Annotated in this window: 69 protein-coding genes, 2 tRNA genes and 1 riboswitch (1 of these 72 only partly in view); of the genes, 21 read left to right on the forward strand and 50 right to left on the reverse strand. The window is 66.1% G+C overall.

What is annotated here, in order from left to right; translation table 11 throughout:
* Positions 1-50: 50 nt before the first annotated feature.
* From ACFPOB_RS03535 to ACFPOB_RS03555, 5 genes are all read right to left on the reverse strand, one after another.
* Positions 51-1067, reverse strand: coding sequence for a DNA-directed RNA polymerase subunit alpha (locus tag ACFPOB_RS03535; protein WP_091842218.1), 1017 nt, complete (start codon positions 1065-1067; stop codon positions 51-53).
* 91 nt (positions 1068-1158) lie between these two features.
* Positions 1159-1548 (reverse strand): 30S ribosomal protein S11, encoded by a 390-nt coding sequence (gene rpsK / locus ACFPOB_RS03540; RefSeq protein WP_043237079.1) that lies wholly within the window; start codon positions 1546-1548, stop codon positions 1159-1161.
* Between the two features lie 168 nt (positions 1549-1716).
* A complete protein-coding gene (gene rpsM / locus ACFPOB_RS03545) occupies positions 1717-2085 on the reverse strand; it encodes a 30S ribosomal protein S13 (RefSeq protein ID WP_137881186.1) in 369 nt (122 codons plus the stop codon).
* 225 nt (positions 2086-2310) lie between these two features.
* Positions 2311-3507, reverse strand: a complete 1197-nt coding sequence (locus ACFPOB_RS03550) for an ABC transporter substrate-binding protein (RefSeq protein ID WP_377795949.1) — start codon at positions 3505-3507, stop codon at positions 2311-2313.
* A gap of 207 nt (positions 3508-3714) precedes the next feature.
* Positions 3715-4695, reverse strand: a complete 981-nt coding sequence (locus ACFPOB_RS03555) for a hypothetical protein (protein ID WP_377795950.1) — start codon at positions 4693-4695, stop codon at positions 3715-3717.
* A gap of 167 nt (positions 4696-4862) precedes the next feature.
* On the opposite strand from ACFPOB_RS03555, the gene ACFPOB_RS03560 reads away from it, so the two are divergent.
* The gene (locus tag ACFPOB_RS03560) at positions 4863-5099 is read left to right on the forward strand and encodes an antitoxin (protein ID WP_377795952.1); all 237 of its coding nucleotides are present in this window, start codon (positions 4863-4865) and stop codon (positions 5097-5099) included.
* Positions 5096-5497 (forward strand): type II toxin-antitoxin system VapC family toxin, encoded by a 402-nt coding sequence (locus ACFPOB_RS03565; protein WP_377795953.1) that lies wholly within the window; start codon positions 5096-5098, stop codon positions 5495-5497. The genes ACFPOB_RS03560 and ACFPOB_RS03565 overlap by 4 nt, the downstream gene beginning before the upstream one ends.
* 11 nt (positions 5498-5508) lie before the next feature.
* Here ACFPOB_RS03565 and ACFPOB_RS03570 read toward each other — a convergent pair whose 3' ends face one another.
* The 25 genes from ACFPOB_RS03570 to tuf all read right to left on the reverse strand — a co-directional run bounded on the left by ACFPOB_RS03570 (position 5509) and on the right by tuf (position 18943).
* On the reverse strand, positions 5509-5811 hold the full coding sequence (locus ACFPOB_RS03570) for an alkylphosphonate utilization protein (protein ID WP_377795955.1): 303 nt from the start codon (positions 5809-5811) through the stop codon (positions 5509-5511).
* 72 nt (positions 5812-5883) lie between these two features.
* A complete protein-coding gene (locus ACFPOB_RS03575) occupies positions 5884-6465 on the reverse strand; it encodes an adenylate kinase (RefSeq protein ID WP_377795957.1) in 582 nt (193 codons plus the stop codon).
* A 13-nt stretch (positions 6466-6478) separates the two neighbouring features.
* Complete coding sequence (secY, locus tag ACFPOB_RS03580; protein WP_377795959.1) at positions 6479-7816, reverse strand: preprotein translocase subunit SecY; 1338 nt, start codon at positions 7814-7816, stop codon at positions 6479-6481.
* 223 nt (positions 7817-8039) lie between these two features.
* Positions 8040-8513 (reverse strand): 50S ribosomal protein L15, encoded by a 474-nt coding sequence (gene rplO, locus ACFPOB_RS03585; RefSeq protein WP_377795960.1) that lies wholly within the window; start codon positions 8511-8513, stop codon positions 8040-8042.
* 13 nt (positions 8514-8526) lie between these two features.
* Positions 8527-8721, reverse strand: a complete 195-nt coding sequence (rpmD, locus tag ACFPOB_RS03590; protein WP_091842304.1) for a 50S ribosomal protein L30 — start codon at positions 8719-8721, stop codon at positions 8527-8529.
* A gap of 10 nt (positions 8722-8731) precedes the next feature.
* Positions 8732-9292: a 30S ribosomal protein S5 gene (rpsE, locus tag ACFPOB_RS03595; protein ID WP_092159597.1), complete on the reverse strand. Its 561-nt coding sequence runs from the start codon at positions 9290-9292 to the stop codon at positions 8732-8734.
* A gap of 134 nt (positions 9293-9426) precedes the next feature.
* The gene (gene rplR, locus ACFPOB_RS03600; RefSeq protein ID WP_291675632.1) at positions 9427-9789 is read right to left on the reverse strand and encodes a 50S ribosomal protein L18; all 363 of its coding nucleotides are present in this window, start codon (positions 9787-9789) and stop codon (positions 9427-9429) included.
* Positions 9790-9800: 11 nt separating this feature from the next.
* Positions 9801-10334: a 50S ribosomal protein L6 gene (rplF, locus tag ACFPOB_RS03605; protein ID WP_377795962.1), complete on the reverse strand. Its 534-nt coding sequence runs from the start codon at positions 10332-10334 to the stop codon at positions 9801-9803.
* A gap of 35 nt (positions 10335-10369) precedes the next feature.
* On the reverse strand, positions 10370-10768 hold the full coding sequence (gene rpsH, locus ACFPOB_RS03610; protein ID WP_092159601.1) for a 30S ribosomal protein S8: 399 nt from the start codon (positions 10766-10768) through the stop codon (positions 10370-10372).
* A gap of 12 nt (positions 10769-10780) precedes the next feature.
* A complete protein-coding gene (rpsN, locus tag ACFPOB_RS03615) occupies positions 10781-11086 on the reverse strand; it encodes a 30S ribosomal protein S14 (RefSeq protein WP_092159603.1) in 306 nt (101 codons plus the stop codon).
* Between the two features lie 36 nt (positions 11087-11122).
* Positions 11123-11689, reverse strand: coding sequence for a 50S ribosomal protein L5 (gene rplE / locus ACFPOB_RS03620; RefSeq protein ID WP_137881196.1), 567 nt, complete (start codon positions 11687-11689; stop codon positions 11123-11125).
* Entirely contained in the window at positions 11682-11999 is a 318-nt protein-coding gene (rplX, locus tag ACFPOB_RS03625; protein ID WP_377795964.1) for a 50S ribosomal protein L24, read from the reverse strand. Before rplX ends, rplE begins: the two co-directional genes overlap by 8 nt.
* Positions 11999-12367, reverse strand: a complete 369-nt coding sequence (rplN, locus tag ACFPOB_RS03630; RefSeq protein WP_057193256.1) for a 50S ribosomal protein L14 — start codon at positions 12365-12367, stop codon at positions 11999-12001. The genes rplX and rplN overlap by 1 nt, the downstream gene beginning before the upstream one ends.
* Positions 12368-12478: 111 nt before the next feature.
* Positions 12479-12721, reverse strand: coding sequence for a 30S ribosomal protein S17 (gene rpsQ / locus ACFPOB_RS03635; protein ID WP_091842255.1), 243 nt, complete (start codon positions 12719-12721; stop codon positions 12479-12481).
* A gap of 13 nt (positions 12722-12734) precedes the next feature.
* Positions 12735-12947 carry a 50S ribosomal protein L29 gene (gene rpmC, locus ACFPOB_RS03640; RefSeq protein WP_092159607.1) on the reverse strand — a complete coding sequence of 71 codons (213 nt, stop codon included), beginning with the start codon at positions 12945-12947 and terminating at the stop codon, positions 12735-12737.
* A 10-nt stretch (positions 12948-12957) separates the two neighbouring features.
* Positions 12958-13371, reverse strand: a complete 414-nt coding sequence (rplP, locus tag ACFPOB_RS03645) for a 50S ribosomal protein L16 (protein WP_057193262.1) — start codon at positions 13369-13371, stop codon at positions 12958-12960.
* 18 nt (positions 13372-13389) lie between these two features.
* A complete protein-coding gene (rpsC, locus tag ACFPOB_RS03650) occupies positions 13390-14106 on the reverse strand; it encodes a 30S ribosomal protein S3 (RefSeq protein WP_152013680.1) in 717 nt (238 codons plus the stop codon).
* Positions 14107-14116: 10 nt separating this feature from the next.
* Positions 14117-14500, reverse strand: coding sequence for a 50S ribosomal protein L22 (gene rplV, locus ACFPOB_RS03655; protein WP_091842262.1), 384 nt, complete (start codon positions 14498-14500; stop codon positions 14117-14119).
* 3 nt (positions 14501-14503) lie between these two features.
* Positions 14504-14782, reverse strand: coding sequence for a 30S ribosomal protein S19 (rpsS, locus tag ACFPOB_RS03660; RefSeq protein ID WP_092159618.1), 279 nt, complete (start codon positions 14780-14782; stop codon positions 14504-14506).
* Positions 14783-14790: 8 nt separating this feature from the next.
* A complete protein-coding gene (gene rplB / locus ACFPOB_RS03665) occupies positions 14791-15633 on the reverse strand; it encodes a 50S ribosomal protein L2 (protein ID WP_377795965.1) in 843 nt (280 codons plus the stop codon).
* Between the two features lie 14 nt (positions 15634-15647).
* A complete protein-coding gene (locus ACFPOB_RS03670; protein ID WP_092159641.1) occupies positions 15648-15956 on the reverse strand; it encodes a 50S ribosomal protein L23 in 309 nt (102 codons plus the stop codon).
* Entirely contained in the window at positions 15953-16573 is a 621-nt protein-coding gene (gene rplD / locus ACFPOB_RS03675; RefSeq protein ID WP_092159652.1) for a 50S ribosomal protein L4, read from the reverse strand. Before rplD ends, ACFPOB_RS03670 begins: the two co-directional genes overlap by 4 nt.
* Entirely contained in the window at positions 16573-17307 is a 735-nt protein-coding gene (gene rplC / locus ACFPOB_RS03680) for a 50S ribosomal protein L3 (RefSeq protein WP_092159653.1), read from the reverse strand. The genes rplD and rplC overlap by 1 nt, the downstream gene beginning before the upstream one ends.
* Positions 17308-17376: 69 nt before the next feature.
* Positions 17377-17685 (reverse strand): 30S ribosomal protein S10, encoded by a 309-nt coding sequence (gene rpsJ / locus ACFPOB_RS03685; protein ID WP_043237115.1) that lies wholly within the window; start codon positions 17683-17685, stop codon positions 17377-17379.
* A gap of 67 nt (positions 17686-17752) precedes the next feature.
* Positions 17753-18943: an elongation factor Tu gene (gene tuf / locus ACFPOB_RS03690; RefSeq protein ID WP_092159654.1), complete on the reverse strand. Its 1191-nt coding sequence runs from the start codon at positions 18941-18943 to the stop codon at positions 17753-17755.
* A 198-nt stretch (positions 18944-19141) separates the two neighbouring features.
* Between tuf and ACFPOB_RS03695 the strand changes: the two genes are divergently transcribed.
* Positions 19142-19453, forward strand: coding sequence for an Rdx family protein (locus ACFPOB_RS03695; RefSeq protein WP_377795968.1), 312 nt, complete (start codon positions 19142-19144; stop codon positions 19451-19453).
* Positions 19454-19523: 70 nt separating this feature from the next.
* On the opposite strand, the gene cysE is transcribed toward ACFPOB_RS03695, so the two are convergent.
* Both cysE and ACFPOB_RS03705 read right to left on the reverse strand, forming a co-directional pair.
* Positions 19524-20372: a serine O-acetyltransferase gene (gene cysE / locus ACFPOB_RS03700; protein ID WP_377795970.1), complete on the reverse strand. Its 849-nt coding sequence runs from the start codon at positions 20370-20372 to the stop codon at positions 19524-19526.
* A gap of 173 nt (positions 20373-20545) precedes the next feature.
* Positions 20546-21313 carry an alpha/beta fold hydrolase gene (locus tag ACFPOB_RS03705; protein ID WP_377795972.1) on the reverse strand — a complete coding sequence of 256 codons (768 nt, stop codon included), beginning with the start codon at positions 21311-21313 and terminating at the stop codon, positions 20546-20548.
* Positions 21314-21567: 254 nt separating this feature from the next.
* On the opposite strand from ACFPOB_RS03705, the gene ACFPOB_RS03710 reads away from it, so the two are divergent.
* From ACFPOB_RS03710 to ACFPOB_RS03725, 4 genes are all read left to right on the forward strand, one after another.
* The gene (locus ACFPOB_RS03710) at positions 21568-22545 is read left to right on the forward strand and encodes an acetyltransferase domain-containing protein (protein ID WP_377795973.1); all 978 of its coding nucleotides are present in this window, start codon (positions 21568-21570) and stop codon (positions 22543-22545) included.
* 118 nt (positions 22546-22663) lie between these two features.
* On the forward strand, positions 22664-22918 hold the full coding sequence (locus ACFPOB_RS03715; RefSeq protein ID WP_092159679.1) for a zinc-finger domain-containing protein: 255 nt from the start codon (positions 22664-22666) through the stop codon (positions 22916-22918).
* A 38-nt stretch (positions 22919-22956) separates the two neighbouring features.
* Positions 22957-24153, forward strand: a complete 1197-nt coding sequence (locus tag ACFPOB_RS03720; protein ID WP_377795974.1) for an FAD-dependent monooxygenase — start codon at positions 22957-22959, stop codon at positions 24151-24153.
* Positions 24154-24244: 91 nt separating this feature from the next.
* A complete protein-coding gene (locus ACFPOB_RS03725) occupies positions 24245-24556 on the forward strand; it encodes a hypothetical protein (protein ID WP_377795976.1) in 312 nt (103 codons plus the stop codon).
* Here the strand turns inward: ACFPOB_RS03725 and ACFPOB_RS03730 are convergent.
* From ACFPOB_RS03730 to ACFPOB_RS03755, 6 genes are all read right to left on the reverse strand, one after another.
* On the reverse strand, positions 24553-25185 hold the full coding sequence (locus ACFPOB_RS03730) for a pyridoxamine 5'-phosphate oxidase family protein (protein ID WP_377795977.1): 633 nt from the start codon (positions 25183-25185) through the stop codon (positions 24553-24555). The genes ACFPOB_RS03725 and ACFPOB_RS03730 overlap by 4 nt on opposite strands.
* Before the next feature lie 104 nt (positions 25186-25289).
* Positions 25290-25835, reverse strand: a complete 546-nt coding sequence (locus ACFPOB_RS03735; protein ID WP_377795979.1) for a carboxymuconolactone decarboxylase family protein — start codon at positions 25833-25835, stop codon at positions 25290-25292.
* 123 nt (positions 25836-25958) lie between these two features.
* Positions 25959-27356 (reverse strand): chromate efflux transporter, encoded by a 1398-nt coding sequence (gene chrA, locus ACFPOB_RS03740; protein ID WP_377795980.1) that lies wholly within the window; start codon positions 27354-27356, stop codon positions 25959-25961.
* A gap of 10 nt (positions 27357-27366) precedes the next feature.
* Positions 27367-28185 carry a chromate resistance protein ChrB domain-containing protein gene (locus ACFPOB_RS03745; RefSeq protein WP_377795981.1) on the reverse strand — a complete coding sequence of 273 codons (819 nt, stop codon included), beginning with the start codon at positions 28183-28185 and terminating at the stop codon, positions 27367-27369.
* A 110-nt stretch (positions 28186-28295) separates the two neighbouring features.
* Positions 28296-28835, reverse strand: a complete 540-nt coding sequence (locus tag ACFPOB_RS03750) for a 2'-5' RNA ligase family protein (RefSeq protein WP_377795982.1) — start codon at positions 28833-28835, stop codon at positions 28296-28298.
* 45 nt (positions 28836-28880) lie between these two features.
* On the reverse strand, positions 28881-30158 hold the full coding sequence (locus tag ACFPOB_RS03755) for a hemolysin family protein (RefSeq protein WP_377795983.1): 1278 nt from the start codon (positions 30156-30158) through the stop codon (positions 28881-28883).
* Between the two features lie 93 nt (positions 30159-30251).
* Between ACFPOB_RS03755 and ACFPOB_RS03760 the strand changes: the two genes are divergently transcribed.
* A complete protein-coding gene (locus tag ACFPOB_RS03760) occupies positions 30252-30860 on the forward strand; it encodes a DUF938 domain-containing protein (RefSeq protein ID WP_377795984.1) in 609 nt (202 codons plus the stop codon).
* 136 nt (positions 30861-30996) lie between these two features.
* Here the strand turns inward: ACFPOB_RS03760 and ACFPOB_RS03765 are convergent, their stop codons facing one another.
* From ACFPOB_RS03765 to dps, 5 genes are all read right to left on the reverse strand, one after another.
* Complete coding sequence (locus ACFPOB_RS03765; RefSeq protein WP_377795985.1) at positions 30997-31671, reverse strand: SH3 domain-containing protein; 675 nt, start codon at positions 31669-31671, stop codon at positions 30997-30999.
* Positions 31658-32602 carry a hypothetical protein gene (locus tag ACFPOB_RS03770; protein ID WP_377795987.1) on the reverse strand — a complete coding sequence of 315 codons (945 nt, stop codon included), beginning with the start codon at positions 32600-32602 and terminating at the stop codon, positions 31658-31660. The genes ACFPOB_RS03765 and ACFPOB_RS03770 overlap by 14 nt, the downstream gene beginning before the upstream one ends.
* A 309-nt stretch (positions 32603-32911) precedes the next feature.
* The gene (locus ACFPOB_RS03775) at positions 32912-33493 is read right to left on the reverse strand and encodes a YqaA family protein (RefSeq protein ID WP_377795989.1); all 582 of its coding nucleotides are present in this window, start codon (positions 33491-33493) and stop codon (positions 32912-32914) included.
* Between the two features lie 165 nt (positions 33494-33658).
* Entirely contained in the window at positions 33659-36487 is a 2829-nt protein-coding gene (locus ACFPOB_RS03780; protein WP_377795990.1) for a valine--tRNA ligase, read from the reverse strand.
* Between the two features lie 126 nt (positions 36488-36613).
* Positions 36614-37093 (reverse strand): DNA starvation/stationary phase protection protein Dps, encoded by a 480-nt coding sequence (gene dps, locus ACFPOB_RS03785; protein ID WP_377795992.1) that lies wholly within the window; start codon positions 37091-37093, stop codon positions 36614-36616.
* Between the two features lie 121 nt (positions 37094-37214).
* On the opposite strand from dps, the gene ACFPOB_RS03790 reads away from it, so the two are divergent.
* Both ACFPOB_RS03790 and ACFPOB_RS03795 read left to right on the forward strand, forming a co-directional pair.
* Positions 37215-37700 (forward strand): pyridoxamine 5'-phosphate oxidase family protein, encoded by a 486-nt coding sequence (locus tag ACFPOB_RS03790; protein WP_377795994.1) that lies wholly within the window; start codon positions 37215-37217, stop codon positions 37698-37700.
* 11 nt (positions 37701-37711) lie between these two features.
* Positions 37712-37924: a hypothetical protein gene (locus ACFPOB_RS03795; RefSeq protein WP_377795995.1), complete on the forward strand. Its 213-nt coding sequence runs from the start codon at positions 37712-37714 to the stop codon at positions 37922-37924.
* Positions 37925-38083: 159 nt separating this feature from the next.
* Here the strand turns inward: ACFPOB_RS03795 and ACFPOB_RS03800 are convergent, their stop codons facing one another.
* The 4 genes from ACFPOB_RS03800 to ACFPOB_RS03815 all read right to left on the reverse strand — a co-directional run bounded on the left by ACFPOB_RS03800 (position 38084) and on the right by ACFPOB_RS03815 (position 42179).
* Positions 38084-38671, reverse strand: coding sequence for a PopZ family protein (locus ACFPOB_RS03800; RefSeq protein WP_377795997.1), 588 nt, complete (start codon positions 38669-38671; stop codon positions 38084-38086).
* A gap of 163 nt (positions 38672-38834) precedes the next feature.
* Positions 38835-40232 (reverse strand): TolC family outer membrane protein, encoded by a 1398-nt coding sequence (locus tag ACFPOB_RS03805; protein WP_377795999.1) that lies wholly within the window; start codon positions 40230-40232, stop codon positions 38835-38837.
* Positions 40233-40471: 239 nt separating this feature from the next.
* A complete protein-coding gene (locus ACFPOB_RS03810; protein ID WP_377796001.1) occupies positions 40472-41113 on the reverse strand; it encodes a protein-L-isoaspartate O-methyltransferase family protein in 642 nt (213 codons plus the stop codon).
* Positions 41114-41273: 160 nt separating this feature from the next.
* Entirely contained in the window at positions 41274-42179 is a 906-nt protein-coding gene (locus ACFPOB_RS03815) for a helix-turn-helix transcriptional regulator (RefSeq protein ID WP_377796002.1), read from the reverse strand.
* A gap of 344 nt (positions 42180-42523) precedes the next feature.
* Between ACFPOB_RS03815 and ACFPOB_RS03820 the strand changes: the two genes are divergently transcribed.
* From ACFPOB_RS03820 to ACFPOB_RS03830, 3 genes are all read left to right on the forward strand, one after another.
* Positions 42524-43048 (forward strand): hypothetical protein, encoded by a 525-nt coding sequence (locus tag ACFPOB_RS03820; protein ID WP_377796004.1) that lies wholly within the window; start codon positions 42524-42526, stop codon positions 43046-43048.
* A 108-nt stretch (positions 43049-43156) separates the two neighbouring features.
* A complete protein-coding gene (locus ACFPOB_RS03825) occupies positions 43157-43666 on the forward strand; it encodes a hypothetical protein (protein ID WP_377796006.1) in 510 nt (169 codons plus the stop codon).
* A gap of 187 nt (positions 43667-43853) precedes the next feature.
* Positions 43854-44204 carry a hypothetical protein gene (locus ACFPOB_RS03830; RefSeq protein ID WP_377796007.1) on the forward strand — a complete coding sequence of 117 codons (351 nt, stop codon included), beginning with the start codon at positions 43854-43856 and terminating at the stop codon, positions 44202-44204.
* A 263-nt stretch (positions 44205-44467) separates the two neighbouring features.
* Here the strand turns inward: ACFPOB_RS03830 and ACFPOB_RS03835 are convergent.
* Positions 44468-44541, reverse strand: a tRNA-Cys gene (locus ACFPOB_RS03835).
* A 189-nt stretch (positions 44542-44730) separates the two neighbouring features.
* Between ACFPOB_RS03835 and ACFPOB_RS03840 the strand changes: the two genes are divergently transcribed.
* Together ACFPOB_RS03840 and ACFPOB_RS03845 are read left to right on the forward strand one after the other, a co-directional pair.
* Positions 44731-44805 (forward strand) — tRNA-Asn (locus ACFPOB_RS03840).
* A 116-nt stretch (positions 44806-44921) separates the two neighbouring features.
* Positions 44922-45311 (forward strand): VanZ family protein, encoded by a 390-nt coding sequence (locus tag ACFPOB_RS03845; RefSeq protein ID WP_377796008.1) that lies wholly within the window; start codon positions 44922-44924, stop codon positions 45309-45311.
* A 21-nt stretch (positions 45312-45332) separates the two neighbouring features.
* Here the strand turns inward: ACFPOB_RS03845 and ACFPOB_RS03850 are convergent, their stop codons facing one another.
* A complete protein-coding gene (locus ACFPOB_RS03850; protein WP_377796010.1) occupies positions 45333-45962 on the reverse strand; it encodes a glutathione S-transferase family protein in 630 nt (209 codons plus the stop codon).
* Positions 45963-46149: 187 nt separating this feature from the next.
* Between ACFPOB_RS03850 and ACFPOB_RS03855 the strand changes: the two genes are divergently transcribed.
* The 5 genes from ACFPOB_RS03855 to ACFPOB_RS03875 all read left to right on the forward strand — a co-directional run bounded on the left by ACFPOB_RS03855 (position 46150) and on the right by ACFPOB_RS03875 (position 50755).
* Positions 46150-47328, forward strand: coding sequence for a hypothetical protein (locus ACFPOB_RS03855; RefSeq protein ID WP_377796012.1), 1179 nt, complete (start codon positions 46150-46152; stop codon positions 47326-47328).
* Positions 47329-47551: 223 nt separating this feature from the next.
* Entirely contained in the window at positions 47552-48004 is a 453-nt protein-coding gene (locus tag ACFPOB_RS03860; protein ID WP_377796013.1) for a VOC family protein, read from the forward strand.
* Positions 48005-48106: 102 nt separating this feature from the next.
* Positions 48107-48751, forward strand: a complete 645-nt coding sequence (locus ACFPOB_RS03865; protein WP_377796015.1) for a TenA family protein — start codon at positions 48107-48109, stop codon at positions 48749-48751.
* A gap of 60 nt (positions 48752-48811) precedes the next feature.
* A riboswitch (TPP riboswitch) is annotated at positions 48812-48908 on the forward strand.
* 100 nt (positions 48909-49008) lie between these two features.
* On the forward strand, positions 49009-49752 hold the full coding sequence (locus ACFPOB_RS03870; protein WP_377796061.1) for an ABC transporter permease: 744 nt from the start codon (positions 49009-49011) through the stop codon (positions 49750-49752).
* Between the two features lie 43 nt (positions 49753-49795).
* Entirely contained in the window at positions 49796-50755 is a 960-nt protein-coding gene (locus tag ACFPOB_RS03875; RefSeq protein ID WP_377796016.1) for an ABC transporter substrate-binding protein, read from the forward strand.
* Between the two features lie 253 nt (positions 50756-51008).
* Here ACFPOB_RS03875 and ACFPOB_RS03880 read toward each other — a convergent pair whose 3' ends face one another.
* On the reverse strand, positions 51009-51374 hold the full coding sequence (locus ACFPOB_RS03880) for a DUF1127 domain-containing protein (protein WP_377796017.1): 366 nt from the start codon (positions 51372-51374) through the stop codon (positions 51009-51011).
* A gap of 219 nt (positions 51375-51593) precedes the next feature.
* Here ACFPOB_RS03880 and ACFPOB_RS03885 point away from each other — a divergent pair, with 219 nt between their 5' ends.
* A protein-coding gene (locus ACFPOB_RS03885; protein WP_377796018.1) for an adenylate/guanylate cyclase domain-containing protein crosses the window boundary here: on the forward strand, positions 51594-52161 show its 5' portion. Its footprint extends 1205 nt past the window's final position; only the first 568 of its 1773 coding nucleotides appear in the window; it begins with the start codon at positions 51594-51596; its stop codon lies off the right edge, out of view.

Below are 52161 nucleotides of genomic sequence, written 5' to 3' on the forward strand. Positions count from 1 at the left end.
CTCATGCGCCGGGCGGGAAGTAGCGCGGGAAGCAGTCCCGCGCCGGGGTCTCAGTAGTGCTCTTCGAAGCGCTTGGCCAACTCTTCGATGTTCTCCGGCGGCCAGCCCTGCACGTCCATGCCGAGATGGAGGCCCATGGTGGCGAGCACTTCCTTGATCTCGTTCAGCGACTTGCGGCCGAAGTTCGGGGTGCGCAGCATCTCGCCCTCGGACTTCTGGATAAGGTCGCCGATATAGACGATGTTGTCGTTCTTCAGGCAGTTCGCCGAGCGGACCGACAGTTCGAGCTCGTCGACCTTCTTGAGCAGGGCCGGGTTGAACGGCAGCTGCGGCGCGGTCGAGACGGCCTCTTCCTTGCGCGGCTCTTCGAAGGTGATGAAGACGGCGAGCTGGTCCTGCAGGATGCGGGCGGCGAGCGCCAGCGCGTCCTCGGGCGAAACCGAGCCGTTGGTCTCGATCTGCATGGTCAGCATGTCGCGGTCGAGATTCTGGCCCTCGCGGGTGTTCTCGACGCGATAGGAGACCTTCTTGACCGGCGAGTACAGGCTATCGACCGGGATCAGGCCGATCGGCGCGTCCTCGGGACGGTTCTGCTCGGAGGGGACATAGCCCTTGCCGGTGTTGACCGTGAACTCCATGCGGATCTCGGCCCCGTCGTCGAGCGTGCAGAGCACGAGCTCGGGGTTGAGGATCGAGACGTCGCCGATGGTGTTGATGTCGCCGGCGGTGACGGCGCCAGGGCCGGTCTTGCGCAGGGTCATGCGCTTGGGACCCTCGCCCTGCATCTTGATGGCGATCGCCTTGATGTTCAGGACGATGTCGGTGACATCCTCGCGTACGCCCGGGATCGAGGAGAACTCATGCAGCACGCCGTCGATCTGGACGGCGGTGACGGCCGCGCCCTGGAGCGAGGAGAGCAGCACGCGACGCAGCGCATTGCCGAGCGTCATGCCGAAGCCGCGCTCGAGCGGACGCGCGATCACGGTGGCCAGACGCTTCGGGTCGTCTCCGACCTTGACTTCGAGCTTGTTCGGCTTGGACAGATCCTGCCAGTTCTTGCTGATCACGACCGCACTCCTGGTGCTTCAATAATGGCGGCGGCGGGCCGCCCCGTACCGGCGCCCGCCCCTGCGGGCGCCGCTTCGATCCGGCTAAGGCTCAGACGCGGCGGCGCTTGCGCGGCCGGCAGCCATTGTGCGGGATCGGCGTCACGTCGCGGATCGAGGTGACGGTGAAGCCGGCGGCCTGCAGCGCGCGCAGCGCCGACTCGCGGCCCGAACCCGGACCGGTGACCTCGACCTCGAGGGTGCGCATGCCGTGCTCGGCAGCCTTGCGGGCGGCGTCCTCGGCGGCGACCTGGGCGGCATAGGGGGTCGACTTGCGCGAGCCCTTGAAACCCATCGTGCCGGCGGACGACCACGAGATCGTGTTGCCCTGCGCGTCGGTGATGGTGATCATGGTGTTGTTGAACGAGGCGTTCACATGCGCGACGCCGGAAACGATGTTCTTGCGTTCGCGACGGCGGACGCGCTGGGCTTCTTTGGCCATAATCTCTTTCTTTCATCCTTCAGGCGCGCCCGTGATGCCAGGCGCTGGGGAGAGAACGTCATGCTCGGGCTTGCCCCGAGCATCTCTTGCTGGAGGAGGCGCCGGGCGGCGCCCTCGTCACGAGATCTTCGGGTCAGGCCCGAGGATGAGGATTGCCTGCGGCAACCCTCACTTCTTCTTGCCGGCGATCGGCTTCGCCTTGCCCTTGCGGGTACGGGCGTTGGTGTGGGTACGCTGGCCGCGCACCGGCAGCGAGCGGCGATGGCGCAGGCCGCGATAGCAGCCGAGGTCCATCAGGCGCTTGATGTTCATCGAGACTTCGCGGCGCAGATCGCCCTCGACGAGATAGTCGCGGTCGATCGTCTCGCGGATCTGCAGGACTTCGGCGTCGGTCAACTGGTTGACCCGGCGCTCGGCGGCGATGCCGACCTTCTCGCAGATCTCCTGGGCCTTGTGGGCGCCAATGCCGTGAATGTACTGCAGACCGATGACGACACGCTTGCCGGTCGGAATGTTGACGCCCGCGATACGAGCCATGTTCTTCACCTCTCCATGGGGCTGCAACGCCGGGCGCTGCGGCAATGACGATAACTCCGCGTCCGGTGGAGGCCGGCCCTTGCGGAGCGTTGAACCCGTTCCATGCGAGAATGCGACGCCGTCCCTTCTCCCGAAGGCATCGGCATCGCTCATATGAAACCGGATGGCCGGCTGTTAGTCGGTCGGGCGCGTCCTGTCAACCCAGGCGCGCCCAACCATACTGGTTCACTTCTTCACCAGCGGGCACTTGCTCTCCGACAGCGGCGCGATGATCTCGGCAGCCGGGATCTTGCGGACCACCTTGAAGTAGTCCCACGCCGCCTTCGATTCGGACGGCGCCTTGGCCTCGACCAGCAGCATGTCGTTCAGCAGGCGGCCGTCTTCGCGGACCTTCGCACCCGGCGCATAGAAATCATCGACCGGCAGCTCCTTCATCTTGGCCGCGACCGCGGGACCCGCCGCCGTGCCGGCCGCCTTCACCGCCTTGAGATAGTGCAGGACTGACGAGTAGACGCTGGCCTGGATCATGCCCGGCATCTTCCTGGTCTTGGCCATGTAACGGTCCGCCCAAGCGCGGCTCGGCTTGTCGGCGTCGTGATAATAGGCGGTGGTGGTGATCAGCCCCTTGGCCTTGTCGAGGCCGAGCCCGTGCACGTCGCTCAGCACAACGACCATGGCGGCGAGCTTCTGGCCGCTGTCGACGAGGCCGAACTCGCCGGCCTGCTTGATCGAGTTGATCGTGTCGGTGCCGGCATTGGCAAAGGCGACGATCTTGGCCTTCGAGGCCTGCGCCTGCAGCAGGAAGGAGGAGAAGTCCGGCGTCGATAGCGGCGCGCGCACAGTGCCCAGCGTCTTGCCCTTATTGGCCGCGACGATCGCCTCGATATCAGCGGTGAGCTGATGGCCGAAGGCATAGTCGGCGGCGATGACGTACCAGCTGTCGCCGCCCTCGCGCAGGATCGACAGGGCCGTGCCCTTGGCCGAGGTCGCGGTGTCGAAGGTCCACATGAATCCGGTCGCCGAGCAGTCCTCGTTGAAGAGGCGCGTCGTCGCCGGCCCGTTATAGAGCGTGACCTTCTGCTTCTCCTTGGCAATGCCGGCGACCGCCAGCGCGACCGCCGAATTCGTCAGGTCGGCAATCGCGGTGACGCCGTCGACATCGTACCAGCGCCGCGCCAGGCCGGCGGCGACGTCCGGCTTGTTCTGGTGGTCGCCCGAGACGATCTCGATCGGCTTGCCCAGCACCGAGCCGCCGAAATCCTCGATCGCGAGCTTGGCCGCCTCGACCGAGCCGAGCCCGCCGAACTCGGCATAGTTGCCCGACTGGTCGTTGAGGATACCGATCTTGACCGCGTCCTGCGCCCGCGCCATCGCCGCGGTCGCCAGCAGCGCAGCCGCCACAAGGCAAGCAACTCGTTTCATGCTGTCCTCCCGATCTCAAGGCTTGTCGGTCAGCCGGCGATGGCTGGTGCCACCGGCCTCGGTTGCCGCTGCCCTGTCTTGACCCTCTTGGGCCTGGAGCCGAGTTCAGTCGGCGGGAGGAGATGTGTCAATTGCAACCGCGGCGCGCGAAATCGCGCCTGCGCTGGCGCAAATGCGCACCAACCTTGCCGGGCGAACAACGATGCCTCAGTAGCGCGTGAAGGCCCGCCGCATCGCTTCCTCCATCTCTTCGCGCTGCCTTTGCAGCTTCTCGTCGAGCTCGCGCCGCTCGCGGTGGTAGCGGGCGTTCCATTCCTGCCATTCCCGCTTTTTCGCGAGAGCCGTGACTTGCCCCTGGGTTGACCAGATCCCGGCAAGGTTGCTGCCGGCGACGAAGATTCCGATCAGCGGCAGCGCGATCTTGATCATGTCCCAGGGCGAGAGGGGCCGCGGCGTCCCTCCCGCCGCCACCACCTTCCGCCCGGACGCAGCCTGCGTCTCGGCCATATCCGGCCGGCGCGCGGCATAGATCACCGGCACGCTCGGCCTCGGCCTGTCTGACGCTCCGCCGAAAGCCCGCCAGCGCACCTCGACCGCCCCGCGCAATTGCTGCGGCGTGACGCCCACGAATTCCGCATGCAGAGCGCACTGGACCATGTCGCCCTTCGCGATGAAGGCCGTCTGGTGCCAATAAGGTCCGCGCTGGAACAGCGACTTGATATGCAGGTTCGCCTGGTAGAACTGCTTGGTGACCAGTGCCACTGTGACGTCGTTGTAGTGCAGATTCCGCGGGTAGCGCGCCAGCCAGTGCCAGACCACGATATCGATCGTGTCGATCCCCTTGATCTCGCGCCAGGGAATGAAGCTCTCCCTGCGTGACGACCAGCAGATGTGGACCCCGTCGGGCGACAATACATAGACCGGCTTGCCGCGCCGGAACCGTCTCCGCAGCACGAAGACCGAGAGGCCGATGCCGACGAGGATCGCCGCGAATGCGCCGAAGGTCTCGCCGGGGCGCGGCCAGTCGGGCATCTCCATGGCGAATATGAAAAGACCGCAGAACAGGGTCAGCAAGCCGATCGGCAGCCAGCTCGCGAATTCCGCGTCCAGCCGGTATTCGAGCGTCTGATGGACATCCGAAGGATCGACCTGCACGGCCAGCCCGCCCGCTCTTCCAGGCCGCAGCATGCCACAACTTCGCGGGTTTGGAACGTCGGGGTTCGGGCGTCACGGTCGGAGAGCCGCGGTGATGCACACGGGGGGCTCCTCGTTGAGCCAAGGGCCTGACCTCAGCCTTGCGAACGGCACAATCGAGACATATGCTCAGGCATATGCCACAGCGTCGGAGCATACGAATGAACGAAATCCGGCATGTCAGGCTGTTTCGCAACGGCCGCAATCAGGCCGTCCGCATCCCTGTCGAGTTCGAGCTTCCCGGTGACGAGGCCCTGATGCGTCGCGACGGCGATCGCCTCGTCATCGAGCCGCTGGCGAAGCGGGGCCTGTCCGCCCTGCTTACGAGTCTGGAGCCACTCGACGAGGCATTCCCGGAGATCGCAGATCCGCAACCGGCGCCGGAACGCGACCTTTGACGCGCTATCTGCTCGACACCAACATCATCTCCGATCTGGTCCGTCAGCCGCAAGGCCGTGCCGCGAAACGCATCGCCGAGATCGGCGATCGTCACATCCTGACCAGCGTGATCGTTGCGGCAGAACTGCGCTATGGGTGCCGGAAAGCCGGCTCGGCGCGCCTGTCGGCGACGGTCGAGGCCCTGCTCTTCGAGATCGAGGCCATTCCTTTCGCCGAAGCCGCTTCACGTGCCTATGCCGATCTGCGCACGGCCCTCGAAGCGAAAGGCCAACCGATCGGCGGCAACGATATGCTCATTGCCGCCCAGGCTCTCTCGCTCGGCTGCATCATGGTCACGGCGAACACTGCAGAGTTCGAACGCGTCGACGGCCTCAAGGTCGAGAATTGGCTGAGCTGAACTGCGCCTGCTCAGCGCTTGCGCACGAACTCCGTGCGCAGCACCAATCCCTTGATGCTCTCATGCCGGCAGTCGATCTCCTCGGGATTATCCGTCAAGCGGATCGAGCGGATCACCGTGCCCTGCTTCAGGGTCTGGTTGGCGCCCTTGACCTTGAGATCCTTGATCAGCGTAACCGCATCGCCATCCACTAGGATGGTGCCGGAAGCATCGCGAACCTCGGACTTCTGGACCGCAGCCGTCGCCAGCTCTGAAGCCGGCCGCCACTCACCGGTCACTTCATCATAGACGTAGTCGTCGTTGCCGCTGGTCATGGCCCGCCCTATCGCAAGAAAAAGCCGCGCGGCGGGAACCGCGCGGCATTTGAATTCGCATCAGGCCGGAACTCAGCCTGCGAGCGCCGTCTCAATCGCCCTGGTGACCTGATCGATCGGCTGCATGCCGTCGATCGCGGTGAGCTGGCCGCGCTTCTCGTAATAGGGCGCGACGATCGCGGTATCGCGGTTATAGGCTTCGAGCCGGGTCTTGAAGACCTCCGGGTCATCGTCCTTGCGGACCGGCTGGCCGGCGGCCTTGGCCTCCTCGGCCCGGCGCACGATCCGGTCGACGAGCTTGCTCTGGTCGACCCGGAGCTCGAGCACCTTGTCGAGCTTCAGCCCCTTGCCGGCCAGCATCGAGTCGAGCGCCTCGGCCTGCGCCAGGGTCCGCGGGAAACCGTCGAGGATGAAGCCCTTCTTCGCATCGGCTTCTTCGATGCGGTCGGCGACGATGCCAATGACGATCTCGTCCGAGACCAGCCCGCCGGCATCCATCACCGCTTTCGCCTTGAGACCGACCGGGGTGCCGGCCGCCACCGCGGCACGCAGCATATCGCCGGTCGAGAGCTGCGGAATGCCGTACTTCGCGACGATCCGCGTCGCCTGAGTGCCTTTGCCCGCCCCCGGCGGCCCCAGGAAGATCAAACGCATGAAATCAGCCTCATCAGCGCCTCGCCCCCCTCAACTTCGCCTTCTTGACCAGGCCCTCATACTGATGGGCCAGGAGATGACCGTGGACCTGGGCGACCGTGTCCATCGTCGTCGTGACCACGATCAGCAGCGAGGTGCCGCCGAGCAGGATGATCGGAATCTGGGCATAGGTGATCATGAACTCGGGGATCAAGCAGACGATAGTCAAATAGGCGGCGCCGAGCACGGTGATGCGGGTCAGCACCCGGTCGATGTGCTCGGCGGTGCGCTCGCCCGGACGGATGCCGGGCATGAAGCCGCCATGCTTCTTGAGGTTGTCTGCCGTCTCGACCGGATTGAACACGATCGCGGTGTAGAAGAAGCAGAAGAAGATGATCAGCGCCGCATAGAGGATCATGAACAGCGGCCGGCCATGGGCCAGATAGGTCGCGAGCGTCGCCAGGAAGCCGGTGCCGCCCGAAGCCTGCGAAAAGCTGGCGATCGTGGTCGGCAGCAGCAGCAGCGACGAGGCGAAGATCGGTGGAATCACGCCGGCGGTGTTGAGCTTCAGCGGCAGGAACGAGGTCTGGCCCTCATACATGCGGTTGCCGACCTGGCGCTTGGGATAGTTGATCAGCAGGCGGCGCTGGGCGCGCTCGACGAAGACCACGAAGGCGATGACGCAGACCGCCATGACCAGCACCAGCAGCAGCAGGCCGGTCGAGATCGCGCCCTGGCGGCCAAGCTCGAGCGTCTGCGCCAGCTGGGCCGGGAACTCGGCGATGATGCCGGCGAAGATGATCATCGACGTGCCGTTGCCGATGCCGCGGCTGGTGATCTGCTCGCCGAGCCAGAGCAGGAACATGGTGCCGCCGACCAGCGTGATGGTGGTCGAGATCAGGAAGAACGGCCCGGGTTCGAGCACGAGATTGCCCGAGCCTTGAAGACCCACGCCGATGCCCCAGGCCTGGAACAGCGCCAGCACCAGGGTGAGGTAGCGGGTATACTGGTTCAGGATCTTGCGGCCTGCCTCGCCTTCCTTCTTCAGCGCCTCGAAGGTCGGAACGACGCTGGAGAGCAGCTGGATAATGATCGAGGCCGAGATGTACGGCATGATCGCCAGCGCGAAGATCGCGAGCCGGCCGACGGCGCCGCCCGAGAACATGTTGAACAGGCCGAGCACGCCCGACTGGGTCTGCTTGAACAGGTCGGCGACCGCATCCGGGTTCATGCCGGGCAGCGGGATATAGGTGCCGAGCCGATAGACGATCAGCGCCCCCAGCGTGAACCAGATCCGCTTCTTCAGCTCGTCGGCCTTGGCCAGCGCGCCGAAGTTCAGGTTTGCCGCAAGCTGTTCAGCCGCCGATGCCATGCGTCCGGTCCTTGGGTGTAGAATTCTGGTCTAGACAGTCGAACGGCGGCCAAGGCTTCGGGCCCGGCCGCCGCTCGCGTTAGTCATGTAAGCGCAAGAGCCGGATGCTTCCAGATGGCTGCACACAGTGCAGTCATCTGGAAGCTGAATCCGTCTCTCATCAAAAAGTTGGAGCAGGATTCATGCGAAAAACCGGTTCCCACTTTTTCGCATCCTGCTCCGGTCACGCCTGTGAAGCGGCGGCCGCCAGGATCTTGACCGTGCCGCCAGCCTTCTCGATCGCCTCGACGGCCGACTTCGACGCACCGGCCACCTCGAAGGCGAGCTTCGCCTTGAGCTCGCCGACGCCGAGGATCTTGACGCCGTCGCGCGCCGCCTTCGAGATCACGCCGGCAGCGACCAGCGACTCGAGGGTGACGGTGCCGTCCAGCTTGCCGGCTTCGACGGCCTGCTGGATGCGGCCGAGATTGACCTCGTTCAGCTCGCGGGCGAACAGGTTGTGGAAGCCGCGCTTCGGCAGGCGCCGATAAAGCGGCATCTGGCCGCCTTCGAAGCCCTTGACCGCCACGCCGGCGCGAGCCTTCTGGCCCTTGACGCCGCGCCCGCCGGTCTTGCCCTTGCCGGAGCCGATGCCGCGGCCGACGCGAATACGCGACTTGCTCGCGCCTTCGTTGTCACGAATGTCAGTGAGTTTCATGGTTCGCCCCTCCTCACTTCGCGTCGACGACGCGGACGAGGTGCTTGACCTTCTCGACCATGCCACGCGCAGCCGGCGTGTCCTGCAGGGTCGATTGGCGGCGGATCTTGTTCAGGCCGAGACCGATCAGGGTCTGGCGCTGCGAGGCGTCGCGGCGGATCGGCGAACCGATCTGCTCGACGGTGAAGGTCTTCTCAGCCTTTGCCATCGAACCCTCCTCACGCGTCCGCGCCGGCATCCGCGCCAGCATCGCGGCGGCGGGTCTGCAGGGCCGAAACCTTGAGCGAGCGACGCGCGGCGACGCTGCGCGGCGAATCCTCGTTCTTCAGCGCATCGAAGGTGGCGCGCACGAGGTTGTACGGGTTCGAGGAGCCGAGCGACTTCGAGACCACGTCCTGCATGCCGACCGCCTCGAAGACGGCGCGCATCGGGCCGCCGGCGATGATGCCGGTACCGGCCGGGGCGGCGCGCAGCACGACCTTGCCGGCGCCGTGACGGCCCTGGACGTCATGGTGCAGCGTGCGGCCTTCGCGCAGCGGGATGCGGACGAGGCCGCGCTTGGCGGCTTCCGTCGCCTTGCGGATCGCCTCGGGAACTTCACGGGCCTTGCCGTGGCCGAAGCCGACGCGGCCTTTCTGGTCGCCGACGACGACGAGGGCGGCAAACCCGAAGCGACGGCCGCCCTTCACCACCTTGGCGACGCGGTTGATGTGGACCAGCCGGTCCACGAATTCCGAATCGCGCTCTTCGCGATCGCGATCACGAGGTTCTCTCGCCATGTCTTCCTCTTACTTGCGCGGACGGTGCCGATCCTGGCCCGCCGCTCGCTCGAGCGCCCCGGAATGGAGCGACTTCCCAAATGCGACATGCGGGAAGCCTTTTGGGCCTCCCGCATCCCGCGGTGTTCAACCAATCAGAAGCTCAGCCCGCCTTCGCGAGCGGCCTCGGCCAGCGCCTTGACGCGGCCATGGTACATATAGGCGCCGCGATCGAACACGACCTCCTTGACGCCGGCCTTGATGGCGCGCTCGGCAAGGATCTTGCCGATCTGCGCCGCGGCCTCGACATTCGCGCCCGACTTGATCTCGGCGCGGATGTCCTTGTCGAGCGACGAGGCCGAAGCGAGCGTCAGCCCCTTCGTGTCGTCGATGACCTGCGCGTAGATCTGCTTGCCGGTGCGGTGCACCGACAGGCGGGCGCGGCCATTGGCCACTGCCTTGATCGCGCGGCGGACGCGGGCCTTGCGGCGCGCAGTCGCAACTGTCTGCTTGCTCATGGCTCGGGTCCTTACTTCTTCTTGCCTTCCTTGCGGAAGATGAATTCGCCGGCGTACTTGACGCCCTTGCCCTTGTAGGGCTCGGGACCGCGATAGTCGCGGATCTCGGCGGCGGTCTGGCCGACGACCTGCTTGTCGATGCCGACGACGACGATTTCCGTCGGCTTCGGCGTCGTGATCGTCACCCCAGCCGGGATTTCGTAGTCGATGTCGTGGCTGTAGCCGAGCGAGAGCTTCAGGACCTTGCCGGCGACAGCGGCCTTGTAGCCGACGCCGTTGATCTCGAGCTTCTTCTCGAATCCGGCCGTCGTACCGACGACCAGGTTGTTGATGCGGGCGCGCGAGGTGCCCCAGAGCGCGCGGGCGCGCTTGGTCTGCGAACGCGGCTGGACGGCGATGGCGCCGTTCTCCAGGGCGACCGAGACCTCCTCGGGAACCTCGAAGGACAATTCGCCCTTCGCGCCCTTGATCTTGACCAGCTGGCCCGAGACGTTGGCGGTGACGCCAGCGGGGACCGAGACGGGCTTCTTACCGATACGAGACATTGGATCTCTCCTGATGAGCAGCTGTGCGTGAAAGGTCAGAAGACCTTGCAGAGCACTTCGCCGCCCACGTTCTGCTCGCGGGCAAGGTGATCGGACATCACGCCGCGGGGCGTGGAGACGATGGTGACGCCGAGGCCGTCGGCCACGCGCGGCATGGTCTCGACCGAGGAGTAGACGCGACGGCCGGGCTTCGAAACCCGCGAGATCGACCGGATGACCGGCTGTCCCTCATGGTACTTCAGCTCGATGTCGAACTCGGTACGGCCGTTGCCGAACTCGGTGGTCGAATAGCCGCGGATGTAGCCTTCCGACTGCAGCACGTCGAGGACGCGGGCGCGCAGCTTCGAGCCCGGCGTCGTGACGCGCGACTTGCGCCGCATCTGCGCATTGCGGATGCGGGTCAGCATATCGCCAAGCGGATCGATGATCGCCATGATGCTACCTCCTCACCAGCTCGACTTGACGAGGCCGGGAACCAGCCCCTTGTTGCCGAGCTCGCGCAAAGCAACGCGCGACATCTTCAGCTTGCGATAGAACGCGCGCGGGCGGCCGGTGACTTCGCAACGGTTGCGCACGCGGATGCCGGCGGAATTGCGCGGCAGTTCGGCCAGCTTCAGGCGAGCGAGGAAACGCTCGTCCATCGACTGGTTCTCGTCATTGGCGATCGCGAGAAGGCGCGCCCGGCGGCCCGCGAACTTCTTCACGAGCGCCTTGCGGTGGTTGTTCTTCTCGACGGAGCTCTTCTTAGCCATCGATATCTCCTGGTTTCCGCGTATGAGCCCGAAGGCTCACTGCCGGAACGGGAAGTTGAAGTGCTTGAGCAGGGCGCGCGCCTCGTCATCCGACTTCGCAGTCGTGCAGACGATCACGTCCATGCCCCAGACCTGGTCGACCTTGTCGTAGTTGATCTCGGGGAACACGATGTGCTCCTTGATCCCGAGCGCGAAATTGCCGCGCCCGTCGAACGACTTCGGGTTGAGACCACGGAAGTCGCGCACCCGCGGAAGAGCGATGGTGACGAGCCGGTCGACGAACTCGTACATCTTGGTCTTGCGCAGCGTGACCTTGCAGCCCACCGCCATGTTCTCGCGCAGCTTGAAGCCGGCGATGGCGAGGCGTGACTTGGTGATGACCGGCTTCTGGCCTGCGATCATGGCAAGGTCGCCGGCCGCGTTGTCGACCTTCTTGCGGTCGGCAGTCGCTTCGCCAACGCCCATGTTGATGACGACCTTCTCGATGGTCGGCACTTCCATGACGTTCTTGTAGCCGAATTCCTTGATCATCGCGGGACGGACGACGTCCTCGTAATGCTTCTTCAAACGCGGCGAGAGAGCCGCCTGCTGAGCCTCAGCCATCGATCAGATCCCCCGAACGCTTGGCGAAACGGACCTTGCGGCCGTCATCGAGCACCTTGAAGCCGACGCGGGTCGGCTTGCCGTCCTTCGGATCGGCCACGGCAATGTTCGACAGGTCGATGGTGGCCTCTTTCGAGATGATGCCGCCTTCCGACTGCTGCGACTGCTTGGTGTGCTTCTTCACCAGATTCACGCCACGCACGACGGCACGGCCGTCCTTCGGCAGGACCTGGAGCACTTCGCCGTTCTTGCCCTTGTCGCGGCCGGCGAGCACGACGACCTTGTCGCCCTTCTTGATCTTCGCAGCCATCACAGCACCTCGGGAGCGAGCGAAATGATCTTCATGTGGTTCTTGGCGCGCAGCTCGCGCGGAACCGGTCCGAAGATACGGGTGCCCACCGGCTCCTTCTGGTTGTTGATCAGCACGGCCGCATTGCGGTCGAAGCGGATCACCGAACCATCGGGACGCTTGATGTCCTTGGCCGTACGAACGACGATCGCCTTCATGACGTCGCCCTTCTTCACGCGGCCGCGCGGGATGGCTTCCTTGATCGAAACCACAATGATGTCGCCGATGCGGGCATAGCGCCGCTTCGAGCCGCCGAGAACCTTGATGCACATCACGCGGCGGGCGCCGGAATTGTCGGCGACCTCGAGATTCGTCTGCACCTGGATCATGGCCTTGATCCTTCCATTCCATATCAGCGCGGTTTCCGGACAAAGGCGGAGTGCCTAAGCCCGGACTACGACTGACGGGGGTCGATCGCCCCCTGGCCTCAATGATTCGACTTACGCCTTGGGAGCGTTGTCGAGCACAACCCAGCTTTTCAGCTTGGAAATGGGCTTCGACTCCTCGATCCAGACCGAGTCACCGACCTTGAACGACCCCGCCTCGTCATGGGCGTGGTAGTTCTTCGAACGGCGCACCGTCTTCTTGAGGAGCGGGTGCGTATAACGCCGCTCGACCTTGACCACAACTGTTTTGTTTTGCTTGTCGCTGACGACGACGCCCTGCAGCACGCGCTTCGGCATGGTCCCCTACTCCTCAGGCGCTCACTGCGGCGGTCTTCGACCGCTGCAGCGTCTTGATGCGGGCGATCTCCTTGCGCACCTGGGTGACCCGAGCGGTGTTCTCGAGCTGGCCGGTGGCGCGCTGGAAACGCAGGTTGAACTGCTCCTTCTTGAGCTTCAGAAGCTCGTCCTGGAGCTGGTCCGTGCTCATCACTTTGAGATCGGACAGGCGTTGAGTCGATTTCATCTCGCCCTCCTTACTCGGCGATGCGCTGGATGAAGCGGGTCTTGATCGGCAGCTTGGCGGCGCCGAGACGCAGCGCCTCGCGGGCGATGTCCTCCGGCACGCCGTCGAGCTCGAACATGATCCGGCCCGGCTTGACCTTGGCCGCCCAGAACTCGGGCGAACCCTTGCCCTTACCCATGCGGACTTCGGTCGGCTTCTTCGAGACCGGCACGTCCGGGAAGATCCGGATCCAGACTCGGCCCGCGCGCTTCATGGCGCGGGTGATGGCACGACGGGCCGCCTCGATCTGGCGGGCCGTGACGCGCTCCGGCTCCTGGGCCTTCAGGCCGAACTGGCCGAAGTTGAGGTCCGTACCGCCCTTGGCGACGCCGGAAATGCGTCCCTTGAACTGCTTACGGAACTTAGTGCGCTTTGGTTGCAGCATGGCTCTTCTCGATCAGCCTTACGCAGCCTGCTCGCGACGTTCGCGGCGCTCACCACCGGAGCGGCCGCCCTCGTCCGAGAGGCGCTTGTCCTGGGCCATCGGGTCGTGTTCGAGGATCTCGCCCTTGAAGATCCAGACCTTGATCCCGCACGTGCCATAGGTCGTGAAGGCGGTGGCGACGCCGTAGTCGACGTCGGCGCGCAGCGTATGCAGCGGCACGCGGCCCTCGCGATACCATTCGAGGCGCGCGATTTCCGCGCCGCCGAGACGGCCCGAGCAGTTGATGCGGATGCCCTCGGCGCCCAGACGCATCGCCGACTGAACGGCGCGCTTCATGGCGCGACGGAAGGCGACGCGGCGCTCGAGTTGCTGAGCGATCGAGTCGGCGACCAGGGTCGCGTCGATCTCGGGCTTGCGCACCTCGACGATGTTGATCGTCACGTCGGCGTTCGTCAGCTTCGAGACCGTCTTGCGCAGCTTCTCGATGTCGGCGCCCTTCTTGCCGATCACCACGCCCGGACGAGCCGAGTGAATGGTGACGCGGCACTTCTTGTGCGGACGCTCGATGATGATCTTCGAGACGGCGGCCTGCTTCAGCAGCTTCATCAGGGCGGCGCGGATGGCCATGTCCTCATGCAGCAGCTTGCCGTACTCGCCCTTGCTGGCGAACCAGCGCGAATCCCAGGTCCGGTTGATGCCGAGACGAAGGCCGATCGGATTGATTTTCTGACCCATCGTTCTCTCCTCAGGCCTTCGCAGCCTGAACTTCGCGCACCACGATCGTGATGTTGGCGAAGGGCTTCATGATGCGGGCGCCACGGCCGCGGGCGCGGGCATGGAAGCGCTTCATGACGAGCGCCTTGCCGACGAAAGCCTGGGACACGACCAGATCGTCGACGTCGAGATCATGGTTGTTCTCGGCATTGGCGATCGCGCTCTGCAGGCACTTGCGCACATCGGTCGAGATCCGCTTGCGCGAGAACTCGAGGTCGGCGAGCGCGGTCGAGACCTTCTTGCCGCGAATGAGCTGGGCGAGAAGGTTCAGCTTCTGCGGGGAGACGCGCAGGTTGCGCGCCACCGCCTTGGCCTCGTTCTCGGGCAGCGCACGGGGGGCGGAGGGCTTACCCATGGCTTACTTCCTCTTCGCCTTCTTGTCGGCAGCGTGGCCGGGGAAGGTGCGCGTCGGCGAGAACTCGCCGAACTTGTGGCCCACCATCTCCTCGGAGACGTTCACCGGCACATGCTTGTGGCCGTTGTAGACGCCGAACGTCAGACCGACGAACTGCGGGAGGATCGTGGAGCGACGGCTCCAGATCTTGATGACTTCAGAGCGGCTCGAGGTACGGGCGACCTCGGCCTTCTTCAGGAGGTATCCGTCGACGAACGGACCTTTCCAAAGCGAACGCGCCATGACGGACCTCAGTTCTTCTTCTTGCGGGCGTGACGGCTCGACACGATGAAGGTGTCGGTCCGCTTGTTCGAGCGAGTCTTCTTGCCCTTGGTCGGCAGGCCCCACGGGGTAACCGGGTGGCGGCCGCCCGAGGTGCGGCCTTCACCACCGCCGTGCGGGTGGTCGACCGGGTTCATCGACACGCCGCGATTGTGCGGACGCTTGCCGAGCCAGCGATTGCGGCCGGCCTTGCCGATGTTGATGTTCATGTGGTCGGGGTTCGAGACCGCGCCCACGGTGGCGTAGCACAGGCCGCTGATCAGGCGCTGCTCGCCCGAGTTCAGGCGGACGATGACGTAGCCCTGGTCACGGCCGACGATCTGGGCGTAGTTGCCCGCCGAGCGCGCCAGCGCGCCGCCCTTGCCGATCTTGAGCTCGACATTGTGGACGATCGTGCCGATCGGCAGCGAGCCCATCGGGGCGGCGTTGCCGGGCTTCACGTCGACGCTGTCGCCGGCGACGACGGTGTCGCCCACGGCCAGGCGCTGCGGCGCCAGGATGTAGGAGAGCTCGCCGTCCTGATACTTGATCAGGGCGATGAAGGCGGTGCGGTTCGGATCATACTCGATCCGCTCCACGGTCGCCGGCATGCCGGCCTTGCCCCGACGCTTGAAGTCGATCAGGCGCAGGGTGCGCTTGTGGCCACCGCCGCGGAAGCGGACGGTGACGCGGCCGAGGTTGTTGCGGCCGCCCGAGGACGACTTGCCCTCGGTCAGCGCCTTGACCGGCTTGCCCTTGTAGAGCTCGCTGCGGTCGACGATCACGAGCTGGCGAAGGCTCGGCGTGATCGGCTTGAAACTTTTCAAAGCCATGATGACGATCCTTCTCAGAGGCCCGTGGTGACGTCGATGGAGTGGCCCTCTTCGAGGGTCACGACCGCCTTCTTGACGTCAGAGCGCTGGCCGAGACGGCCGCGGAAGACCTTGACCTTGCCCTCGGTGACGAGCGTGTTGACGCTCACCACCTTGACGTCGAACAGCTTCTCGACGGCCGCCTTGATCTGCGGCTTGGTCGCGGTCTTGGCGACTTTGAAGACGACCTTGTTGTGCTCGGAGAGCATGGTCGCCTTCTCGGTGATCACGGGGCCGACGATGACGTCGTAATGCCGCGGATCGAGGTTCTTGGACTGGCTCATTTGAAGCGCGCCTCCAGCGCATCGACAGCCGAGCGCGTCAGCACGAGCTTGTCGCGACGCAGGATGTCATAGACGTTGATGCCCTGGACCGGCAGCACGTCGACGTTCGGGATCGAACGCGCGGCCAGGCCGAAGTTCACATCGATCTCGGCGCCGCCGATCACCAGCGCGCTCGACAGGTCGAGCTTGCCGAAATGGCCGAGCAGGATCTTGGTCTTCGGCTCCGCGAGCTTCGCGTCGTCGATGATGATCAGGCCGGCGTCCTTGGCCTTCGACGAAAGCGCATGGCGCAGGGCCAGGGCCTTCACCTTCTTCGGCAGCTCGTGAGCATGGTCACGAACGACCGGGCCGAAGGCCTTGCCGCCGCCGCGGAACTGCGGAGCGGAAGCCGCGCCGTGGCGAGCGCCGCCGGTGCCCTTCTGCTTGTAGATCTTCTTGCGCGAACGATCGACTTCCGAGCGGCCCTTGGTCTTGTGCGTGCCGGCGCGGCGCTTGGCGAGCTGGTAGCGCACCATGCGGGCGAGCAGGTCGGCGCGCGGCTCGAGGCCGAAGATCGCGTCGGACAGTTCGAGCGAGCCGGCGTTGCCGCCGTCAAGAGTGACGATATCGAGTTTCATCACACGTTCTCCTCAGCCTGGGCCGCAGGAGCCTCGACAGTTTCGGCCTTGCTCTCGCCGGAAACCTTGAACTTGCCCGGCAGCGGGGCGTCCTTCGGCAGCGAGCGCTTGACGGCGTCACGGACGTGGATCCAGCCGCCGGCAACGCCGGGGACGGCGCCCTCGACCAGGATCAGGCCGCGCTCGGCGTCCGTCTGGACGACGCGCAGGTTCTGCGTGGTGACGCGCTCGGTGCCGAGATGGCCCGGCATCTTCTTGTTCTTGAAGGTCTTGCCCGGGTCCTGACGGCCGCCGGTCGAACCGATCGAGCGGTGCGAGATCGAGACACCGTGCGTGGCGCGCAGACCACCGAAGTTCCAGCGCTTCATGCCGCCGGCGAAGCCCTTACCGGTGGTCGTGCCGGAGACGTCGACGAACTGGCCGACGACGAAGTGGTCGGCGGTCAGCTCGGCGCCGACCGGGATCAACGCGTCGTCGCTGACGCGGAACTCGACCAGCTTCTGCTTCGGCTCGACCTTGGCAACGGCGAAATGGCCGCGCTGCGCCTTCGAGACGTTCTTGACCTTGGCACGGCCCGTCCCGAGCTGCACGGCGACATAGCCGTTCTTGTCCTTCGTGCGGTGCGCGACGACCTGGCAGTTGTCGAGCTTCAGCACGGTGACCGGGATGTGCTCGCCGGCATCGGTGAAGATGCGGGTCATCCCGACTTTCTGTGCAATCACACCGGAACGCATCGGTGCATACCTTCCTTTGGGGTCATGTCCATCCGGGGACACCGGAAACAGAGGACCCGTTTAATCGGATCAGAGCTTGATTTCGACGTCGACGCCGGCGGCGAGATCGAGCTTCATGAGGGCGTCGACCGTCTGCGGGGTCGGATCGACGATATCGAGGACCCGCTTGTGGGTCCGCATCTCGAACTGCTCGCGCGACTTCTTGTCGATGTGGGGCGAGCGGTTGACGGTGAACTTCTCGATCAGCGTCGGCAGCGGGATCGGGCCGCGCACCTGGGCGCCCGTCCGCTTCGCGGTCGAGACGATCTCTCGCGTCGACGCATCGAGAATGCGGTGATCGAACGCCTTAAGGCGGATCCGGATGTTCTGACCGTTCATGGTCCTGGTGTCTCCGTGACGTGAAAAGGCGAAAGCCCCGAAGGGCTCTCGCCCTCACGAAAACGCGTTACGCGATGATGCTGGCGACGACGCCGGCGCCGACGGTGCGTCCGCCTTCGCGGATGGCGAAGCGCAGCTTCTCTTCCATCGCGATCGGCACGATCAGGTGCACTTCCATGGCGATGTTGTCGCCCGGCATCACCATCTCCGTGCCCTCGGGCAGGTGCACCACGCCGGTCACGTCCGTCGTGCGGAAGTAGAACTGCGGGCGGTAGTTGGTGAAGAACGGCGTGTGGCGACCGCCCTCCTCCTTGGTCAGGATGTAGGCCTCGGCCTTGAACTTGGTGTGCGGCTTCACCGAGCCCGGCTTGCACAGCACCTGGCCGCGCTCGACGTCCTCGCGCTTGGTGCCGCGCAGCAGCGCGCCGATGTTGTCGCCCGCCTGGCCCTGGTCGAGCAGCTTGCGGAACATCTCGACGCCGGTCACCGTCGTCTTCACCGTGTCCTTCAGGCCGACGATCTCGATTTCCTCGCCGACCTTGACGATGCCGCGCTCGACGCGGCCGGTCACCACCGTGCCGCGGCCCGAGATCGAGAACACGTCCTCGACCGGCATCAGGAACGGCTGGTCGATCGGGCGCTCCGGCTGCGGGATGTAGTCGTCGACCGTCTTCATCAGCGCGATCACCGCGTCATGGCCGATCTCGGGGGTGACGCCGTCCAGCGCCGCCTTGGCCGAGCCCTTGGTGATCGGGATGTCGTCGCCCGGGAAGTCGTACTTCGACAGAAGCTCGCGGATCTCCATCTCGACCAGCTCGAGCAGCTCGGCGTCGTCGACCAGATCCACCTTGTTCATGAACACCACCAGCGCGGGAACGCCGACCTGGCGCGCCAGCAGGATGTGCTCGCGGGTCTGCGGCATCGGGCCGTCGGCAGCCGACACAACCAGGATCGCGCCGTCCATCTGCGCCGCGCCCGTGATCATGTTCTTCACATAGTCGGCGTGCCCGGGGCAGTCGACGTGCGCATAGTGGCGGGCCGGCGTCTCGTACTCGACGTGAGCCGTCGAGATCGTGATGCCGCGCGCCTTCTCCTCAGGCGCCTTGTCGATCTGGTCATACGCCGTGAACGACGCGCCGCCAGACTCAGCCAGAACCTTCGTGATCGCAGCCGTCAAAGACGTCTTGCCATGGTCGACGTGACCAATCGTACCAATGTTGCAGTGCGGCTTCGTGCGAGCAAACTTCTCTTTGGCCATGACACCTTGTTCCTGACGACGCCCGCGCAGGGCCGGAAAACGCGGTCGCATTAGGGCGTTTTGGGGCGGGATGCAAGCCAAAGGCAAAGTATCGCGCGCAAGCGTCGCCCGCGCGGGCCGCTTGCCCTGGCGATGCCATGGCGGCAGAAGCGTTTTCGAACCCGCCGGCCCTCGCCCGGCACCGCTTCGGAGTGGACCATGACCGAACCCAAGCTAGGCCCGCGCATCGCCATCACCTATTGCAGCATGTGCAACTGGCTGCTCCGTTCAGCCTGGATGGCGCAGGAGCTGCTCCAGACCTTCGGCCAGGACCTCGGCGAGGTCGTGCTGATCCCGCGCACCGGCGGCATCTTCCAGATTCACTATGATGGCGAGCTGATCTGGGACCGTACCGTCGATGGCGGCTTCCCCGATGTGAAGCAGCTCAAGCAGCGCGTACGCGACCGACTTGATCCCGAGCGCGATCTCGGCCATCTCGACGACCACAAGAAGAAGCTCGTGCAGGGCTGATCAGCCCTGCACTCGGCATCTTCCTGAAAACGCCGTCAGACGGCCGCTGGAATAGAGTTTCGGGATGGCCTCAGATGCCGCCGCCGCAATCGCCGGCCAGGATCTGGTCCATCGAGCGCGAGGGCTCGGCGCAGCCGGCCTCGCCCACTACCTTGGCCGGCACGCCGGCGACCGTGGTGTTGCGCGGCACCGCCGCGAGCACGACCGAGCCGGCGGCGACGCGGGCGCATTGCCCGACCTCGATGTTCCCGAGGATCTTGGCGCCGGCGCCGATCAGCACGCCCTTGCGGATCTTGGGATGGCGGTCGCCGCCCTGCTTGCCGGTGCCGCCCAGCGTCACGTCCTGCAGCATCGAGACATTGTCCTCGATCACCGTGGTCTCGCCGACGACGAGGCCGGTGGCATGGTCGAGGAAGACGCCCTTGCCGATCTTCGCCGCCGGGTTGATGTCGGTCTGGAACACTTCCGACGAGCGGCTCTGCAGATAGAGCGCGAAGTCGCGCCGGTCCTGCCGCCACAGCCAATGCGCCAGGCGATGTGTCTGCAGGGCGTGGAAGCCCTTGAAATAGAGCACCGGCTCGATCAGCCGGTAGCAGGCGGGATCGCGGTCGAGGACGGCGAGGACGTCGGCGCGGATGCCCTGCCCGATCTCGGGATCGGCCTCGATCGCCTCGTCGAAGGCCTGCGCGATCAGTTCGGCCGGCACGGCGCCATGGCCGAGGCGCGCCGCGATGCGATGGGCGACCGCGGCCTCGAAGCTCGGCTGGTTCGAGATCGTCGCCAGGACGAAGCTCGCCATCGCCGGCTCGCTCGCGATGGCGAGATCCGCCTCGTTGCGCAGCCGCGACCAGACGGGATCGACACGGTCGAGACCGGTGGCGGGATCGCGGATCTCGATGTTCGGGCGCCCGGATGGCATGGCGTTCTCCGCTGCGGTTCGCTCGTAGATCAATCTGGCACGACAGGAGCGCGCCAGAGCACGTGGTGCCGCCTTCTAGCTGAATCAAGCCGCGAAGAACAAGAATCGATTTACGAAACAAGCCTCGCAAGCCATTGTCGTAGAATAATATTCTACCTGAGGAGAACGTTATTCTACGGCCGGCGCGCCAGGAACTCGACGACGGCCTGCTTGTGCGTGCGATCCCCCACCGCGAGATTGTGATCGCGTCCCTCGATAGCAAAGCTTTGCGCGCCTGGGATTAGCGCCGCCAGCTCCGGCCCGGAGCCGGAGACATCGTCCTTGGTGCCGACGCTGACCAGGGTCGGCACGGCGATCTTGCCGACCTCCTCCTTGCTCAGCGTCTGGCGCGTGCCGCGTATGCAGGCCGCGAGGGCTCGCAGATCGCTGCCGGTGTTCTCGGCGAAGGCGCGGAACATGCGCTGCATCGGGTCGGTCAGGTCGGCGAGCGAAGGCGCCTCCATCGCATCGGCGATGCCGAGCGGCAGGCCGACGCCCTCGACCAGATGGATGCCCAGCCCGCCGAGCAGCAGCGAGCGCACGCGCTGCGGATGGGCGAGCGCCAGATGCGATGAGATCCGCGCGCCCATCGAATAGCCCATGATGTCGGCGCGCTCGATCGCAAGATGGTCCATCAGCCGGCGCGCATCCTCGGCCATAATGTTGGAGTGATAGGCTTGCGGGTCATAGAGCTTCTGGCTGCGGCCATGGCCGCGATTGTCGTAAAGCACCACGCGATAGCCGGCATGGGTCAGCGTCTTCGTCCACTGCGTATTGACCCAGTTCACCGCATGGCTCGAGGCGAAGCCATGGATCAGGAAGATCGGATCGCCGCTGCCCTCCCCGGTCGGGGCAAGGTCTAGATAGGCGATCGAGACGCCGTCGGAATCGAATGTCTGCATGGCCCTGCCGCCGGCTGCTTGATCTCAGGGCAGGTCTGCCACGGCGGCGCGGCTTTGGGTAGCGCTTCTCGAACAGGGGCGCTGGTCGTCCCGGGCGACCGCAGGGAGACCCGGGACCCATGCCTGAACCTCTTCCGGAAAGGCTCCGGAATGGGTCCCGGCTCTCCGCTTCGCTACGGCCGGGATGACTCGCGCAAGTTGATGAGAGCGGCTCACCCCTTTCCGCGACGCATCGCGCCGCTTATGACGAAGCCATGAGCGAGCAAGCCCAATCTCCGGCCGGCGGCCGTATCGAACTGGTCGATCTGGCCCGCGGCATCGCGCTGCTCGCGATGTTCGTCTACCACTTCGCCTATGATCTCTCCTATTTCCGGCTGATCAGTGTCGATGTCGTCAGCGATCCCGGCTGGCGTATCTTCGCCCGGCTGATCGCCGGCTCCTTCCTGGCGATCGTCGGCTTCAGCCTGGTGCTGGCAACACAAAAGGGCTTCGATCGCGGCAACTATCTGCGCCGGGTCGCCCTGATCGCCTGCGCCGCGGTCCTCGTCACCTGCGCGACCTGGTTCGCGCTGCCGGACGTCTTCATCTTCTTCGGCATCCTGCACCATATCGCGCTCGCGAGCGTGCTGGCCCTGCCCTTCCTGTTCCTGCCGACGGCGGTCATCGCCATCACGGCGGCCGTCGTCTTCGCCCTGCCCTTCATCCTGGGTCACGACCTCTTCACCCAGGACTGGCTCGCCTTTCTCGGCTTCGGCCCCTGGCCGCTCACGGCCGATTTCGTTCCGGTCTTCCCCTGGTTCGGCTGCGTGCTCGCCGGCATGGTGCTGGCGCGGATCGCGCTGCCGAAGGCGCCAGGCAGCTTCTGGGCGAACTGGCGGGCGACGTCTACGCCTGCCAAGGTCGTCGTCCTCGGCGGCCGCAACAGCCTGTTCGTCTATCTCGTCCACCAGCCGCTCTTCATCGGCGCGCTGTTCCTGTTCATGCAGGCGACCGGCCAGATGGCCGGCCCGAGGCTGCCGGACGCGGACGCCGCGCCCTTCCTGACCGCCTGCCAGCGCGCCTGCACTGGGAACGGCTCGCCGAAGGAGATCTGCGAGCGCGTCTGCTCCTGCTCGATGGACGGGCTCAAGCAGGCCAACCTCTGGGTCAAGGTGACAGCCGACGCACTGAGCCCGGCCGAGACCGAGCGGGCCCGCGAGATCGGCATCACCTGCGCCCGCCGCTCCCAGTGACCTTGCCGCGCGCAGCGGCGACAGGTCACGGCAGGATACGTCGCGATCTATCAAGCGTGCACTGGCGCACCGGCGGTCGAGCGACTATCGTGCCGCCGAATTTGCAAGGACGAGAACCATGGCCGATCACGGCACCCCGCATTTCCACAATGATCCCGGCGTCGCCGTGATCCATGTCGGCGCGCGCGAGTTCATGTGCATCGGCGCCAAGCCGCCCTTCGACCACCCGCATGTCTTCCTCGACATGGGCTCGGACGACGAGATCGTCTGCCCCTATTGCTCGACGCTGTTCAAATACGAGCCGTCGCTCGGCCACGGCCACTGCAAGCCGGCCGAGTGCGAATACCACGACACCGCCGCCAAGGCGGCGTGAGGGACGCCTCCCGCCGGGGGCGCGGCGGGGCTGAACCAATGGCAACGCTACCCATCCTCATCGCGGGCGCCGGCATCGGCGGCTTGACCGCCGCGATCGCGCTCGCCCGCCGCGGCATCCCCGTCGCCATCGCCGAGAAGCGCACCCGCTTCGACGAGGCCGGCGCCGGCATCCAGGTCTCGCCCAATGCCGGGCGCGTGCTCGAATCGCTCGATCTCGGCCTTGCCTTGCGCCGCGTCGCGATTCGGCCAGAGGCGCTGGCGATCGGCCATTGGGGCGGCGGCAAGCCCTTGCTAACCATGCCCTTTGCCCCACTGGTCGAGGGCGCAACCCCGTCGCGCTCGCTGAAGCGGGCCGACCTGCACCAGTTGTTGCTCGATTCGGCCAGGACCCTGCCGAACATCCGCTGGATCATTGGCCGCGGCCTCGTCGATGCGCATGAGACCGAGGAAGGCGTCAGCGTCACGCTCGGCAGCGAGAGCGGCGGCACCGAGACGGTCGAGGCCATGGCCCTGATCGGCGCCGACGGCCTCTGGTCGAGCGCCCGCGGCCTTGTCGGCGACACCATCGAGCCCGGCTTCACCGGCTGGGAGGCCTGGCGCTCGCTGATCCCCGCGGAAGGCTTGCCCGACGCGCTGCGCCGCCCGGCGGTGGCGCTGCATCTCGGCTCGGCCCGCCATGCGGTGCATTACCCTGTCTCCGGCGGCAAGGAGATCAACCTCGTCCTGATCCGCGCGGCGCGCGAGGCGCGGCCGGGCTGGTCGCGCGAGGGCGAGGCCTCGCAACTGACCGAGATCGCCGGCAATGCCGGCCCCGGCCTGCGCGAGCTGATCGAGCGCGCGCCGAACTGGCGGATCTGGTCGCTCTACGACCGCGCGCCCGCAAGGATGGCCAAGGGCCGCATCGCTTTGCTCGGCGACGCCGCCCATCCGATCCTGCCCTTCCTCGCCCAAGGCGCGGCGCTGGCCATCGAGGACGCCGCCGTGCTGGCGCATGAGCTCGCGACGGGGTTGGCGAGCGAAGGATCAGGCTCCGTGCCGGCGGCGCTTACGGCCTATGCCAGAGCCCGCGGCGAGCGCGCGGCGCGCGTCCAGCAGGCCAGCCGCAAGAACGGCGAGGCCTATCATCTCGGCCGGCCCTGGAGCTTTGCGCGTGACTTCGCCATGCGCCGCATAGGTCCCGACGGCATGCGCAAGCGCCATGCCTGGATCTATGACTGGCGCGCGCCGGGCTGACGAAATCGTCATCGGCTCGTCCCTCCTCATCTCGTCAACGCCGCATTCGCTTCCTAGATTATCGGCGGGTGACACGACACGAAACGAGCCAATGATCCGTATCGACCTCAACAATGCTGCCAGCGCCCGCCTGGTCCGCTTGCCCCGCTGGGCGAGCTGGCTGGTCATGGCCGGTGCCTTTGTCGTCGGAGTGCTGATTTTCCTGGTCGCGGCCAGCCTGGCGCTGATCCTCGTGCCGCTGATCATCGCCGGCGGCGCCTTCGCCGCCTGGCAGATGCGCCGCCGCATGCGTGCCGCCGGCATCGATCCGCAGAATCCGTTCGAGCGCAGGCCGCAGGACGCCGCCCGCGGCGAGATCGTCGACGCCGAATACCGGGTGATCGAGCCGGGCGAGCGGCGTTAAGCGTCGGCGCGGGCAGCCAGCTCGGCTCGTAGCCGGGCGTTCTCGATTTCCAGCTCTTCCATCCGCCGCCGCACCGGAGCGAGCGCCGGCGCCAGCTCGGCCTCGCTGAAGCGCGGCGTGATGTGCTGCGGGCAATTCCAGTCGAAGGCCTCGACCTTGATGGTGACGCCGCGCTCCGGCACGGCGCGATAGCCCGGCACGATCAGGCGCTGCGCCAGCTCAGGTTCGACCGCGAGATCGTGAAAGCTGGCCCGGCCGAAGATCTTGAGCCGCGCCCGGTGGCCGTAATTCATCAGGAACAGGCAAAGCCGGTCGTCGGCCGTGAGATTGCCGAGGCTGAGATACTGCCGGTTGCCGCGCAGGTCGGCGAAGCCGAGCGTGGTCTCGTCGAGCACGCGCAGGAAGCCGGCCGGCCCGCCGCGATGCTGCAGATAGGGCCAGCCCGTCTCCGACACGCTCGCCAGATAGAAGGAATCGCGCGCCGAGATGAAGCCGGCCTCGGCCTCGCCCAGCCGGTCATGATGCGGCTCGCCCTCCTCCTGCCTGGCGTAGGAGCGCCGGCTGCCCTGTGCTTCCTGGGCAGCCTTCACGGCCGGTGTCGTCGCGATCTCTAGGAAACGGTGGGTCATCTCATCCCTCCACGACAGGGTGAGCACCCGGCCATTATCTGGCCGGGTGCGGAGGCGAGGTCCAAGGCGATGGCAGCCCCGCTCGTTCGGACGTGCCGCCGATATCAGGCTGCTTCGGCAGCGAGCACGACCGGAAAATCGATGTCGGTTTCGGCGACGTTGTTGAGATAGTTGGTGAAGACGTTGACCGCGACGAGCCCGACGATCTCGACCAGCTGCGCCTCGCTGAAGCCGGCACGGCGTAATTCGGCCAGATCGTCATTGCTGACGCGTCCTCGGGTTTCGACGACCCGTAGCGCAAAGCGCAGCGCCGCTTCCGCCTTTGGATCGCTGGATGCGCCGGCGCGATTGCGGGCGATCTCGGCAGCATCGAGCTTGGCCAGATTGGTGCCGAGATAGCTATGGGCCGAGAGGCAGTAGTCGCAGCCATTGCTCTGCGCCACGGCCAGCGCAATGCGTTCACGCGTCCGACCGTCGAGCGCGCGGCCGAGCGCGCCGTTCAGCCCGAGAAAGCCTTCAAGGGCCGCCGGGCTCAACGCCAGCAGCCGAAACAGATTGGGCACCGATCCGAGCTGCTTCTCGACAGCATCGAGCAGCGGCTGCGCTGCTTCTGGCGCCTCGGCGCGCGCGGGAATGGCAATGCGGGACATGGTGGTCTCCTGATGACTGGCAGCGGCCGTTCGTTGGCAGCCATCAGGATATGTCTCCGCACGCCCGGGAAAATAATCAGCGAGCCAGACAGTTCAGAATTCCATTTCCTGAAACAATCGCCGTCACGCCGTGAACCGCACCAAGATGACGCCCGCCGCCGCGCAGCCAGCCAGCACCGGGATCATGCCGAACTTGAAACGCAGGAGCGCGACCATCGCCAATGCAGCGAGCACCGCGGCCCGCCAGTCGAGCGAAGCCAGCACCGGCAGGTCTGGCGCCAGCGGCCCGACCACGACCGTCTGAACCATGCGGAACAGCACATGCAGCCCGAACCAGAGCGCCAGATTGGCGATGACGCCGACGACAGCGGCGGTGATCGCGGTCAGCGCCGCCGAGAGTGCCTTGTTGCCGCGCAGCGCCTCGATGTAGGGCGCGCCGAGGAAGATCCACAGGAAGCAGGGCGCGAAGGTCACCCAGACCGTCAGCAGTCCGCCCAGGCTGCCGGCGACCAGTGGATCGAGCCCGCCATGGCCGCGCCAGGCGGCGAGGAAGCCGGTGAACTGCAGCACCAGGATCAGCGGCCCCGGCGTCGTCTCGGCAAGGCCGAGCCCGTCGACCATCTCGCCGGCGACGAGCCAGCCATAGGTCTCGACCGCCGCCTGCGCAACGTAAGCCAGCACGGCATAGGCGCCGCCGAAGGTGACGACCGCCATGGCGCTGAAGAAGCCGCCGATCTGGGTGAAGACGTTGCCGCCGCCGAGCAGCACCCAGAGCAGCGCGACAGGCCCCAGCCAGAGCGGCAGCCAGATCGCAAGGACCCTGAGCGCCTTCCCGATCGACGGTTCGGCATGGGAAAGCTCGCCGCGTTCGAACATCAGGTCGACCACGCCCTTGAACTCCGGAGCGCCGTCCTTGCCGATATGGCCGCCGCCGCCGAACAGGGCCGGCGCCCAGCGATTGCCCAGCCAGCCGATGATCCCGGCGCCGAAGATCACCAGCGGAAACGGCGCCTTCAGCAGGAAGAGCGCAAGGAAGGCGGCGATCGCGATCGCGACCATCGCCCGGTTCTTCAGCGCCCGCTTGCTGATCCTGAGGCCGGCCTCGACGACGATGGCGAGCACCGCCGCCTTGACGCCGAAGAAGACCGCATCGACCAGCGGGACATGGCGGTAGAGCACATAGAGCAGGGCCAGACCCCACATCACCAGCGCGCCCGGCAGGATGAAGAGCAGCCCTGCGATCAGCCCGCCGAGCGTGCGGTGCATCAGCCAGCCGATATAGGTGGCGAGCTGCTGCGCCTCGGGTCCCGGCAGCAGCATGCAGTAGTTGAGCGCATGCAGGAACCGGCGCTCGCCGATCCAGCGGCGGTCCTCGACCAGCTCCTTGTGCATCAGCGCGATCTGCCCGGCCGGCCCGCCGAAGGAGAGCAGGCCGATCTTGAGCCAGACCCGCGTCGCCTCGGCGAGGGTCGGTGTGGCGGGGGCGGCCGTCGCCGCCCCATCGTTCGTCGCGGCCGTCATCGTCCGGTCCTCAAGTCTTCACCGTCGCGGACGGCCAGTGATGGGTTTCCTCGGTCGCGTCCCGGCACCAGCGATAGAAGGCATCGTAGAGCAGCATGCCGGCCTCGAGCTGTGCCAGATCGTCACGATACATCCGTGACAGGCCGAGCGATGCCGCCAGGAATCCGGCCGCCTGCGGCACGAGGTCGAGCCTGGCCGTATCGGCCGCCCGCACGATGGTGGCGAGCTGATCCAGTGCCGGCGAGGCCAGCCCGAACTCCTCGATCATGGTGTCGAAGCTGCAGCGCGCGCCGCGATGGCTCCAGAACACGCCGTCGATGTCGAACGGCGTCGCCCCGAAACGGTCGGCGACATCAGGCACTTCCGAGGCCGAGACGAACAGGAAGACGGCGCGAGGATCGACGAAGCGGCGGATCAGCCAGGGGCAGGCGATGCGGTCGACTTTGGGCCGCGCCCGCGTCACCCAGAGCGTGCGCCCGGCGGCGTCGCGTTTCGGCAGCTTGCCGGTCTCGACGAGGGGCCCGCCCGCCTCGCGCCAGGCCTCGAAGCCGCCAGCGAGGTTCTCCGCCTCGACGCCTTCATGCCGCAGCCAGGCGGCGACGCCCTCGCTGAGCTTCTGCCCGCGCTGGCAGATGACGACGACCTTGCGGCCGGCATAGGCATTCGCCCAGCCGGCAACGTCGCGATGGCTGCGCCGCTCGCTCGCCGGCAGCAGGCGCGGATCGGCGGCGACGTCCTCGTCGATGCGGACATCGAGCAGCACCGGCGCATCGGGCAGGCCGACGAGCCGGGACAATTGCGCGGGCGTGATCTGGATGTTGGAAGACATGAGCGTCCATCCTTGAGCAAGGAGTGTGGACGCGATCCTTGGGCTGACGCCTCACGGGGCGGTCGCGATAAGCCCCTGCGGGGAGTTTAGATCACTATGCCGAGTCAGGGTCAACGGCTGCCTGCTCTTCCGGCCAGAGCCAGCCTGTGCAGGACCTGAACGGGCGGCCAGGAGACGCAATCCACGCTGTCGAATGTCAACTCGAACGCATCAAGCGATCGCGATACCAGCTGCAGCGCATCTGGTCGCTTCGAAGCTGGAATTGCCATTGCAAGGGTCAGATGCGGCCTCCACTGCTCCGGGGCATAGTGGGGATCGCAGGGCAGCGCCTTCGGTCCAAGCGCCGCATGAAGCCGGCGATGCAGGTCGAGCAGGCGCTGGTCCTGCCGTGGCGCCAACCAGAGCACGAGCGGGTCGTGGTCGAAGAAATCGACCCGGTCGAAATACAGCGAGATCGCGGCTTGGCGATCGAAAACCTCCATGCCCTTTCGAAGCACGGAGGGCTCGATCGTCGAATAGCGTGTCAGCGTGAGGTGAGGCCGATAGCCAAGCGCTCGGATCGATGGAGTGCCCTCTAAGACCGAGGCTTCATCGACCTGATCCCAGAACGGCTGCGCGAGAGAGCTTGCGCTAAGGGTGATGCCGAGCATGGCGCTTCCCTCGCATCAACCTTCCAGTCGGGTGAACAACCCGCCTCAATCCACTCTACTGACCAAGAGCTTGTCGATCCGCCGGCCGTCGAGATCGACCACCTCGAAGCGCCAATGGCCCTTCTCGAAGCTCTCGCCGACATTGGGCAGCCGGTTCATCTCGGCCAGCACGAAGCCGGCGACGGTCTGGTAGTCGGCATCGCGCGGCACATGGATGCCGAGCTCATGCGAGAACTCGTCGACCTGCATCCAGCCGGCGACCAGGAAGGAGCCGTCGGCGCGCGTGACGATCGCCGGCTCGTCGGCCTCGTCCTCCTGGAAGGCGCCGGTGATCGCCTCGAGCACATCGCTCGAGGTGATGATCCCCTCGAAATGGCCGTATTCGTCGAAGACCAGCGCGAGATGGACATTCGACGCGCGAATGGCGCGCAGCACGTCGAGCGCCCCGCTGGTGTCAAGCACCACCGGGGCCTCGTGCACGAGGCTGCGCAGGTCGCGGCCGTCACCGTCCGAGAGCGCGTCGAACATGTCCTTGACAGTGACGACGCCGATGATCGCGTCGGCCTCCCCATCCTGCACCGGCAGGCGCGAGCGCTTGGTGGCCCGCACCTGGGCCTTGATCTCGTCGGTCGCATCGGCAAGGTCGATCACCTCGACCTCGCGCCGCGGCGTCATCAGTGCCCGGGCCGAGCGGTCGGCAAAGCGCATGACCCCGGAGATCATCTCGCGCTCGTCGCGCTCCAGCACGCCGGCATTCTCGGCTTCGGCGATGATGGTGCGGACCTCCTCCTCGGTCACCGTCTCCTCCGGCTCGCCCTTCTGGCCGAGCAGCGCCAGCACCAGCTTGCCCGACGTGTCGAGCAACCAGACCAGCGGCGCGGCGATCTTGGCGAGGACCGCCATGGTCGGGGCGACACGCGCGGCGACACGCTCGGCATCACGAAGCGCGATCTGCTTCGGCACCAGCTCGCCGACGATCAGCGAGAGATAGGTGATCAGGACGACGACGGTGCCGACGCCCAGCGCATCGGCCACGTTGTTCGAGAAGCCGTGCGTGCCGAGCCATTCCGACAGGCGCGCGCCGAGCGTCGCGCCCGAAAAGGCGCCGGAGAGCACGCCGACCAGCGTAATGCCGATCTGCACGGTCGAGAGGAAGCGGCCCGGATTTTCGGCCAGCCGGATCGCCGTCGCGGCCCCTTTGCTGCCTTGATCGCTGAGGACTTTGAGCCGTGCCGGCCGGGACGAGACGACCGCAAGTTCCGACATGGCGAGCACACCGTTGATGACGGTGAGGACGACGACGACCAATATCTCCGTAAACAAAACCGGCTCGAGGGCTGCAGGACCGCAATCTGTATCGGCCTGCTTCTAAGCCGCTTATAACGCATCGACGGCCGAACGCGATGGGAGAAGGCGATGACCCAGGACGATTCCCGCCAACACGCGCCGGCGACACAGCGCAACCGCGAGCCGATCCTCGCCGTGCTGCGCGATGTGCTGCCGGCGCAGGGCCTCGTGCTGGAGGTCGCGAGCGGCTCCGGCGAGCATGCCGTTTACTTCGCCGGCGCCTTTCCGAACCTGATTTTCCAGCCGAGCGATCCCGACCAGGCCGCCCTCGCCAGCATCGATGCCTGGGCGGGCGAGAGCGCCCTGCCGAACCTGCGCTCCGCCATCCGCCTCGATGCCACCGCGCCGCGCTGGCCGATCACCGAGGCGGACGCGATCCTGTGCATCAATATGGTCCACATCTCGCCCTGGGCCGCGACGGAAGGGCTGATCCGGCAGGCGGCGCAGCTGCTGCCGGTCGGCGGACCGCTCTATCTTTATGGTCCCTATCGCCAGCATGACGTGCCGCTGGCGGCGAGCAACGCCGTCTTCGACGACAGTCTGCGCCGGCGCAATCCGAAATGGGGCCTGCGCGAACTCGAAGCCGTCGCTGAGCTGGCGAGCGCCGCGGGCTTCGGCGAGCCAGAGGTGACGGCGATGCCGGCGAACAATCTCAGCGTGGTGTTCAGGAAGGCCTGATCGCGCCAAAATGGTCGTCCCGGGCGAAGCGCAGCGCAGACCCGGGACCCATGCCTGAACCTCTCGGAAAAGCTCAGGCATGGATCCGGGATCGGCGCCGCTTCGCGGCTTGTCCGGGATGACGAGGAGAAGTGTTTCAGCCGCCGTCGCAGCTCGTCTCCTGCGTCGCGCAGATGCGGTCGACCCAGGCGCGGAAGCGGCCCGGCTCGGCTCCTGCCTTCGCCGCCGGCTTGATCTCCAGCCCGGACAGAACCTCGCTATCCGCCGGCAGGCCGTACTCGACCAACACCCATTTGCCGCTGCAGCCGAGCAGGCGGCCGTTCTGGAGGAAGGCGTCGCCGTCGAAGCTCATCCCGTCCTGACCTGACAGCACGGCCGCTGCCTTGGCGTCCGGACGCTGCCGGCCGGCGGTCGCCTGCGATTTCACCGTGAGCTTGCGCCCGCTCACCCAGCCGGAGCCCTTGAACATCGGCCGCGGCGGCGCGTCGGTCAGCATCTCGTTGTCGCGCGCCTTGGCGATCCTGAACCAGCCATTGGCGCCGGCACTGACCTCGACCTCGACCATGGCGCGCACGGGCGGATCGTCGCCGCTGAGCTTCACCGGCGGCAGCGTGCCGACAATCCTGTGGCTGGTGCCCGGTCCGGCGCGGACATTGAGCCCCTCCGGATCGGTCTCGCTGACGAAGGCGCCGAAGGAGCAGGCGACCTGTCCGGCCGGCGCGGGCGCCACCCCCTCCGACTGCGCCCACGCCGCCGGAGCGGCGAGCAGCAGGGCCGCTAGGCCGGCTGCGAGGACCTCACGACGCGGCATTGACCAGCACATAATAGAAGGCGTTGGGCTTGCCGACCGCTTTGAGGAAGGTCGGGTAGCGGTTCTTCGGTACGGTCTGGCAGCCAGCCGACCAGGTGTTGGGCTCGAGCACAGTGTCCGCTCCGCCGCGATGGATATACATGCTGGTCCCAGCGCCTTTCGGGTCGATCCGGCTCTTGTCGCCTTCCGTGAAGCGGCCGTCGCCATCAGTGTCGCGCTCGGCGATCTGGGTATCCTTCACCTGGAAGGCGCGGTCGCCGAGGAAGCCGCCCTTCTTCTCGAAATACTGGTAGGTGCCCTCGGTCAGGCGGCCGGCATCCTTGATGCCGTCCTTGTTGATGTCGACGCCGTCGGCCTTCTTGAACGCGACGCCCTTGTAGCGCTTGTCGCCGCTGCCGGCACGCTGCGAGTACTGGGCGCCGGGCTCGGTGCAGATCGGGAAGCTCGACAGTTCGCGGAAGCGCCCGGTGCGGCGCATCACCACGACGAGGTCGTCATAGGAGCCCTTGCCGTGATTGGCGATGGTGCTGCTCTCCTTGCGCAGAGCCAGCAAGACGAGGCGGCCGAAGCGCAGGTCGAAGCGGGCCTGGGTCGAGCCGAAGCGCCAGAAGATCGCCGAGTAGGAATCGAAAGCCTGCTTGGTCGTCCGGAACTGCGGACGATCGGCCGAAGGCCGGCGGAAGCGGGCATCGAGGATCTCGCCATAGAAGTCGCGCCATTCGCGCAAGCCCCGCAGGCGCGTCTCGGCGACCGGGCTGAGGTTGACCTCGACGACGCGCCAGAAGAAGTCCTGCAGTCCGGGCGGCACCGCCGCGACATTGTCGCGCCAGCGCGAGAAGGCGATGACCTTGTCCTGGCGCAGGCAGCGGTCGAACTGCCGGGCGAAATGGCCGAAATCGAGCTCGGCGAGGTCGGGGCGGCGGGCACTCATGCCTCGCCACCCGATCGTTGGAATGGGCGCATCGAACCCTCCACCGCTGTCCTGTCGGAGCGATCATAAGGCAACGCCGCCCGAAGGTCAGGCGGCGATCAGCCGGTCGATCAGCAGCTTGTGGCGGTCTGATACGTTTTCGCTTGCTTTGATACGGCCCACGCTCCCCTCAGCCCTCATCCTGAGGAGGTCGCGTCAGCGGCCGTCTCGCAGGATGATCCAGGTATCTCCGCAGCCTCCTGAAGAATCCTTCGAGACGCAGCCTACGGCTGCTCTTCAGCCTGAGGACTCAGGGATATTCGGGCGTTCTCAGAGCACCATCGGCAGCACGAAGAAGCCGCCGACGATGACCACCACCAGCGCCAGCGCCGTCATCGGCAGGTGCTTCTCGATGAAGATGCGGATGTCGTCGCCGTAATAGCGCAGCGCCACCGCGATCATCGCGAAGAAGGTGACGCGCGAGACGACCATGCCGACCGTGAACTTCCAGATGTCGAAATGCAGGAAGCCGGACATGATCGTGACGATCTTGAACGGGATCGGGGTCAGGCCCTTGGTCAGCAGCACCCAGAACCAGTAGTCCTGCGAGGTCGCGATCAGGTGCGCGGCCTTCTCCTGCAGGCCGTAGAGGCCGATCAGCCAGGCGCCGACCGATTCATAGAGCAACGCGCCGATCGCATAGCCGAGATAGCCGCCCGTGACGGCGCCGAGCGAGCAGACGCCGGCATAGAACCAGGCACGGTCGGGCCTAGCGATGCACATCGGGATCAGCAGCGGGATCGGCGGCAGCGGGCTCACCGAGCTTTCGACGAAGGTGATGGCGAAGAGCAGCCAGGGCGCAGCCGGGTGGGACGCGTAGGAAACGCACCAGTCGTAAGCACGCTTGAGCATGTAGGGGAAACCGTTCCTGGGTTCTCGCGCCGGTTGCAGGGCTGCCCTGCGTTCTATGCATTAATCCAATTGGCGCAATCAGGCCACTAATCTCTTGGGCTAGAGTCAATCGCGCATGTGTCCGTCAATTGCGCGACGGATTCGTGACGAGATTGCGGGAGCGGCTCAGGCGAGCCGCTCCAGCGCCTCCTTGATCTTGAGTTTGCGGGCTTCGGCCGCCGCCTTGCGCTCGCGGTTCTCCTCGACGATCTCCTCCGGCGCGCGCGCCATGAAGTCTGGATTGCCGAGCTTGCGCTCGACCGCGGCGATGTCCTGGTCGAGCTTGGCGAGTTCCTTGTCGAGGCGGCCGCGCTCGGCGTCGAGATCGATGATCCCGGCCAGCGGCAGCGCCGCGACCTCGCCGCGCACGATGATCTGCGCCGACTGGCCGGGAGCCTGATCGGCGAACTCGATCGCGGAGAGCCGCGCCAGCCGCTCGATCATTGGCGCCCAGGCCTCGACCGCGGCCCTGGTCGCGTCGCTCGCCCTGACCAGCACCAGCGGCACCTGCGTCCCGCCCGGCACGTTCGTCTCGGAACGGATCGAGCGGATGTCGGAGATGAGATCGACGACGAAGCCGATCTCGGCCTCGGCGGTCTCGTCGATCAGCGTCGACAGCTCCGGCCAGCGCGTCAGGCAGACCAGACCCGCCTCCCCGGCAGGAACGGCGCGCGGTGCGCCGGCATTGGCCTTCTGCGCCCAGAGCTCCTCGGTCAGGAACGGCATGAACGGGTGCAGCAGCTGGCAGATCAGGTCGATGACATGCGCCACCGTCGCCTGCGTCTCCGCCCGCGCCGCGGTCCCGGCGGCGTCCAGCTCCTCGGCCTGCAGCACCGGCTTCGACAGCTCGAGATACCAGTCGCAGAACTGGCCCCAGACGAAGCGATAGGCTGAATCGGCCGCCTCGTTGAACTTGAAGCTCTCGATTCCGGCTGCGACCGCCTCGGCCGTGCGCGCCGCCTCGGAGAGGATCCAGCGGTTCAGCGGCAGCGTGACGGTGGCCGGAGCGAAGCCCTCGGCCCGCAGGCAGCCATTGATCTCGGCGAAGCGGGCCGCGTTCCAGATCTTGGTCGCGAAGTTGCGGTAGCCCTCGACACGCGAGGTCGCGAGCTTGATGTCGCGCCCCTGCGCCGCCATCGCCGACAGCGTGAAGCGCAGCGCATCCGCCCCGTATTTGTCGACGAGCACCAGCGGATCAATGACGTTGCCCTTCGACTTCGACATCTTCGCGCCCTTCTCGTCGCGAACGATGGCGTGGATGTAGACGTCCTTGAATGGCACCTCGTCCATGAAGTTGAGGCCCATCATCATCATCCGGGCGACCCAGAAGAAGATGATGTCGAAGGCGGTGACCAGCGTGGCCGTCGGGTAGTAGCGCTTCAGCTCCGGCGTCTCCTCCGGCCAGCCGAGCGTCGAGAACGGCCACAGCGCCGAGGAGAACCAGGTGTCGAGCACGTCCTCGTCGCGCTTGAGCTCGACCGCCCCGCCATAATGGCTAAGCGCCAGCGCCTGCGCCGCGGCTTCCGACTCGGCGACGAAGCATTCGCCGTCCGGCCCGTACCAGGCCGGAATCTGGTGCCCCCACCAGAGCTGGCGCGAGACGCACCAGGGCTCGATGTTCTCGAGCCAGTCATTGTAGGTCTTCGTCCAGCTTTCCGGCGTGATCTTCGTCTTGCCGTCCCTGACCGCCGCGAGCGCGCGCTGCGCCAGCGGCTGGACGTCGACATACCATTGGTCGGTCAGCCAGGGCTCGATCACGACATCCGAACGGTCGCCATGCGGCACGGTATGCGTGTTCGGCTCGATCTTGCGCAGCAGGCCCCGCGCCGCCATCAGCCCGACCACGGCCTTGCGGGCCGCAAAGCGGTCGAGCCCATGCAATGCGAGCGTCTCCGCCTCGGGCGCCGCGCCTTCCAGGAAATCGGCATTGTCCTGAATCAGGATGCGAGCTTCGCCGTCCAGGATATTGACGATCCTCAGCGAATTGCGCTTGCCGACATCGAAGTCGTTGAAGTCGTGCGCCGGGGTGATCTTGACCGCGCCGGTGCCCTTCTCCGGATCGGCATAGTCGTCGCCGAAGATGGGGATGACGCGCTTGACCAGCGGCAGCACGGCGCTCTTGCCGATCAGCCCCTTGAGCTTGTCGTTCTCCGGGTGCACGGCGACGCCGGTATCGCCGAGCATCGTCTCCGGCCGGGTCGTCGCGACGGTGATGTAGGTTTCGGGATTCTCCGGGTCGTAGGCGGCGCCTTCGATCGGATAGTCGAAATAATAGAGATGCCCGTTCGGGTCCTTGGCCAGCGCCTTTTCCAGCTTGCCGGCGTCGAACGCCTCCTCGCCGCCACCATGCCATTTGAACGTGCCGGTCTTCTCGACCTGCAAGACCTCGAGATCCGAGATCGCGGTCTGGAACTTCGGATCCCAGTTCACCAGCCGCTTGGCGCGGTAGATCAGCCCCTGCTTGTGCAGGCCGACGAACACCTTGAGGACGGCGGCCGAGAGCCCCTCGTCCATGGTGAAGCGCTCGCGCGACCAGTCGCAGGAGGCACCGAGGCGCTTGAGCTGGTTGACGATCGTCCCGCCCGACTCCTCCTTCCACTTCCAGACCTCCGCGAGGAAGGCCTCGCGGCCCATGGTCCGGCGGTCGGTCTTGTTCTCGGCCGCGAGTTTGCGCTCGACCACCATCTGCGTCGCGATGCCGGCATGGTCGGTGCCGGGCTGCCAGAGCACGTCCTTGCCGCGCAGGCGCTCGAAGCGGCAGAGCACGTCCTGCAGCGTGTTGTTGAGCGCGTGGCCCATATGCAGCGAGCCGGTGACGTTCGGCGGCGGGATCACGATGCAATAGGGCTCGGCCCCGGGCGCGGCTCCCCGGCCCGCCTTGAAGGCGTCCGCCTCCTCCCAGGCCTTGCTGATGCGCGCCTCGACCGAGGCCGGCTCGAATGTCTTGTCCATCATCGCTCTGCTCGAACGCCAAACGGCCGGGGAGCCTGCCCCGGCCGCGAAAAACGAAAGCCAAAAGGTCTGCGGTCTTAAGAGCGCATGGGACGGCCCCGCGTCAACGGGCTCGTCACGGCGGATGCTTCAAGCCGCACTCGATTCGAGGAACCACAGTGCCTTGTCGAGCGCCCGCGAATAACCGGTGAAGATGTCGGCCGTGTCGGCATCGCCGGCCTCGTCGGCGGCATCGATCGCAGCCCGCACCGACTTGGCGGCCTCGGCATAGCGCTCGATCAGCTCGGCGAGATGGTCCTTCACCGCGACGATCTCGGTCGGATAGGCCTTGAGCCTGGTCGCGCCGGCGACGACCTGCACCGTGCCGAGCGCGATGCCGCCGAGCTGCGCCACGCGCTCGGCCACCGTATCGACATGGGTGTCGAGTTCAGCCCGGAAGCCGTCGAGCATCTCGTGGATGGCGATGAAGCCGGGCCCCTTCAGGTTCCAGTGCGCCTGCTTTGTCACCAGCGCAAGGTCGATGCTTTCGGCGAGCCGCGCATTGAGCAGCTCGATCATCGCCGTCTTGGTATTGGATTTCAGGTCGTTGCGGGATTTGATCTTGGCCATGGCAACCTCGCGCCTCGTGGAAGGCCACCATAGCAGCGAAGACGGCAATTCGGCGACCGCCGGAGACGGAACCTCGGCCCCGCTTCGGCGGTTGGGTTAGGAACCGCGAAAGGAGCGCCCGATGACCAGGAAGACCGACCAGGACCGAGCTTGGGAGCTGATCGACGAGATCGGCCTGTGCATGCTCGTCAGCCATGACGGCAATGGCGACCAGCTGCGCGCCCGTCCGATGAGCGCTCATGCCCGCCGCGACGAGGATGCGATCTACTTCCTCACCGATCTGCGCGCCCATAAGGACGACGAGATCGAGATCAACGAGAATGTCTGCCTCTGCTTCGGCGACAACAGCGCCTACAAATACGTCTCGGTCACGGGTACGGCGAATTTGCTCGACGACCGGGCGCGCGTCGCCGAGCTCTGGTCGATGGCCGCGCGCGCCTTCTGGGAGAGCAAGGACGATCCCAATATCCGCGTCCTCAAGGTGCGTCCCACTCTGGCAGAGTTCTGGGACAGCCCCGGCAAGATCGTGACCACGGTCAAGATGGCGGCAGCTGCGGTGACCGGCTCACGCCCTGATCTCGGCAGCAACCGCAAAGTCCTGCTCTGAGGAGGCCGGCCATGCGACTTCTCGTTCATCTGGTCGGCGCTTGGGTGGCGTCGGAAGCGGCGTCCGGCCGCTATCCTCGCCCGCTGTCGCTCGGCCTGCAGCTCCTGGTCTCGCGCCTGGGCCCGCAGACGGCGCTGATGGCGCTGGCGGGCTACGCGATCCAGAGCCTGAATGAAGGCGGAGCCTTCGGACCGCGCCGGGCGCCAACCCGGAAGCGGCGCTAAAGCCGACCGACTTCACACGCTACCACCGTCATCCTGGACGAGCGACGCTCGGCCCGGGATCCATCGCAAAGCTCCGGCGCCTTACGATGGATCCCGGAATTGTGCGGCTTCGCCGCTCGTCCAGGATGATGGTGGTGATTCCGAGGAAAATCAGCGCAATCAGCGTCGCCCGCCGCGAGCGACGCGCTCGATCTCGGCCCTGACCAGCCGCTCGACCATCGCCGGCAGGTTGTCGTCGAGCCAGGTCTTGAGCATCGGCTTGAGCATGTCCTTGACCAAGTCCTCCAGCGTGCGCGCATTGTTGCTGAGCACAGTGTTGGCAAGCGCGCCGAAGGCGTTGTGCACGGCAGCGCCGGTCTGATCCGAGATCAACGCCGTTATGTCCATCGGCGGCGCGGGCTGCGGCTGGATCGGCGGCGCCGCAACGGCCAGGGGCTGTGGCGGTTCCGGTTCAGGCAACGCCGCGACCTGCGGCTCGACGAAGTCGAGATCGTCCGCCGGCGCCGCGGCGGCTGCAGCAGGCTCGTCCGGGATCAACTCGGCTTCGGCACCGAGATCGAGCACGTCGTCCTCGACCGGCTCGGGCTCGGGTTCCGGCGGGGGCTCCGGCTCGGGAGCCAGTGCGGCCGGCTCCGGAGCGGGCTCCTCCGGCGGCGCGGCAGGCTTCTCGTCATCGGCGATGATCTTCCGGATGGAGGCGAGAATCTCCTCCATCGAAGGTTCATTGGCCTTGGGCTGCGCGCTCATGCTGATTCCGGTCACTCGACTCAGAGGACGCCAAAGGAATCAGTGCGCCCCGCTGCATGAGTATTTCACCGGAAAACCGGCAGGCAAGGCGGGCAGGACGTGTCCCACAGGAGAAATCCGGAGTGTTGCACCGGCGCGTCTCGCGCCGGCCTCCTACACGCACTCAGCGTCCATCCGGCGTCTGCGTACCCCAGAGCAGGCCCTTGACCTGGTCGTAGTGCTTGCGGGCGTCATAGCGCTCGGCCTTGAGCTTCAGCTTGTCGGCCGAGAGCAGCCCGACCGCCGACAGCACGGCATAGGAGGCGACGACACGGTCGCGCTGCGCCGTCACCAGGCTCGAGCGGGCGCTGACCAGTTCCTGCTGCGCGTTCAGCACGTCGAGCGTGGTGCGCTGGCCGACCTTGGCCTCCTCGCGCACGCCGGCGAGCGCGGTCTCGGCCGCCTGGACCTGAGCCTGCGCCGAGACGATCTGCGCCTTGGCCGCGTCATGCGCGCCCCAGGCTGAGACGACGGCGGCGCGGACGGTGTCGCGCGAGGTGTCGACCTCGATCCGTCGCTGCCCGGCCGTCTCCTTGGCCTGGCGGGTACGCGAATAGACCTGCCCGCCCTCGTAGATCGGGATGGTCAGGGTCGCGACCGCGCTGGCGGAGGTGCGGTTGTCGCCGAAGAACTGGTTGTCGTAGCGCTGCGTCACCAGACCGCGCACGCCGAGGACCGGATACAAATCCGCCTCGGTGACCTTGACCTGCAATTCCGCCGCATCGACGCCGTGCAATCCGGCGATGATGGCAGGGTGCCCCTGCAGCGCAATGTTGAGCGCCGCCGGCAGCGACTTCGGCAGCAGGTTCTCGACCGGGCGGCCCGGAGCGAGATTCTTGGGCTCGATGCCGACATTCTGGCGGAAGCGCGCGATCGAGGTCTTCAGATTGGACTCCGCCAGGATCTCCTGCGACTGAGCCGAGGACAGGCGCGCCTCGGCCTGCGCCACGTCGGTGCGCGTCACTTCGCCGACCTGAAACCGATCCTTGGTCTGGCGCAGCTGCTCCTCCAGCACCTCCACGTTGTTGCGGTTGAGGTTGAGGATCGCGGTGTCGCGCAGCACGTTCATGTAGGACGTCGCCGCGTCGAGCAGCACGTTCTGCTCGGTGTTGCGCAAGGTGGCGCGAGCGCCGAGCACCTGCGATTCGGCCTGGCTGACCGAACTGCGGGTCTTGCCGCCGTCGAAGATGTTCTGGTCGACCTGGACCCCGGCGCCGCGCGGGTTGAGGCGCGAGACGCTGCGGTTGTGCGGGTTGCCGTTGCCCTGCGCGTTGAACGGCGTGTCGCTCTCGGTGATGCTGGCGCCGATATCGGCCGAGGCCGTGATGCGCGGGCGGTAGCCGGAGAGCGCCTGCGGCACGTTCTCATTGGTGGCGCGCACGGCGGCACGTTGCGCGTTCAGCGTCGGATTGCCCGAATAGGCACGCCCCAGCGCCGCTTCCATCGTCTGCGCCAGCGCCGGGGAGCCGGTGACGGCTCCCAGCACGCCAACCACCAGCAGGCGGCTCGCAGTCTTCTTCAAGGTCGGTCGCGTTACAATCACTGGACGCCTCTTGTGCGGACTCTAGTCACGCCCAGGCATCGCCCCAGCCTCGGCACTCGGTTTAAAATCATAAACTTTGCAGCTCCTCTCGCCAATGTCGGGAGGCGAGCTGGTCGCTTTTCAATCCTGCACTGCCGCAAAAATGCGACACTCCCGTCGGGACTAATACCGACGGGCTAGCCTTCTGGGGAAAACCGGCCCGAAAGCCGGCCTTACCCTCACAGCGCGAACACCTCCGCCTTGCGGAATTCCTGCAGCAGAGGCGCCGCAGCATCGAAAACCGGCCGACCGGAAAGCGATTCGCCCGCCTTGCGGTACAGCATGACCCGCGCCGCGCGCCCCACGCCCTCGACAACGATCAGCCGTCCGCCCTGGCGGACATGGCGAAACAACGACTCGGGCTGAGTCTCACAAGCCCCGCTGACCAGCACGGCGTCGAACTGCCTGTGCTCGGGCAGCTTCGCGAGCAGTTCGGCGGCGGGCACGCCCGGCTGGTCGAAGGCGGTGCGGGCCAAGGCCAGCGCAGCCTCATCCGGCTCCAGCAGCGTCGCCTTGGCGCCCATGGCCGCCATCAGGGCCGCGCCATAGCCGGAGCCGCCGCCGTATTCGAGGGCCTCCTCGCCCGGCTGCAGATCGAGCACCTGAATCATCCGCGCCGTCACCATCGGTGCGGGCAAGGCGCGGCTGGTGCCCGGCAGCGGCTCCTGGCGGTCGAGATAGGCCAGATGCGACAGCTCGCCCGGCAGGAAAGCCTCGCGCGGCACGGTGTCGGCCGCGGCGAGCACGGCGCGATCCGTCACGTCATAGGTGCGCAACTGGCAATCGACCATCATGCGCCGCAGTTCGGCGAAGCTGCTCATGCTCAAATCTCCGAAGGAAGACGCCAGGACAGGCGCCTCGACCCTGCTCGCGGGTTTTGGGCGAGGCGGCTGCAAAAGGCAAGCCGTCGCGTCGACACGGGGAATGCGTCCGTCGCCGGCTGCTAGCGCATCGGGCCGGGAGCTTCGGACGAGAGAGGCGCTAACGTCTGCGCACCGGCAGCTCCGCCGCGCGCAGCAAGGCGGCAACCTGGCTCTGCTGCCGTGTCCCTGTCTTCCAGAACACCCGGGCGAGATGAGTGCGCGCCGTCGTCATCCTGATACCCTGCTGCTGAGCCACCTCCGTCAGCGACAGCCCGGAAGCCAGCCCCAACGCCAGCCTCGCCTCGGCCTCGGTCAGGTCGAACATCTGCCTTGCGGCGGCAAGGCCCCCGCCTGCCGGTTCGAGCGGGCGCGCCACGATCATCACATCGCTCGTCCGCCCGGGCAGAGCGTAGGCCGCAGATAGCGGCGTGACGCAGAGCGACACATCGCGCGCTTCGCCGCTGCGCGCGCGCAGCAGCATCTGCCCCTGCGCACCGATGAGAGCGCTCGCCTTGGCGACCAAATCCTTCAGCCCATTCTGCTCGGATGCCGCACGCGCCGACAATCTGCCGCCTCGCAGACCGAGCGGGCTCGCCGGATCGGCCAGCAAGTCGTCGCCGGCCGCATTCGCATAAGCGAACCGCATAGCTCGATCGACGATGATGACGGCGAGCGAGAGCTGGTCGAGCGCCCGCCGCGCCATTTCGCGCTCGATGCTGACGCCGTCAAGCTGCTGGTGCAGCATCGTCACGCGCCGCATCACCCCCGCGAACCGCTCGAACAGCGCGAATTCGGTGGCGTCGAACGCCTCCTGCCGGCGTCCGCGCTGGACGTCAAATATCCAGAACGAACCATCCACATCGAGCACGCGGCTGGCCATCCCGCCGAACATGTCCTGCGGCGCCATCCATTCGCGCCACAGGCGACTGTCGCGAAAGCGCTCACCGAGCAGGACATGATCCCGATAGGCTGAGCCGATCGGCACAGCCGCGACCTGCGCGCTGAACCGCAAGGCGTCGGGCATCAGTTCGCGGCAGAGGAATGCGTTGAGGTCGGGATCGGACGAGTTAGTGATCGCGTCGTCGGGATGGGAATCCGGACCAAAATAGCCAAGGCAGATCTTGGAGCCGTCGAAGAGCTGGCGGACTTGCTCGATCGCCCCTGGCATCTCGCGAAAGTCGAGCGCCGCATCGAGCAGCACGCCGATGGTGCTGGTGACCACATCGAGATTCGCCCGCGCCATCTCAGTCCTCGGCCAGACATCCGCTCTACCGGCGCGACCTGGCCTTTCCCCCCCTCGGCCGGCATCGTCCCCTACGGCACCAGTCGCAGAACGCGGCCGGAAAATTACGCTAACCTTATGGTCAGGTGTCGCAAAGCTCAAATATTCCCCAGCGTTATCGGGCAAGTGCCTCGCTCTCCCATCTTTCCGCGCGCGACATATGGCCGCTCGGCGCCCTGCCCCGCGGCCTTGCGGGTGTCGGCGCCGCATTCGATCCCCATCTGCTGCGTCGCCCCCCGCGCCGACTGAACGATCGCGCGAGCCGCGCGTTTCCGCTGGACGACCCCGACCGAGGTGACATGCATCTTCAATCAGGCAGGCACGAACTGAGAGCCGCCTTCAAGCGGATCGAAGCCGAACTCCCCCCGCGGCTTGGCCGGGCGATGCGTTGGCTGCGCCATCCCGATTCGCGTCTGATCCGAATCCCGGCCGGACTCGCCCTCATCATCGGCGGCGTGTTCTCGTTCCTGCCGATCCTTGGGGCCTGGATGCTGCCGCTCGGCCTGATGCTGCTCGCAGCCGACATCCCGTTCCTGCAGCGGCCGATGGCGCGCTTCGCGAACTGGTGCCTGGGACTGATCGACCGCTTCAGGAGCCGCCGTTCGGGCTGATCGATCGCCAGCGCGAGCGCGGTCGAAACCGCCTCTGCACCCCGCAAACCTTTCCCTGACTGCCGATATCGAGGGCCTGCAAGAGAGACCGAACGACGGGGGCTGAGCATGTGGTATGCGCCTGGCGAAGATCCCTACAAGAGCCCGGACATCAACCGGCAGGACCGCTTCTTTCACGACCTGAACCAGGTCAACGACCAGATCATCCGCGAGCAGGCCCGCATATCCGAGAGCCGGGCGAGAAATCTCCGGGCGATCCCCGATAAGGTTCCCGCCTACCAGCCTGTCGTTGGCTCCCGCGTCCCTGCCGATCCGACGAAGCGCCGCGCGCAGCCCACGAAGCGCAGGAAACCGACCACCGCCGAACGCTGGCAAGCGGCGCTGAAGCTGTTGCTGTTCTCTACCGTGGTCGACTGGCTGCTGATCGCGGGCGGCGCAGCACATGCCTGGAAAGTTATCGCCTACACGATCCTGATTGTTGGCTCGCTCATCGCCGGGAGCCTTGCTCTGGCGGCGCTTGCCCGCGCGGCCGAGGCCTTCCTGCGCAGCCGGATCGGCAAGCTCAGCCTGCTTTCTGGCGGAGCGCTGACGATACTCTATCTCGTCTATGGGGTCTGAGAAGCAGCACGGCTCATCCGGCGGGGCGCTGTTCCCGATGCGGGCGCGGCAGCAGCGCGAGGAGATCGCCGAATTTCGACGCCGGATGGGCTGCGAGAGCGTCGGCTCCATCGACGACTTCGGACACAAGCCCGTGCTGCTCGGATTCGAACGCCAACTACCCCCAAATGGGTAATGCAAACGTATGATGAGCAGCTACGCTTCAAATCCTGGCTTGGCTGGAATTCGCGACGCCTTAACCCCAACACCCAGCCGGCGAGAGCACAAAGAATGCGGCGTTGAAGGTGAGGGACATGCCTTGGCTATCGAACCGCGATCCCCGGAATTTGCGTGCGATGCATGTGGCGCCACCACGATCGAAATCCCGGAATGGACGGACGACCAGGCAGTGCTCGAATGCCAGGAGTGCGGGAAGCCGCTCGGCAAGATCAGGCTGATACTCGCAGTGCTTGAAGCGGCTTTGGTAGACAATGAGAACGAGCCATCGGCCGACGAGCTGAGCTCAGGGGCGCAAGGCTCACGTCGCTTGTCGCATTGATCTGCGACAGAGGGTTTGGCGATGAGACAGATAAAGGCATGCGCTTCGGCGAACCGAGCCTAACCCGTGCGCGCCGTCAGGAAGACAAGAGCGAGTTAGCTCCGCGAGCCGCGGGCGCAAGAGCGAATCCGTTACCGACCGATTCGATAGGGCTAGCGGGCCTTGAACCCTACTCAGGGTCCCCCACCGTGAGGAGAACTGGGAGTGAGCGCCAATCTATGACTGACGCCAATCCATTTAGGCACTGATTTCTGAGAAGAATTTGGAGGCCTCGCCCGGAATCGAACCGGGGTGCAAGGATTTGCAGTCCTCTGCGTAACCACTCCGCCACGAGGCCTTCCGGAAGCGCCGCCGAAGCGCGCTCCTCGGCGGGCGTATAACCACATGCCGAAGCGCGCCGCAACCGAAACTCTGCCGGCATTGTGAATTGACCATGGGGCAGATCGGCTGCCCACGATTTTCTCCGGCCCAATGCCAGCAAAGGGGTTGCACCCGGCCGGGAGCGTCGCTATACGCCCCCCACCGATCCCGGATAGCTCAGCGGTAGAGCAATCGACTGTTAATCGATTGGTCGCAGGTTCGAATCCTGCTCCGGGAGCCAGCATTTTCGAGGGCTTGAGCGCTGACCGCTTAGGCCCTTTTTGCTTTCCGGGGACGGAAATGGTGCAGCGGGGGAGGCAAACGGCAGTGCTGCGGCTCTTCGGGCTCGAGCTATCCATGCGCCGCTGGGCCGCCCTGATCGGCTGGGGGGTGGTCGCCCTGGTGATCGTCGCGACCCTGTCCCCGATCGGCGCCCGCCCGCACATCGCGCATCTCGGGCCGCAGATCGAACGCTTCGCTGCCTATCTCGTCGCCGCCGCGGCTCTCGCTGTCGCCTATCCGACGCGCAAGGGCGTGATTCTCCTGTGCATCGTCGCCGGCGCCGGCGGGCTGGAGCTCGCCCAGCATTTCGAGGCGAGCCGGCACGCGCGTGCGCTGGACGCGCTGGTCAAGATCATGGGCGGCCTGAGCGGGCTTGCCATGGCAGCGCTGTCCGAACGCGTCTGGCCAAAGCGCGTCACCGCGCCCGCCATCGCCCGGCGCACAGACCGGGCACCCCACCCGTAGGCGATCCGCGTTGATGTGCCACTAAGCCGCCGGCTGCACGCTGGCGAACGCCTCGGCGATCCGCTGCGGCGCCGTCGGGCGGGCATACATGCGCTGAAGATAGGCGCTCAGCCGCGGGAAGCCGTCGAGCAGCCCCTCCTCGTTCGCCCAGTCCATCAGATAGGCGGTGACGCAGTCGGTCGCCCCCATCCGGTCGCCGACGATGAATTCGCGCCCTTCCATATGGGCTTCGAGCACGGCCGCCATGAGCCGGAATTCCTCGCGGGCCAGCACGATGTCCTGCGGCAGCCGCTGGTCTTCCGGATAGAGGAAGCTGTGCTTGGCGATGCGCCAAAGCGGCTGCTCCAGCTCGGTCATCGCGAACAGGATCCAGCGATAGGCCTGCGCCCGCTCGTCGATGTCGTCCGGCAGCAGACGCTTCTCCGGGAATTTCTCGGCCAGATAGAGAATGATCGCTGCCGATTCCGGCAGGACATTGTCGCCATCGACCAGCACCGGCAGCTTGCCGGCCGGGTTGATCTTGAGGAACTCCGGCGTCTGCGCTTCGCCGCCGAGCAGGTCGACATGGATATAGTCGAACGCCACGCCGAGTTCCTTCAGCCCCCACATTGCCCGCAAGGTCCGCGTCGGACCGAATCCATAAAGCTTCATCATCGCTTCCTCCCATACATACCAATCAGTCTGTATTGACGGAGTTTCGGCTGACAATCCGTGTCAGCATTGTCGCTCGCGGCCTGCCACGGCGCCATGATCGCGCCACCATCGCGCCTAGCTTGACCTCTCCCGAACGGCGCAGCCGCCAGCAATGCGGCGCGCCCGTCCCTGGAGACCCGATGCGATGCCCGCCCGTTCCGCGCTCATGACGCCGCTGCTGCTGGCGCTCGCCGCCCCTGCCCTCGCCCAGACTGCGACGACGACGGCCGCTCCGGCCGCCTCCGAGCCTGCCGGCGCCGGGCAGGCGCCCGATGCCTGCCGCCTGCTGCCGCAGGCCGATCTGGAGGCGCTTTTCCCCGGCCGCCCGATCACCGCAAAGGGGCCGACGCTGAGCCCGATCCACCGCGGCCCGCAATATGCTGAGAGCTGCATGTACTCGGTGAAGCTGCCGAGCCCGACCTCGAAGCTCGACCATGCCCGCTTCGCCTCGCTCACGGTGATCCGCTGGGACGGCGTCGCGAAAGGACGAGAGACGCCGGCGCAGGCCTTCGCCTCACTCAAGGGAACGCGCGAGAAGGTCGCGGCCGATCCCAGGCTCACGCTCAAGCTCGAACCGCTCTCCGGCATCGGCGACGAGGCCTTCCAGGAGACCAACAGCTCCGGCGTCGTGATCCGCGCCCGCAAGGACGACCTGATCTACGCGATCTCGCTCGATCTCTATTCCGAGCAGACCGCGCCGAACGCGCTTGCCCTGGCGAAACAGGCGGCGGCGCGCTGGCGGGCCGGCACCGGCATGGTCGATGCGCCCCAGCAGATTGCCGCCAACAGCGCGGTGACGGTGCCGGCCGACACGCGCCCCTCCTCCGTCGCTCCGGTCGAGCAATGGCCGGATGCCTGCGCCCTGTTGACGCCGGCCGAGGTCAAGGCGGCATTCCCCGAGATGAGCGTCGGCGAGCCGCGCAAGCTGATGGGCAAGATCACCCATGAGAGCCGCGAGAACCGGCAGGAGGCCCTGCCGAATCCGATCGGCTGCCAGTTCGACGCCAAGCGCACGATAGAGAAGGACGGCAAGCGTACGGTCGAGCTCAACCAGATCCAGGTCAGCGTCCGCAATGTCGCCGCCAATGAGGAGCTGTCGAAGCGCTGGTTCCAGAGTGCGATCAAGGTTTCGGACGCGAAGACGCCGGTCGCGGGGCTGGGCGACGAAGCGGCGCTCGACATCATGAACCGCATCCACATCCGCAAGGGGCTGACCACGGTCGATGTCCGCGTCTCCGGCGGCGAGCGCGACCAGGCGTTGCACGATCAGGCCAAGGCGCGCGTGGGCGAGCTGGCGAAGATCGTGGCCAGCCGGCTGAAATAGGCGGTCCAGGTTTCGGGTGGAGCGGCTACGGCCGCTCCCCTAGCCTGCTGACACAGGCAAGCGCGGCACGCTGCGATGAATGCCAGAGAGCACTGACTGAGGAGGACATCGCTGCAATTGACATCGCCGAGACACACTACGTTGATATCAACTTAATTGGGCCCATTGTGACTATGAGCGCTTCTCTGCGCCAACATGCCCCCAGATCTGAGAGGAAATGACTATGAAAATCGTGACCAGCCTGAGCTTCCGTGGCCAATGCCGCGAGGCCTTCGAATTCTACGCCAAGGTCCTCGGCGGCAAGATCACGGCTGCTATGCCCTATGGCGATGCGCCGCCCGACATGGGCATGCCGGACGCTGACGGCAAGTACAAGGACTGGCTGATGCATTGCTGGCTCGATGTCGGCGACCAGTCGCTGATGGGCGCCGACATGGATGTCGACTGGGCCCAGAACATCGACAAGCCCAAGAACGGCTTCGACGTCACCTTGCACACCAACGACAAGGCTGAAGGCCAGCGCTGGTTCGACGAGCTCTCCGAAGGCGGCAAGACGGTGATGCCGTTCAGCGAGACCTTCTGGTCGCCTGGTTTCGGCTCGCTGGTCGACAAGTTCGGCGTGCCCTGGATGGTCAACACCATCCCGACCGGCGATTGGAAGCCGCCGCAAGGCTGAGCCTTCGTTCTGGAAGAGGCGGCCGGAGCCGGTGCTCGGCCGCCAGTTTCGGTGTAGCGCTGCTGCTGATAGGGAGAGCCCGACCAGCAGAAGGCCACGACCATGACCACCCGTTTCACCGAGACTCTCCGCCAGGCCAGCCAGCCGGCCTGGTCGCAATCCGTCGGCCACCGCTTCGTCCGCGAGCTGCTGGACGGGGCGGTGTCCGATGCGGTCATGGCCCGCTATCTGATCCAGGATCACCGCTTCCTCGACAGCTTCCTGACCCTGCTCGGCGCCGCGCTCGCCAGCGCCGACAGCTTCGAGGCCCGCATCCGCTTCGGCCGCTTCATCGGCATGGTCAGCGGCGAGGAGAACACCTATTTCCTGCGCTCCTTCGACGCGCTCGGCGTCAGCGAGCAGGATCGCATCGCCCCGCCCGATAGCAAGCCTACCGCTGGTTTCAAGGCGATCATGCGCGAAGCCGCCGCGACACGCTCCTATGCCGCCGCCCTCTCCGTGCTGGCCGTGGCCGAATGGCTCTATCTCGACTGGGCCCAGCAAGCGTCGCAGCCGCTGCCGGCGAGCTTCATCCATGCCGAATGGATCACGCTGCACGATAATCCCGATTTCCGCGATTTCGTCGGCTTCCTGAGGAGCGAGCTCGACCGCGTCGGCCCGGGCGAAGCCGAGACCAGCCGGGACTTCTTCCTGCGCACCGTCGCGCTGGAGAAGGCCTTCTTCGACTCCGCCTATGACGAGGCCTGAGCGGCAGGCCTTCGACTCGACACAGGCGTGACAGGCGCAAGCCTTTCTGCCACAAGCACAATCGAGAGACGGGGGCGTTCGCCGCGAGGCGAGCTGAGAAGCACCCTTCGAACCTGAACCAGATCATGCTGGCGGAGGGAGTCGCTCGGGGCAGCCTCGCAAGCGCTTTTCCCCGTGCCCGCCTTCCACCGGAAAGGCGAGCGTTGACAACGCAGGACGCGACAGAGCAGAGCGCAACTCCCGGCATGAAGCCGATGATGGCCGCGCTGGCCCCTGCCCTGCGCACGATTCTCGTCCTGCTATTCGCTTGGCAAGCCGCGATCTTTCTGTTCCAGCCGCCGCGCTACATCCTGCCTTCGCCGCTCGACGTGGCGCTGGCCTTCCAGCGCCAGCCCGGCTTCCTCTTCAACAACAGCCTGACGACCATCGCCGAGATGGCGCTCGGCTTCGTGCTCGGCTCGGCGTTCGGCGCGCTGACGGCGCTCGCAATCGCCGCACTGCCGCGTTTCGGCCGCCTCATCTGGCCGATCCTGCTCGTGCTGCAATCCTTCCCGGTCTTCGTGATCGCGCCGCTTCTGGTCGTCTGGTTCGGCTTCGGCATGGGCTCGAAGGTGATCATGGCGACGATCATCATCTTCTTTCCCGTAGCCTCCGCCTTCACCGACGGCCTGCGCCGGACCGACCCGGAACTGATCGACGCGACTGCGCTGACCACGGCGACGCATTGGCAGACGCTGCGCTATGTCCGCCTGCCACTCGCCATGCCTGCGCTCCTCACCGGCCTCAGGGTCGCGGCCCCGCTGGCGCCGCTCGGCGCGGTGATCGGCGAATGGGTCGGCTCCTCGGCCGGGCTCGGCTTCGTCATGGTCCAGGCCAATGCCCGCATGCAGACCGACACGGTCTTCGCCGCGATGACCGTGCTCGCCGTGCTCAGCCTCGTCCTGCGCCATCTCGTCGATGCGCTCGGCCCGCGCCTCATTCCCTGGGCGAGCGAGCCGTGACGTCACTCCGCTTCAAATCGATCACGCAGAAGGATTTCGCCCGATGACCCTCCGCGCCGTGACCAGACGCGCCCTCCTCGCCACCGGCCTTGCTCTGGCCGCCGGCCTCGCCAGCCCGGCCCGCGCCGCCGACAAGCTGACCGTGATGCTCGAATGGTTCGTCAATCCGGATCATGCGCCGCTGGTCGTCGCCGACAAGCTCGGCCTGTTCAAGGAAGCTGGGCTCGAGGTCACCATGGTGCCGCCATCCGACCCCTCGGCCGTGCCGCGCCTCGTCGCCGCCGGCCAGGCCGATATCGGCATCCACTACCAGCCCAATCTCTATCTCGACCATGCCGCCGGCATCCCGATCGTCCGCGTCGGCACCTTGGTCGAGACGCCGCTCAACAGCGTCATCGTCAAGGCCGACGGGCCGATCAAGAGCCTCGCCGACCTCAAGGGCAAGACGGTCGGCTATGCCGTCTCGGGCACCGAGACCACTTTGCTCGGCCAGATGCTGGCCAAGGCCGGCCTCAAGCTCGACGACGTCAAGCTGGTCAACGTCAACTTCGCCCTCTCGGCCGCGCTGATCGGCGGCAAGGTCGACGCCACCCTCGGCGGCTACCGCAATTTCGAGCTGACCCAGATGAAGCTCGAAGGCCATCCCGGCACCGCCTTCTATCCGGAGGAGCACGGCGTTCCCGCCTATGACGAATTGATCCTGATCACCCGCCGCGACGCCGTCGGTGACAGCCGCCTGCCGCGCTTTCTCGATGCGATCGAGAAGGCAGCGCTCTATCTCACCAACCACCCGCAGGAGGCCTGGAAGCTCTTCATCGCCGCCCACCCCAATCTCGACGACGCCCTCAACCGCCAGGCCTGGACCGATACGCTGCCGCGCTTCGCCAAGCGCCCGCGCGCGCTCGACCAGGGTCGCTATGAGCGCTTCGGCGCCTTCCTCGTGGATCGCGGGCTGATCAAGAAGGCTCCGGCGCTTGCCGAGATCGCCGGCGAGGTGAAGTGACCGAAGGATTGCGGTGGCAGCCCTCCCTGTCGCCGCCCATTCCCGCATCGACGTCAGGGCGGACCTGTGCCGGCCGCGAGCCTGATCCACGCGATCGCGCTGATGCCGGGCCGGATCGGTCTACCGCCTGCGTCTTCCAGCCGGCGAGCGGTTGCTGGCCTGGTCCCTGCCGAAGGTCGACCATCGGCGGAGGTAGAGGCCGCACCAGCCGATGACGGACACTGCCTTGTGCTCCGCGCCGGGCAGTGAGCGGTCACGGCCGCGGATCGATGCGCCCGACGGCGAACGCGATCTCCGAACGGCTGATGCCGATATCCCTCAGCGTCCTGTCGTCGAGACGCGGCAACGCGTTTGCCGCGTGGCGCATCTGCACCCTGTCGCAGATCCGGCGGAACCGTCCCGACAGGGCCTCGATCAGCCTGGCCGTCAGGGGACGCGGGGCAGGTTTTCGATGAGGTCGGACGAATGGACCATGGACCTCATAGATGAACTGTTCGCCGATGATTTGCCCGACGGCCCTGCGACCCACCAGTCGGTCGAGGACCGACTTGGTGCGAGGCCGCAGCATGTCGGCCAGGTCTTCGATGTCGTGAAGAAGGTCGCTTCCAACCGCGTACATGGTGCCGCTCCCACTGCCTCGCCCGCCGCCTCGCGAGGCGGTGTTGCAGCGTTATGGCGGCTCGCAGGGCATCTCGTCTGTGAGGTGCCGCACACGTCGACCCCTTTCCAAGAAGACGAAGAGACGACATGATGCCGGCAGTAGCCCGTGCCGGCTACGCCGACAGCCTTGCCTCTGGCCTGATTTGCCCTCCTGCCATTAGACGTAGGCGGACTGTGCATGTTGTCGATGGCGCAAACCTTGGATCGTAGTGTCCTCGCAGTCCTCTGCGCTGACGTCGCCGACTATAGCCGAATGATGGACACGGCGGAGGAGGAGACCCACAAACAGCTGATGTGGCTCTTGGCCGCCGTGGTGACTCCCGTTGTCGAAAATCACGAAGGTAGAATTGTCAAATTCACTGGGGACGGCTTCCTTGCTTGCTTCGGCGACGCAGTTTCGTCGGTCAATTGCGCCCTGCGAATACAAGAATTTACACGCCAATCTCAAATGAAACGCGATCCTGAGCGTCGGATCCAATTCAGAATCGGAGCGACGATCGATAGCGTGATTATCGAGGACAACGATATTTTCGGAATCGCTGTTAATACGGCCTCACGCCTTCAGCAGATGGCCACGCCCGGCGCCATATTAGTTTCGAGCGATCTATTTTCTCAGATCAATGGCCAACTCAATATACCTTCCAGGGATTGCGGCCGGATTAGATTGAAGAATTTTCATAGCCCGACGCACGCGTTCCTCATAAATGCGCCACGGACGGACCCAAACCGCTCAATTGCCAAGCCAT

The sequence above is a fragment of the Allobosea eneae genome (genome assembly GCF_042657265.1).
Taxonomy (GTDB): Bacteria; Pseudomonadota; Alphaproteobacteria; order Rhizobiales; family Beijerinckiaceae; genus Allobosea; species Allobosea eneae.

Excerpts from the sequence above, each read along its gene's own strand:
- rpsK (WP_043237079.1), bottom strand. The coding sequence starts at position 1,548 with ATGGCCAAAGAAGCCCAGCGCGTCCGCCGTCGCGAACGCAAGAACATC.
- rpsM (WP_137881186.1), bottom strand. The coding sequence starts at position 2,085 with ATGGCTCGTATCGCGGGCGTCAACATTCCGACCGGCAAGCGTGTCGTC.
- ACFPOB_RS03550 (WP_377795949.1), bottom strand. The coding sequence starts at position 3,507 with ATGAAACGAGTTGCTTGCCTTGTGGCGGCTGCGCTGCTGGCGACCGCG.
- ACFPOB_RS03555 (WP_377795950.1), bottom strand. The coding sequence starts at position 4,695 with ATGCTGCGGCCTGGAAGAGCGGGCGGGCTGGCCGTGCAGGTCGATCCT.
- ACFPOB_RS03560 (WP_377795952.1), top strand. The coding sequence starts at position 4,863 with ATGAACGAAATCCGGCATGTCAGGCTGTTTCGCAACGGCCGCAATCAG.
- ACFPOB_RS03570 (WP_377795955.1), bottom strand. The coding sequence starts at position 5,811 with ATGACCAGCGGCAACGACGACTACGTCTATGATGAAGTGACCGGTGAG.
- ACFPOB_RS03575 (WP_377795957.1), bottom strand. The coding sequence starts at position 6,465 with ATGCGTTTGATCTTCCTGGGGCCGCCGGGGGCGGGCAAAGGCACTCAG.
- secY (WP_377795959.1), bottom strand. The coding sequence starts at position 7,816 with ATGGCATCGGCGGCTGAACAGCTTGCGGCAAACCTGAACTTCGGCGCG.
- rplO (WP_377795960.1), bottom strand. The coding sequence starts at position 8,513 with ATGAAACTCACTGACATTCGTGACAACGAAGGCGCGAGCAAGTCGCGT.
- rpmD (WP_091842304.1), bottom strand. The coding sequence starts at position 8,721 with ATGGCAAAGGCTGAGAAGACCTTCACCGTCGAGCAGATCGGTTCGCCG.
- rpsE (WP_092159597.1), bottom strand. The coding sequence starts at position 9,292 with ATGGCGAGAGAACCTCGTGATCGCGATCGCGAAGAGCGCGATTCGGAA.
- rplR (WP_291675632.1), bottom strand. The coding sequence starts at position 9,789 with ATGAGCAAGCAGACAGTTGCGACTGCGCGCCGCAAGGCCCGCGTCCGC.
- rplF (WP_377795962.1), bottom strand. The coding sequence starts at position 10,334 with ATGTCTCGTATCGGTAAGAAGCCCGTCTCGGTCCCCGCTGGCGTCACC.
- rpsH (WP_092159601.1), bottom strand. The coding sequence starts at position 10,768 with ATGGCGATCATCGATCCGCTTGGCGATATGCTGACCCGCATCCGCAAT.
- rpsN (WP_092159603.1), bottom strand. The coding sequence starts at position 11,086 with ATGGCTAAGAAGAGCTCCGTCGAGAAGAACAACCACCGCAAGGCGCTC.
- rplE (WP_137881196.1), bottom strand. The coding sequence starts at position 11,689 with ATGGCTGAGGCTCAGCAGGCGGCTCTCTCGCCGCGTTTGAAGAAGCAT.
- rplX (WP_377795964.1), bottom strand. The coding sequence starts at position 11,999 with ATGGCTGCGAAGATCAAGAAGGGCGACAAGGTCGTCGTGCTCGCCGGC.
- rplN (WP_057193256.1), bottom strand. The coding sequence starts at position 12,367 with ATGATCCAGGTGCAGACGAATCTCGAGGTCGCCGACAATTCCGGCGCC.
- rpsQ (WP_091842255.1), bottom strand. The coding sequence starts at position 12,721 with ATGCCGAAGCGCGTGCTGCAGGGCGTCGTCGTCAGCGACAAGCAAAAC.
- rpmC (WP_092159607.1), bottom strand. The coding sequence starts at position 12,947 with ATGAAATCGACTCAACGCCTGTCCGATCTCAAAGTGATGAGCACGGAC.
- rplP (WP_057193262.1), bottom strand. The coding sequence starts at position 13,371 with ATGCTGCAACCAAAGCGCACTAAGTTCCGTAAGCAGTTCAAGGGACGC.
- rpsC (WP_152013680.1), bottom strand. The coding sequence starts at position 14,106 with ATGGGTCAGAAAATCAATCCGATCGGCCTTCGTCTCGGCATCAACCGG.
- rplV (WP_091842262.1), bottom strand. The coding sequence starts at position 14,500 with ATGGGTAAGCCCTCCGCCCCCCGTGCGCTGCCCGAGAACGAGGCCAAG.
- rpsS (WP_092159618.1), bottom strand. The coding sequence starts at position 14,782 with ATGGCGCGTTCGCTTTGGAAAGGTCCGTTCGTCGACGGATACCTCCTG.
- rplB (WP_377795965.1), bottom strand. The coding sequence starts at position 15,633 with ATGGCTTTGAAAAGTTTCAAGCCGATCACGCCGAGCCTTCGCCAGCTC.
- ACFPOB_RS03670 (WP_092159641.1), bottom strand. The coding sequence starts at position 15,956 with ATGAGCCAGTCCAAGAACCTCGATCCGCGGCATTACGACGTCATCGTC.
- rplD (WP_092159652.1), bottom strand. The coding sequence starts at position 16,573 with ATGAAACTCGATATCGTCACTCTTGACGGCGGCAACGCCGGCTCGCTC.
- rplC (WP_092159653.1), bottom strand. The coding sequence starts at position 17,307 with ATGCGTTCCGGTGTGATTGCACAGAAAGTCGGGATGACCCGCATCTTC.
- rpsJ (WP_043237115.1), bottom strand. The coding sequence starts at position 17,685 with ATGAACGGTCAGAACATCCGGATCCGCCTTAAGGCGTTCGATCACCGC.
- tuf (WP_092159654.1), bottom strand. The coding sequence starts at position 18,943 with ATGGCCAAAGAGAAGTTTGCTCGCACGAAGCCGCACTGCAACATTGGT.
- ACFPOB_RS03695 (WP_377795968.1), top strand. The coding sequence starts at position 19,142 with ATGACCGAACCCAAGCTAGGCCCGCGCATCGCCATCACCTATTGCAGC.
- cysE (WP_377795970.1), bottom strand. The coding sequence starts at position 20,372 with ATGCCATCCGGGCGCCCGAACATCGAGATCCGCGATCCCGCCACCGGT.
- ACFPOB_RS03705 (WP_377795972.1), bottom strand. The coding sequence starts at position 21,313 with ATGCAGACATTCGATTCCGACGGCGTCTCGATCGCCTATCTAGACCTT.
- ACFPOB_RS03710 (WP_377795973.1), top strand. The coding sequence starts at position 21,568 with ATGAGCGAGCAAGCCCAATCTCCGGCCGGCGGCCGTATCGAACTGGTC.
- ACFPOB_RS03715 (WP_092159679.1), top strand. The coding sequence starts at position 22,664 with ATGGCCGATCACGGCACCCCGCATTTCCACAATGATCCCGGCGTCGCC.
- ACFPOB_RS03720 (WP_377795974.1), top strand. The coding sequence starts at position 22,957 with ATGGCAACGCTACCCATCCTCATCGCGGGCGCCGGCATCGGCGGCTTG.
- ACFPOB_RS03725 (WP_377795976.1), top strand. The coding sequence starts at position 24,245 with ATGATCCGTATCGACCTCAACAATGCTGCCAGCGCCCGCCTGGTCCGC.
- ACFPOB_RS03730 (WP_377795977.1), bottom strand. The coding sequence starts at position 25,185 with ATGACCCACCGTTTCCTAGAGATCGCGACGACACCGGCCGTGAAGGCT.
- ACFPOB_RS03735 (WP_377795979.1), bottom strand. The coding sequence starts at position 25,835 with ATGTCCCGCATTGCCATTCCCGCGCGCGCCGAGGCGCCAGAAGCAGCG.
- chrA (WP_377795980.1), bottom strand. The coding sequence starts at position 27,356 with ATGACGGCCGCGACGAACGATGGGGCGGCGACGGCCGCCCCCGCCACA.
- ACFPOB_RS03745 (WP_377795981.1), bottom strand. The coding sequence starts at position 28,185 with ATGTCTTCCAACATCCAGATCACGCCCGCGCAATTGTCCCGGCTCGTC.
- ACFPOB_RS03750 (WP_377795982.1), bottom strand. The coding sequence starts at position 28,835 with ATGCTCGGCATCACCCTTAGCGCAAGCTCTCTCGCGCAGCCGTTCTGG.
- ACFPOB_RS03760 (WP_377795984.1), top strand. The coding sequence starts at position 30,252 with ATGACCCAGGACGATTCCCGCCAACACGCGCCGGCGACACAGCGCAAC.
- ACFPOB_RS03765 (WP_377795985.1), bottom strand. The coding sequence starts at position 31,671 with ATGCCGCGTCGTGAGGTCCTCGCAGCCGGCCTAGCGGCCCTGCTGCTC.
- ACFPOB_RS03770 (WP_377795987.1), bottom strand. The coding sequence starts at position 32,602 with ATGAGTGCCCGCCGCCCCGACCTCGCCGAGCTCGATTTCGGCCATTTC.
- ACFPOB_RS03775 (WP_377795989.1), bottom strand. The coding sequence starts at position 33,493 with ATGCTCAAGCGTGCTTACGACTGGTGCGTTTCCTACGCGTCCCACCCG.
- ACFPOB_RS03780 (WP_377795990.1), bottom strand. The coding sequence starts at position 36,487 with ATGATGGACAAGACATTCGAGCCGGCCTCGGTCGAGGCGCGCATCAGC.
- dps (WP_377795992.1), bottom strand. The coding sequence starts at position 37,093 with ATGGCCAAGATCAAATCCCGCAACGACCTGAAATCCAATACCAAGACG.
- ACFPOB_RS03790 (WP_377795994.1), top strand. The coding sequence starts at position 37,215 with ATGACCAGGAAGACCGACCAGGACCGAGCTTGGGAGCTGATCGACGAG.
- ACFPOB_RS03795 (WP_377795995.1), top strand. The coding sequence starts at position 37,712 with ATGCGACTTCTCGTTCATCTGGTCGGCGCTTGGGTGGCGTCGGAAGCG.
- ACFPOB_RS03800 (WP_377795997.1), bottom strand. The coding sequence starts at position 38,671 with ATGAGCGCGCAGCCCAAGGCCAATGAACCTTCGATGGAGGAGATTCTC.
- ACFPOB_RS03810 (WP_377796001.1), bottom strand. The coding sequence starts at position 41,113 with ATGAGCAGCTTCGCCGAACTGCGGCGCATGATGGTCGATTGCCAGTTG.
- ACFPOB_RS03815 (WP_377796002.1), bottom strand. The coding sequence starts at position 42,179 with ATGCCCGACGCCTTGCGGTTCAGCGCGCAGGTCGCGGCTGTGCCGATC.
- ACFPOB_RS03825 (WP_377796006.1), top strand. The coding sequence starts at position 43,157 with ATGTGGTATGCGCCTGGCGAAGATCCCTACAAGAGCCCGGACATCAAC.
- ACFPOB_RS03830 (WP_377796007.1), top strand. The coding sequence starts at position 43,854 with ATGAGCAGCTACGCTTCAAATCCTGGCTTGGCTGGAATTCGCGACGCC.
- ACFPOB_RS03845 (WP_377796008.1), top strand. The coding sequence starts at position 44,922 with ATGCGCCGCTGGGCCGCCCTGATCGGCTGGGGGGTGGTCGCCCTGGTG.
- ACFPOB_RS03850 (WP_377796010.1), bottom strand. The coding sequence starts at position 45,962 with ATGAAGCTTTATGGATTCGGTCCGACGCGGACCTTGCGGGCAATGTGG.
- ACFPOB_RS03855 (WP_377796012.1), top strand. The coding sequence starts at position 46,150 with ATGCCCGCCCGTTCCGCGCTCATGACGCCGCTGCTGCTGGCGCTCGCC.
- ACFPOB_RS03860 (WP_377796013.1), top strand. The coding sequence starts at position 47,552 with ATGAAAATCGTGACCAGCCTGAGCTTCCGTGGCCAATGCCGCGAGGCC.
- ACFPOB_RS03865 (WP_377796015.1), top strand. The coding sequence starts at position 48,107 with ATGACCACCCGTTTCACCGAGACTCTCCGCCAGGCCAGCCAGCCGGCC.
- ACFPOB_RS03870 (WP_377796061.1), top strand. The coding sequence starts at position 49,009 with ATGGCCGCGCTGGCCCCTGCCCTGCGCACGATTCTCGTCCTGCTATTC.
- ACFPOB_RS03875 (WP_377796016.1), top strand. The coding sequence starts at position 49,796 with ATGACCCTCCGCGCCGTGACCAGACGCGCCCTCCTCGCCACCGGCCTT.
- ACFPOB_RS03880 (WP_377796017.1), bottom strand. The coding sequence starts at position 51,374 with ATGTACGCGGTTGGAAGCGACCTTCTTCACGACATCGAAGACCTGGCC.